Below are 55,225 nucleotides of genomic sequence, written 5' to 3' on the forward strand. Positions count from 1 at the left end.
GACAGCCGCAGGAATCTGTCAGAGGTGGGGCGGTGTCGGAGTGCGGGGTGTCAGCCGCATGGATGCGGCTGCCAAGCCTCCAGGGACGGATTTACGGCGTCCCCGCACTCCGACACCGCCCCGCCATCCCGCGGAATGCACGCTGTTGCCGTTGCTGTTGCCCCGGTTTGTAGCGGGTGCAGGGCGCAGCCCTGCAAAGAACCCTACCCGCGCGGTCGGCTGCGCGAGGGCACCAGTGCGAACGTATCCACCGCCAGCTTCTCGGCGTGGTTCAACCACGCGCGGATCTCCAGATCGTCCACTTCGTGATCCAGCCCGAACGACACGTTGATCTTGCCGTCAGCATCGGGCTGCACCCACTGCTGGGCCAGCACCACCTTGCGCTGCGACGACACCGCTTCGATCCAGAAACCACGATCCGGGCGCGTACTCGCCACCAGCTGCAGCATGTACTGGCCGGCGCGGGTACGGCGGCCCTTCTGGGTGATCATGTGTGCCTGGCGCACGCTCGGGCGTGGGCCCTGGAAGGCGTCCAGCGGCGCATCCACGGCAATGCCGCCACGCAGGTCGTTGTCGCGGTACAGCTTGATGCCGTTGTCGCGGTTGACCAGCAGGGCGCACCAGTCACCGTCGGCCGAGCCGTCCTCGAACGCGGTGCAACGGTCGACATAGGCCAGGGTGTTGTCCGGGTTGGCATCATCGAACTGGCGCGAGGTGTTTTCCAGATACACGGACTTCAAACCCCAGTCCTTGTCGTACTCGAGCAGCACCGGTGGCTGCACGTGCTGCAGGCCGACCACCACCTGGTCGTCGCCGTCGATCTTCAGCTCGCGGGTCGGTTCACCCAGCCACAGTGAACGGGCGAAGGCCAGATACTGCGGGTAGTCGCGGCCACCGTCGCGGCGTGCGGCGACGCTGGCGCTCGGCGCGCGCTGGGTATCGATCAGCGAACGGCCAAAGCCCATCGTCTTCAGGTTCGGGTCCAGCAGGCTGAGCAGGGTCGCACCCGAATCCAGGGTGGTGCCGGCGTCGGCGCTGAGCTGCTGCGGGGCAATGCCATCGCCCAGGAACAGCAGCAGGTTCTCGCGTTTCTGCTGGGTCAGAATGTGGGTCAGATCGTTGGGCATCGCCAGGTGATCGGAGGCGATCACGATCAACGTGTCCTTGCCGTACGGGCTGGCCTGGATGCGCTGCACCAGCTGCGAGATCAGCCGGTCACTGCACTTGAGCGCGTTGAGCATGTTGATGTTGCCGTACTGGCTCTGGTAGCGCTCGCCCTTGCACGACACCGGCAGATGGCCGGCTGGGTGATGGGTATCCATGGTCAGCGTGGTCAGCATGAACGGCGAGCCGGCGCGCGAGAGCTGCTCGAAGCGCTGGTAGGCGGTGTCCAGCAGCACGTCGTCGTGCACGCCCCAGGCCGAGTAGTGGATGCGGCCGATCTTCTTCTGCTGCTTGAACCAGGCCAGGTCATGCACTTCATCGAAACCGTGGCTGGCCAGGAACTGGCCCTTGCCGGCGAACTGGCCGTTGGCACCGCCCAGATAGTGGTTGGTGTAGCCCTGCTGCTTCAGGTAGTCGCCCAGGCATACCGCCTTGGGCAGGAAGCTGCCCATGCGGTCCATGCTGTTCTCATCGCCCTGCGAGGTGGTCAACGGCACGCCGCACATCGACGACACCAGGCCGGCGATGGTCCAGCCGCTGCCTTCGGCCGAGGCCAGCCCGCGCACGTCCAGCGACTGTGTGGCCAGCCGGTTGAGATTGGGCATCAGGCCCGGGAACACGTTCTCATCCAGGTAGGTGCGCTCCAGGCTTTCGCCGTAGATCCAGACGATGTTGCGCGGGCGCTGCAGCGGCTGCGTCGGCACCTGGTACTCGGGGGCGATGCGGGCGAAGTCGACCGGGCGCAGCTGCTGGTAGAGGCGCTGGCCGTCGCGGGCCAGTGGACTGATCATGATCGTGGCCACCCACACGGCCGCGAAACCGGCGAACAACGCGCCACCGTGGCCGGGCCGGCGCCAGCGCTTCACCCGCGTGGCGAACAGCGGCAGCAGCGAGACCAGCGCCAGCACGATGAAGCCGGCGATGTAGCCCTTGAAGTCGGAGACACCGGCGCCTTCCATGTCGGCGCCGAGGTGGTACAGGGTTGCAGCGTTGAGTCCATCACCGGACAGCTTGTCGATCAGCCACCATGCGCTGAGCATGAGCAGCAGCAGCGAGAATGCGCTGGCCTTCCACCACACCCACTTGTCGGACGCGAGGAACAGCCAGCACAGCAGCAACAACGACAACAACAGTATCCAGAGCATAGGCAGCTTCGGCAGTGACGGGATGTTGATGGACGTCGTACCGACGCGTGTCCATCCGACCGGCGCTGTCGCAAGCACATGCACATGACAGGCCGATGACCCGATAGTGCATGCACGAACCTGACTGAAATGTTTGTTGGAATGACGCGCGCGAAATCGCGCTCAGAAGGTAAAACGAGCGTGAAAGGCTACGTTGGATTGCATTAAAAACCGCATGAATACGGCGTTTTCGTTGATGCGCTAGCGATGCCCGCGTTCTTCGCGTGCCCGTGCGCGACGGTCGAACAGCAATGCACTGGTCACGATGCCAAGGCCGAGCACCACGCCGATGAACAACAGAATCAGCGCAATCAGCGGGTAGCCGAACAGATGCCAGCCGGTGTCGATCTTCATCATCATCGCGGCGGCCATGATCAACGCGGCGCTGATGATGCCGGCCGCGACGCGGTTGGCGATCTTCTGCAGGTTCTCCATCAACCGCGATTCTTCCAGGCCGGTCACCTTCATCTGCAGGCGGTTTTCGGCCAGCAGGGCCATGATGTCCGACAGCTTGCGCGGCCCATCGCGCAGCAGCTGCTGCAGCTCCATCGCCTCGCTGGCGAGGTTGGCGGCAGACAGCGATTTCTTCAGGCGTGCGCGCATCACGTGCTGCAGCTGGCGCTCGACGATGCGACGTGTTTCCAGCTCTGGTGCCAGCAGCCGGCACACGGTTTCCAGGTTGAGCAGTGCCTTGCCCAGCAGGCTCAGTTCCGGCGGCGTGCGCAGCCCGCAGGCGGTGGCGATGCGCACCATGTCCAGCACCACGCGGCCTTCGGAGAACGTGCCGCTGGCGGCGTAACGCGCGATCAACTGGCCGGTCTCGCGCAGATAACGTTCCTCGTCGAACGCCTCCAGCCGCGTGCTGATGCTGATCAGGTCGTCGGCCACTTCCTCGCCACGGCCGTCGACCGCGGCGAACAGGATCTTCAGCAAGCGCTCGCGCAGGCGCGGCGGCATGTGCGCGACCATGCCCAGGTCGAAGATCGCCAGCCGGCCATCGGGCATCACCCGCAGGTTGCCGGGGTGCGGGTCGGCGTGGATCTCGCCGTGCACGAAGATCTGGTCGAGGTAGCCGCGGATCAGCGCCGCCGCCAGCGGGTCCATCGATTGCTCGGTGCGGCGCACATCGGGAATCGCATCCACGCGCACGCCGGTGGCCAGTTCCATGGTCAGCACGCGCTGGCTGCTGTAGTCCCACAGCGGCTGCGGTATCCACAGGCGGCGGAACGGCTTCAGGTGCCGGCCGAAGCGGGCCAGGTTCTCGGCCTCGGCGTGGTAGTCCAGCTCCTGCATCAGGGTCTTGGCGAACTCGTTGAGCCAATCCCGCAGGCGCACGCGGCGGCCCACCTGGGTCAGGTGGTCGGCGGCCAGCGCGAAGCTGCGCAGCGCCTCCAGGTCCGAGCGCAGCTGCGCGGCGACTTCAGGCTTCTGCACCTTCACTGCTACCTGGCGGCCATCGTGCAGCACCGCGCGGTGCACCTGCGCGATCGACGCGCAGCCCAGTGGCTCGGGATCGAACGCAGCGAACAGCTTGTTCACCGGGGCGCCCAGTTCCTGCTCGACGATGGCATGGATGCGCTCGACCGGAATCTCGGCCACCTTCTCCTGCATGCGCTCCAGCGCCGTGGCGAACTCCACCGGCACCATGTCCGGGCGGGTAGAGAGCATCTGGCCCAGCTTGACGAAGGTGGGCCCCAAGGCTTCCAGGTCACTGACGAACTGTTCCGGGTTGCCATCTGCCGGTACGTCGGCCGGATTGCCCGCGGCATCCAGGTTCATGCCGGAAAATACGCCTGAATGGCGGTAGCGCATCAACAGGCGCAGGATCTGGCTGCGCCGGTTCATGCCTTTGACCAGCGGGGGATTGCCATTGGCGGTGGGCGGATTGCTCAAGCGGAACTCCCATGCGGCAAAGACGGTCGTGCCGGCCGCTGGCCAGCAATGTCCGGATTCCGCAGTGTCGCCGGGGGGCGGTAGGCACGCGGTGAATCCGACCGCTTCCGCAGCCGCCCCGGTATCGGTCAGAATCCGCTCATTCCCTCTCTGGACTTCCCATGGCCGGTGCCAGCCTGTTCGCCCTGCTCGACGATATCGCCACCCTCCTCGACGATGTCTCGGTCCTGACCAAGGTCGCGGCGAAGAAAACCGCCGGTGTGCTGGGCGACGACCTGGCGCTGAACGCGCAGCAGGTGACCGGGGTCAACGCCAACCGCGAGCTGCCGGTGGTGTGGGCGGTGGCCAAGGGCTCGCTGGTCAACAAGGTGATCCTGGTACCGGCAGCACTGGCGATCAGCGCCCTGGAGGCCTGGCTGCACAGCCGCGGCTGGAACGTGCCGCTGATCGTGCCGCTGATGATGATCGGTGGTGCCTTCCTCTGTTTCGAAGGCGTGGAAAAGCTGGCGCACCGCTTCCTGCACTCAGCCGAGGACTACGCCGAGCATCAGGCCGAACGGCGCAAGGCGCTGGCCGATACGCAGGTGGACATGGTGGCGTGGGAGAAGGACAAGGTGAAGGGCGCGATCCGCACCGACTTCATCCTCTCGGCCGAGATCATCGTGCTGACCCTGGGCGTGGTGGCCACCGCGCCGTTCACCAACCAGGTGGTCACGCTGGCCGTGGTTGCATTGGCGATGACGGTGTTCGTCTATGGGCTGGTCGCGGGCATCGTGAAGCTTGATGACGTCGGCCTGTACCTGTCGCGCAAGGGCGGAGCCATTGCCGCTTTCGGTCGCGGTCTGGTGGCGTCGGCGCCGTGGCTGATGAAGTTCCTGTCGGTGGCTGGCACCATCGCCATGTTCCTGGTCGGCGGCGGCATCCTGGTGCACAACGTGCCGGCGCTGCACCACGCGGTGCAGGCGCTGGGCGGTGAAGGGCAGTGGGGCTGGCTGATCAGTGCTGCGGCCAACATGGTGGTCGGCATCATCGCCGGCGCCATCGTGCTGGCGGCGGTGACCGGGTTCCAGAAGCTGCGCGGGAAATGATCTGTAGAGCCGAGCCCACACTCGGCTGCTCTACGGCGCTGCGCGCCGCCGCCCGAGCATGGGCTCGGGCGCTACAGCGTCTGCACGCTGGATCATCAGCCCGCCTGCACCCGGTTCTTGCCTTGTCGCTTGGCCGCATACAGCGCGTCATCGGCGCGGCGCAGCAGGGTCTCGGTATCGTCACCGGGTTGCCATTGCGCCAGCCCGGCGCTGAAATGCACCGGCACGCGCCGGTCCTGCACGGTCAGCACGCGGTGCGCCAGTGAACGTTGCAGGCGCTGCACGGTGGCCATGCTGTCGGCGCCCTGGGTTTCCGGCAGTACCAGAACGAACTCGTCGCCGCCCAACCGTGCGATGCCGTCGGTGGCGCGCAGCAGCAGCTTGCACACGGCCACCAGGTGCTGCAGCAAAGCATCGCCACCAGCGTGACCGTGCGCCTCGTTGGTCAGGTGGAAATCATCCAGATCGATCACCGCCACGCCCAGCGGCGAGTTGTTGCGCATGGCACGCGCCAGCTCACGCTGCAGCAGTTCGTCCAGGCCGCGGCGGTTCAGTGCCTGGGTCAGCGGATCGATACGCGCCAGGTCACCAGCAGCACGCAGTTCCTGCTCCAGCTCGGCAATGCGCTGCTCTGCGCGTTCCACTTCCTGCCGCGCGCTGGCCAGGTGATCGCGGGCCTGCGCAGCCTGCTGCTGCACCTTGCCGGTATCGCGCATCACCTCCTGCAGCAGCTGGTTGAGGTCGGCAATGCTGCGCGCCTCACGCAGCTGCAGCGCGTAGCTGCCGATGCGGTCATGGTACTCACCGGTGCTGGTGGCCATGCCATCCATGCGCTCGATGAACTCGCCCATCAATCCGCGCATCGCCGCCTTCGAATCATCAATGCCCTGGCGCAGCAGGCCCTGCTTGTAGATCACTTCGCGCAACTCGGCGCGGGTGCGCTCGACCGCTTCGGCTTCCAACGGACCGTCCAGCAACTGGCGCACCGCCGCGATCTGGCCCTGCAGCCAGCTGCGGTCATCCAGCAGCTCGCTCACGTTCTCCAGCAACAGGGCGAACAGCTCCAACAGCAGCGCCTGCTGCTCCTGCCAGCTCTCGGCGCGCACGCCGACCTGGTGGCCGAGTTCGCGCACGCCCTGTTCGATCGGCTCCAGTGCGGTACCCGGTTGCCACTGGCGGAGGCGCGTGGCCAGGGCCTGCGCCTGTTCGCGCAGGTCCGGGTCGTGCTGCAGCAGGGCCACCACCGCACCGCCCAGCAGCAACCGCAGCTGCTCGGACAGGCGCAGGCTTTCCGGCTGCCCGTCTGGGGAATGCTGTTCGATGGTGCGGATGTACTTGTCGATCAACTGCCGCATCGCGCGGCCGTAGCGCGGCCAATCGGCGCTGGCCTGCGCCGACTGCAGGCGGTCGCCCATGTCGCCCAGCTCGCCCGGCAGGGTGGCCATGCCGTTGGCGAACGCCGCCAGCAGCGGTTCCGGCGCGTCGGCGCCTGCGAACAGCTGCTGCAGGGCCACGCCACCGCCGCCCTGCAGCACCACGCGGTTACCCAGCCCATCGTCCACCACCGCGCGCACGCGTGCCGGCGGCCCAAGGGCGGTACCGGGGGCAGGGCGGTGGTCGGGCTGGTCCGTCATGGAGCGAATCCTGGGGGGCTGGCAGGGACTGGTTCCAGCATATCGGCGCGGCCGCCGACGGCTTGAACGGCTAGGATGGGCGACAGGATGCCGCAGTGGAGGTGCTGATGCGCGTGATGTTGCTGGGGGCGACCGGCCTGGTCGGTGGGCTGACCCTGCCCAGGCTGCTGGACGACCCGCGCTGCAGCGCCGTGGTGGCGCCCACCCGCCGCCCGTTGGGTGTAACTCACGGGAAGCTGGAGAACCCGGTGCTGGCCTTCGATGCGTTGCCCGCTTCGCCCGAATGGGAGCGCGTGGACGCGGTCATCTGCGCGCTGGGCAGCACCATTGCCCAGGCCGGCAGCCGCGAGGCCTTCCATCGCATTGACCACGACTATCCGCTGGCGTTCGCACGGCTCGCACAGGCACAGGGGGCCAGTACCTATGTGCTGAATTCCGCGGCCGGCGCCAACCCGCAGTCGTCGATCTTCTACAGCCGGGTGAAGGGCGAGCTGGAGCGTGACCTGCGCGCGCTGGGCTTCAACTCGTTGACCCTGGTCCGTCCCGGCCTGATCGGGGGCGAGCGCAACGAGGTGCGTCGCGGCGAGCGTTTCGCACTGACGGTACTCGGCGCGTTGGGGCCGGTACTGCCGCGGGCGTGGCGGATCAACCCGGCCAGCGAGATCGCCAAGGCACTGGTCGAGGCCGCGCTGGCCCCGCAACCGGGCGAGCACGTGGTGGCGTCGCGCGCGCTGGTCGGCTGATGTCGCGAGCGCTGCGCCTGACCCAGCTGCTGCAGCTGCTGCGTCGTCATCGACGGCCGGTCGCGGGGCAGGTGCTGGCCGATGCGCTGGGTATCAGCCTGCGCACGCTGTACCGCGATATCGAGACCCTGCGCGAGCAGGGCGCCGACCTGCGTGGCGAGGCCGGCGTCGGCTACCAGCTGGCGCCGAGCGATACCCTGCCGCCGATGACCCTGCCACCGGCCGAGATCGATGCGCTGGTGCTGGGCCTGCGCTGGGTCGCGGCCCGCACCGAGCCTGCGCTGGCCGAGGCCGCACGTGATGCCCTGACGCGTATCGCCCATGTGTTGCCTGCGGCGCGCCGCGAGGCCTTGCGTGATAGCGGCCTGCGCGTGGGCCCTTCGCGCGCTGGGAGCAAGGTTCCCCCCGCGCGCCTGCAGGCCGTGCGTGAAGCTGTGGGTTCGCAGCAGCGATTGAAGTTCGGCTACGAGGACGCGCAGGGCCAGCGTACCGAGCGCACCGTCTGGCCATTCGCGCTGGGCTACTTCGATGAAGTGCCGATGCTGGCGGCGTGGTGCGAGCGCCGCGAGGATTTCCGTCATTTCCGGCTGGACCGCATCCGCCAGGTGCGTGTGCTGGAGGATCACTACCTCGTGCCACGCGCCACCCTGCTGCGGCGGTGGCAGAAGGCACAGGGCATCGCACCGGACTGGCTGGACCGCTCATAACCACAGCAACAGCCGGGAGCGGGGGGTAGAGTCGACTGTTAGTCGACTATCGCGCGCAGCGGGGGGGGGGGCAAGCAGGCTGAAGGAAGAGCAGTCGACTGACAGTCGACTCTACCGACAGACGAATCTGCTGACAGAATCTGTCAGCAGGCCCGTACCACCATGATTGCTCCCAACAACGGAGCCTCCCCATGTTCACGCCCAGCACCCTGCTGCAGTACGTGCGCGACGTCGCCGCCAGCGCCACCTTCTACGGCGGCATCCTCGGCAAGCCGCCGGTCGAGCAGTCGCCCGGCTTCGCACTGTTCCTGCTCGGCGATGGCGCCGCACTGGGCCTGTGGCAGCGCGATGACGTGCAGCCGCCGGTGTCCGCGCAGGCCGGCGCCGCGGAACTGGCGATGTTGGTCGCCGACCCCGAGACGGTGCAGCAGACGCATGATGCGTGGCGCGCGCTCGGCGTGCAGATTCTGCAGGCGCCGGTGACGCTGGAGTTTGGCCACACCTTCGTCGGTGCGGACCCGGATGGTCATCGCCTGCGTGTGTACAGCCGTGCCGAGGGTATGGTCGCGCGCGATTGATCGCACGCGTTTTGTAGATCCACGCCATGCGTGGATGCGGGCGTAAAAAAGCGCCGGGCAGTGCCCGGCGTTTTTCCAGTTCATGTGCCAATCAAGGTTGGCACCCACCGATCAGCTGGATCAGCTGGCCAGCGCCAGGTCGTCCATCATCGCGCGCAGGAAGCGGGCGGCTTCACCCCCCGTGGCTGCGCGGTGGTCGAAGGTGACCGACAGCGGGATCACCTTGTGCGCTTCCACGCCGCCCATCACCGGGGTCATCTGGTGGCGGGCACGGCCGGCACCGACGATGGCCACGCACGGCGGCACCACGACCGGGGTCGCATAGCGGCCGGCGAACATGCCGAAGTTGGACAGCGAGATGGTGTAGCCGCTCAGTTCCGAGGCGGCGATCGAACGCGATTCCACCTGCTCGCGCAGGCGGTTTACACCCTCGCGGATGCCGCGTGCATCGAGCATGTCGGCATTGCGCAGGGCCGGCACGAACAGGCCGTCGTCGGTGTCCACGGCGATGCCGATGTCCACCTGGGCGTGCAGGGTGCGGGTCAGCGCTTCACCGTCGAACCAGGCGTTCATCGCCGGCACCTTCTGTGCGGCAACGACGATGGCGCGAACCAGGCGGGCGGTGACGTCGTTGCCCGGCAGCCAGGCGTGGATGTCGGCGTCGTCGTTCAGCGTGGTCGGCACGACCTTGCTGTGCGCGTCGGCCATCACGCGGGCCATGTTGCGGCGCACGCCCTTCAGCGGTTCCGGCTGGCCCTTGGCGACCACGCCCGGCGGCTGGGTGCGCATCGGCTTGCCGGCGGCGGACAGCGGAGTGCGGGCTTCGCTCTGCACCGGGGCAGGTATCTGCGCCGGGGCCGGCGCGGCATACGCGGCGGCAACCGGTGCCGGGGCGGCGCCGAGTTTGGCGGTGCCGTTGGCGGCGGCCTGCTTGACGTCGGCCATGGTCACGGCGCCATCGGTGCCGGTGGCTGGCACGCGGGTCAGGTCCACGCCCAGCTTGCGCGCCATCGCACGCACGGCCGGCACGGCCTTGACGCCACCGACGGCCAGCGCCTGTTCGGCGTGCACGGCATTGGAGCTCTGCATCGCACCGACCACGGTACCGGCGTCATCACGCTCGGCTGCGGCGGGCTTGGCTTCTTCTGCGGCCACCGGTGCGGCGGCAGCGGGAAGCGGCGGCGGCGTCGGTGCAGCGGCCGGTGCGGCGTGACCATGACTGTGGCCGGTGTCCTGGCCATCGGCACGCTGCGGCAGGTTCGGGTCCAGTTCGAAGCTGGCCAGTACCGAGCCGGTCGGGATGATGTCGCCGGCGCCGCCGGACAGTTTCAGCACCTTGCCGGAGAACGGCGAGGGCACTTCCACCACGGCCTTGGCGGTCTCCATCGACACCAGCGGCTCGTCCAGCTTGATCACATCGCCTTCCTTGACGAACCACTCGACGATGGTCGCGTCCGGCAGGCCTTCGCCCAGGTCGGGCAGGTTGAAGTTCTTGGTCTGGCTCATTTGCAGTTCTCTTCCAGCAGTTCCAGTTCGCGGGCCGGCAGCCAGCCCGTCGCGCCATTGGCGCGCTCGGACCACCACCACCCACCGTGTTCGTGATGAAGCTTCACCATCTCGCCACTTTCCACATCCAGCTCGCGGGCGTCGTAGTCGCACAGGGCTTCGGCGCGACCCTCGTCCAGCAGCTGCAACCACGCGATGGGCGCCCATCCAGCGCGCCCATCGTTGGTGCGTACCCAGGCAAACGCCGGCCATTCCTCGTCACGGACACCTACTTCGACGATCTGGCCGGTGTGGAACCGGAGCGGGTTGGGATACTGGCTGCGGTAAGCCCCCAGAAGGCGGGCCCGCACGTCAGCCGGCCGCCACCGCGCGCTTGGCTGCAGCCACGATCCGCTCAACGCTCGGCAGGTACTTCATTTCCAGGCGGAACAGCGGAATGTGGGTGTCGTAGCCAGTGACGCGTTCGACCGGCGCCAGCAGGTCGTAGATCGATTCCTCGGCCAGGCGCGCGGCGATCTCGGCGCCGAAGCCCGCGGTCTTCGGGGCCTCCTGCACGATCACGCAGCGGCCGGTCTTGGCCACCGATTCGGCGATGGTGGCGAAGTCCAGCGGGCGCAGCGTGGCCACGTCGATGACTTCGGCACTGATGCCTTCGCCGGCCAGCTTGTCAGCCGCTTCCAGTGCTTCCTTCACCTGCGCACCCCAGGTCACCAGGGTCACGTCGGTGCCATCGCGCAGCACGAAGCAGACGTCCAGCGGCAAGGCTTCGCCGTCGTTGACGACCACTTCCTTGTACTGGCGGTAGATGCGTTTGGGCTCCATGTAGATCACCGGATCCGGTTCGCGGATCGCGGCCAGCAGCAGGCCGTACGCACGCTGCGGCGACGACGGCAGCACCACGCGCAGGCCCGGCACGTTGGTGAAGATCGCCTCGTTGGCTTCGCTGTGGTGTTCCGGCGCGCGGATGCCACCGCCCCACGGCACGCGCAGCACCATCGGGCAGTGCAGGCGGCCACGGGTGCGGTAACGCAGGCGTGCGGCGTGGCAGACGATATGGTCGACCATCGGGTACATGAAGCCATCGAACTGGGCTTCTGCCACCGGCTTCATACCCTGCGCGGCCAGGCCAATGGTCAGGCCGGCGATGGTGGTTTCATCCAGCGGGGTGTCGAGGATGCGTTCGGAACCGAAGCGCTGCTGCAGGCCGGCGGTGGCGCGGAACACGCCGCCGTTGACGCCCACGTCCTCGCCCAGCACCAGCACCGACGGGTCGTGCTCCAGCTCCCAGGCCAGCGCCTGGGTGATGGCTTCGATGAGGGTGATCGGCGTGGTGGTCATGCTCTCTTCTCCGCGCGCGACAGCAGCGCTGTCGGCGGCGTTGGTGTGCGCGCCGGGCGCGCCGTTCTTGATCTCATCCATGGCGCTTCTCCAGGGCGATCGCCTGGGCACGCTGGGCCAGCAGGTCCGGCGGCGGATCGGCATACAGGAAGTCGAACATCGCCTCGACCGGCTGCACCGGCGTGTTGAGGTACAGGTTCACTTCCTCGTCCACGCGCGTGCCGCACTCGGCAACCCAGGCGGTTTCCTCTTCTTCGCTCCACACACCGGCGTTGATCAGGTACTTGCGCAGGCGCAGCATCGGCTCGCGCTGCCAGGCATCCTTCACCTCGGCGTCGTCGCGGTAGCGGCGCGCGTCATCGGCGGTGGTGTGGTCGGACAGGCGGTAGGTCATCAGTTCCAGCACGGTGCCACCGTCGCCGGCCAGCGCACGCTCGCGTGCCTGCTCCATCGCCGCCAGCACGGCGATCAGGTCGTTGCCGTCCACCTGCAGGCAGTGCAGGCCGCCGGCCAGGCCCTTCTGCGCCAGCGTTTCGGCACCGGTCTGGGCCGAACGCGGGACCGAGATGGCCCAGCCGTTGTTGACGATGCACAGGATCAGCGGCAGCTTGTAGGCGCCGGCCGAGTTCAGGGCTGCGTAGAAGTCGGTCTTGGAGCTGCCGCCGTCGCCGCACACGGCCACCGCGATCTGCGGTTCCTTGTTGAGCTTGAACTTCAGCGCGGCGCCTGCGGCATGCAGGCACTGGGTGGAGATCGGCACGCAGAACGGGAAGTCCTTGGCCGCGTTGCCGCCGTAATCGTTGCCGCGTTCGTCGCCGCCCCAGTACATCAGCACGTCGTGCGGGCGCACGCCACGCATGAACATCGCGCCATACTCGCGGTACGAAGGCGCGAATACGTCGTCCTTCTGCATCGCTGCGCCGATGCCCACGTGCGCCGCTTCGTGGCCCAGGCAGGCGGCATAGGTGCCCAGCTTGCCGGTGCGCTGCAGCGCGATGGATTTGCTGTCGAACGTACGTACGAACAGCATCTGCTTGAACAGCGGTACCAGGACCTTGGGGTCGCGCAGCGACGCGGGCAGGTCATCGCGGACGAGCTTGCCGTCCGCGTCCAGGTACTGCAGGTATTCGATCTTGAATTCAGCGGCAACCGTCATTGCGTACTGCACCTTCGACAGAGAAGTTACAAATGATATGAATCGCCATGTTAAGGAACGCGTACGGAATAGCCTTCCTGCGCCGCAACACGGCAACGCCCTGTTTTACCCCTGCCGGCGGGTGAGGGGCCAATAACAACAACGTATTCAGTCGTTGCTGCAAAGCATCAGAATACGCCTCTGGCTGACTGCTGGCGCAACGACCCGATCGGTTCCACGCGCAGGCCCCGCATCGGCCAATGCTCCACGGGGCACCGCACGCCCCGGTATGGACAGCGCGGCTGCCCGCGCGGCTGGCAACGCGCTACCCTTGCCGCCCCCGATCTGGCCGCACCCATGTCCGTCGACAACAACCAACGCGATCTCGAAGCCGGCATCCACACCGACCTGCAGGGGCGCCTGACCTACGGCGGCTACCTGCGGCTGGACCAGCTGCTCAGCGCGCAGCAGCCGCTGTCCAACCCGCCGCACCATGACGAGATGCTCTTCATCATCCAGCACCAGACCTCGGAGCTGTGGCTGAAGCTGCTGGGCCATGAGCTGCGCGCCGCAATCGGCTTCCTGCAGCGCGATGAAGTCTGGCAGTGCCGCAAGGTACTGGCGCGCAGCAAGCAGGTGCTGCGCCAGCTGACCGAGCAGTGGTCGGTGCTGGAAACGCTGACCCCGTCCGAATACATGGGCTTCCGCGACGTGCTGGGCCCGTCGTCGGGTTTCCAGTCGCTGCAGTACCGCTACATCGAGTTCCTGCTGGGCAACAAGAACGCGCAGATGCTGCAGGTGTTCGAGCACGATGCGGCCGGACAGGCGCAGCTGCGCACCGTGCTGGAGGCGCCCAGCCTGTACGAGGAGTTCCTGAAGTACCTGGCCCGCTTCGGCCACGCCGTACCGGCCGTGTATGAAAACCACGACTGGACCCAGCCGCATGTGGCCGACGACGCACTGCAGCCGGTCTTCGAGCGCATCTACCAGGACACCGACCGCTACTGGCGCGAGTACGCGCTGTGCGAGGACCTGGTGGACCTGGAGACCGCCTTCCAGCTCTGGCGCTTCCGCCACATGCGCACCGTGATGCGGGTGATCGGCTTCAAGCGCGGCACCGGCGGCTCGTCCGGGGTGGGCTTCCTGGCCAAGGCGCTGGAACTGACCTTCTTCCCCGAGCTGTTCCAGGTGCGTACCAGCCTGCAGGCCGGGCCCCCGCCAGCACAGGGCTGATCCGTATTCAGCTTGGATCCCGGCCACTGACTGGATCGTTTCAGATGCAAGTTCAGCGAGCAGGCTGGCACCTGCCTCAAACGGCGTGTATTTGACGTGAACGCCAGAAGTCGGTGATCCTCGCGCGTTGCTCCAACTGCACAGCGGACGTGCTCGTCATCCACCGAACCAGGAAACCCGCATGAGCGTAAACGCCACTGCGAACACCCCAGAGCCGGCGCTGCCGGACTTCAAGACCACGCTGGGCCACCCGCGCCCGTTGTGGATGCTGTTCATGACCGAGTTCTGGGAGCGCTTTGCGTTCTATGGCATCCGCTGGGCCTTGGTGCTGTACATCGTTGCCCAGTTCTACAACGGCAGCGCTGCCGGTGAAGGCGACGCCAGCCGCATCTACGGTGCCTACCTGGCCCTGGTGTATGCCGCAGCCATCTTCGGTGGCTACGTGGCTGACCGGGTACTGGGCTATCAGCGATCGATCCTGACCGGCGCGATCATCATGGCCGCCGGCCTGTTCATGATCTCGCTGCCGCAGGAGCACATCTTCAAGCTCGGCCTGGCCACGATCATCGTCGGCAATGGCCTGTTCAAGCCGAACATCTCGACCATGGTCGGCAAGCTGTACGGCCTGAAGGACGAGCGCCGCGATTCGGGCTTCACCATCTTCTACATGGGCATCAACATTGGCGCGATGATCGCCCCGGTGCTGACCGAGTACCTGGCCCGCAAGGTCTTCGGTACCGATGCCATGCCATCCTACAAGGTCGTGTTCATCGCTTCGGGCGTGGGCATGCTGATCTCGCTGGTGTGGTTCTACATCGGTCGCGCCGGCCTGAAGGGCATCGGTGCACCGCCGGCCGGCGCTGAAGGCTTCGGCCGCATCATCATGGTGCTGGCCGGTGCCGTGGTCGCCATCCCGGTCGCGTACTTCCTGCTGGCCACCGGCGCCACCGCGCTGGCCTGGATCCTGGGTGCGATGTTCACCGCGCTGGCCATCCTGCTGCTGGTCGAGGGCATCCGCGAGGGCAAGGTGCAGCGCGACCGCGTGATCGCCATGCTGATCATCTTCGCCTTCAACGTGATGTTCTGGATGTTCTTCGAACAGGCCGGCAGCTCGTTTACCTTCCTGGCCGAGAACATCGTCAACCGCCAGTTCGGTGAATGGACGTTCCCGACCGCGTGGTTCCAGTCGGTCAACTCGGTGGCCATCATCACCCTGGCCCCGATCATCGCCTGGATCTGGGTGGCCATGGGCCGCGCCAATCCGTCCATCCCGCGCAAGTTCGGCCTGGGCCTGCTGTTCAATGGCGCCGCCTTCGCCCTGCTGATGTACGCGCTGTCGCAGATGGTCGTGGACGGCAAGATCCCGTTCTGGACCCTGTTCATGGTCTACGTCATCCAGTCCGTGGGTGAGCTGTGCCTGTCACCAATCGGCCTGTCGATGGTGACCAAGCTGGCCCCGGTGCGCCTGGTCGGCTTCGGCATGGGTGGCTGGTTCCTGTCTACCGGCATCGGCAACAACCTGTCGGGCATCTTCGCCGGCGTGGTCAGTGGTGAAGGCGGCATGACGGTCGAGTCGGCCCTGAAGGGGTATACCTTCGGGTTCTGGGCCCTGATCGGCTCCGGCGTGGTGCTGTTCCTGATCGCCCCGCTGATCAACAAGCTGATGCACGGCGTCAAGTAATGATGAGAGGGTAGAAGGCATGCGTAGCAAGCTCGGTACTGCGGTAGTGGTGGTCTGTGCGGCGCTGATCGGCGCCTGTTCCCAACCGCAACCGCCTGCCGCCGCCGAGCCTACGCAGCCGCTGGATACCCGACCCACCGAGCCACCGGTCGCTGACCCCAGCGAACCGGTGGCCTCGGGCAACACCCCGGTGGCGGCGGATATTGCCGCCATCGCCGGGCTCGGCGCGCAGTTCGACCCGGCCCGCAACCCCGCCGACGATCTGGCCACCGCCAAGGTGGAAGCCCAGCGCGGCAAGAAGCGCATCCTGCTCGAGGTCGGCAATGCCGCCTGCGATCGCTGCCGGGCGCTGGACGAGCTGGTGGAAGGCAACGGTGATCTGCGCCGCTTCCGCGATGCCCACTACGTGTGGGTAAAGGTCAACGCCAGCGACGAACAACCCAATACCGCTTTCTTCGCCCAGTTCCCGATGATGGAGCGCGACTACCCGTACCTGCTGGTGCTCGATGCCGATGGCGGACTGCTGGTGTCGCAGGCCACCGGCGAGCTGCGCAAGGGCGAAGCCTTCCAGCCCGCGCGCGTGACCGCGTTCCTCAAGCAGTGGGCACCTGACAAACCGGAATAGGGTAGTGCCGGTTGCTGGCCGGCATGCTCGGCAGGTGCCGACCGTTGGCCGGCACTGATGTCGGGTCGCATCCACGCATGGCGTGGATCTAGTGTGGTTGCGGTCACATTCCCGAAATCGGCATCTCAATATCGCAACGCGCTCGCCGTTACCGGCAAGGACCTCAGTCGACACCCGTCGATGCAACCTACCGGAACGCCCATGCACAGCGACCACGCCGAACGACTGCCCGAACCTGCCAGTACTCTGGCCGAAGGCGAAGCAGGCGAGGGCGTGACCCTGCCGCCGCAGGAGGCGCTGCTGGATGACGCCGGTACCGGCGAGGACAGTGTTGAACTGGCCCCGCCGCGCCATCGCCTGCCGCAGATCGCGCTGCCCGACAACGTGGTGCTGAAGGGGGCGGTGCAGAAACTGGTCGAGCAGAAATCACGGCTCGATGCATTGGCCGCCGACGGCCAGCTGGCCGGGTTGCTGCCGCCGGAATGGCAGGGCCATGGCGTGCGTGCGATCGAACTGTCCACCTTCATCCAGGGCGTGCTGCCGTTCCTGCAGCCAGGCGAGCGTGGCGAAACCGCGCCCGCGCGCCTGCCAGTGCGCCATGTGCTGGGGGACGACAGCCGTTGGGGCCTGGACGATGTGTCCGAACCGAAATCGCTGGCCTGGTACCTGGCTAGCGACGAACGCGCCGCCGCCGGCAGCAAGGACGTGGCCGAGGCCTATCTGGTGGGTGCACTCGGCTTGGCGTGGATGCAGGAAGGGCGCAGCCGCCCCGGTTTCCTGCGCGCGATGGGCCAGGACAGCCTGGCGGCACGGGTGACCATGCTCGGCTATCCGCCGGCCAACGAACTGGCGCTGTACAGCGTCACCGCGCACGGCCAGCCGCAGATCTGGTGCGTGCAGGGCCGCCGCCGCATGCGTCCGCTGGTGGCGCCGTGGCTGAGCGTGCCGCTGCTGACCGCCTATGGCGTGCCGGCGCCGGTGGCGTGGCCGTCCAGCTTCCCGCCGGTGGAGGCCGTGGCCGAACTGCTGGCGACCGCTCGCCTGGGGCGCGCGCTGCCGGAAGTGGACCTGGCCAAGGCGGTGGCGAAGATCGCCGAAGATGCCGCATCCGACGCCTGGCAGCCGGTCAGCCTGCTGCAGCTCAACACCTGGTCGCCGCGCTGGCATTTCTTCCTGGGCACCTTCGTCGGCCTGCCGTCGCTGCTGCTTGTAGCTGCCGCGCTGGCGCTGCCGGGGGCGGTCGAAGCGGCTACGGTTGCCGCCTCGCTCGGCTTCGCCGGCGGTGCCATTGCCGCACTGGCGGTGCCGTGGATCCATGCGCGCCGCAAGCATCTGAGCTGAAATAAGGGGACGGAGGGGATTAAGCCGTAATCAGCACTCGTGTGCCTGAAACGACTTAATCCACTCCGTCCCCTTTTTCTTTCAGACCCCTTCGCCCATCCGCTCCAGGCCGTCACCGGCCAGGCGCAGGATCAGCTTTTCCAGCACCTGCTCTTCCTCTTCGCTCAGCACCGACATCAGCTTGCGGGTGATCTCGATCACCATCGGCGCGATGGTCTCGTAGACCTCGAAGCCGGCTGCGGACAGCGCCAGCACCGAGCGGCGGCGGTCGTCGCCGTGGGTCTCGCGCTTGATGAAGCCGCGCTCCAGCAGGCGGGCCACGGCGCGGCTGACCGCCACCTTGTCCATCGCCGTGCGGTCGGAGACCTCGCTGGCCGAGGAGCCCGGGTACAGCGCCAGGATGGTGATGACCCGCCATTCGGGAATCGCCAGACCGTAACGATCACCGTATAGCTTGGCGATGTTGCCGCTGACCCGGTTGGACAGCACGCTCAGCCGGTACGGCAGGAACTGTTCCAGGTCGAGCAGGACGTGCGAGGCACGCAGGCGGGTCGAGGCGGGATCGGCGGGGCTCATGTTGCGGTGCACCTTGCTGGTGGTTTCAAGTGTAACTATAAGGGGTAGGTCCAGACCCTGCATTCTCGCCGGGTCCCTACCTGCCCGCACCTGGTTTGTACCGATGCGGTACCGATTCGGAGCCACGCCATGAATACCGCAGTCCCGACCGCCTCGCACCCCAACCCCGGCATGCAGGTCACCACCTTCGAGAACCCGATGGGCATCGACGGCTTCGAGTTCGTCGAATTCGCCGCCCCGGCCGGCCGTGGCCAGGAGCTGCACGCGTACTTCCGGAAGATGGGCTTCAGCGCGGTGCTCAAGCACAAGCAGCGTTCGATTACCGTCTATCGTCAGGGCGACGTCAACTTCCTGGTCAATGAAGACCCCGATTCGTTCGCCGCCGACTTCGCCGAGAAGCACGGTCCGTGCGCCTGCGGCTTCGCCATCCGCTTCAAGAAACCGGGTCAGGAGGTCTACCAGACCGCACTGGGCAACGGTGCCGAAGCCATTGCCTTCAAGCCGGACAGCAAGGCGGTCAGCGCCCCGGTCATCAAGGGCATCGGCGATTGCATGCTGTACCTGGTCGACCGCTACGGCGCGGCCGGCAGCATCTACGACGGCGACTACGAGCCGATCGCCGGTGCCGACCTGCACCCGGTGGGCTTCGGCCTGACCTTCATCGACCACCTGACCCACAACCTGTACTTCGGCAACATGCAGCAGTGGTCGGACTACTACGAGCGCCTGTTCAACTTCCGCGAGATCCGCTACTTCGACATCAAGGGCCTGAAGACCGGCCTGGTGTCCAAGGCGATGACCGCGCCGGACGGCATCGTGCGCATTCCGCTGAACGAATCGTCCGACCCGAAGAGCCAGATCAACGAGTACCTGGACGCGTACAAGGGCGAAGGCATCCAGCACATCGCCTGCTTCACCGAGAACATCTACGAGACCGTCGAAGCGATGCGCGCGCAGGGCGTGGATTTCCTCGACACGCCGGAGACCTACTTCGATGTGATCGACCAGCGCGTGCCGAACCACGGTGAAGACGTGCCGCGCCTGGCGAAGAACAAGATCCTCATCGATGCCGATCCGGAAACCCACCAGCGCAAGCTGCTGCAGATCTTCACCCAGAACTGCATCGGCCCGATCTTCTTCGAGATCATCCAGCGCAAGGGCAACGAAGGCTTCGGCGAAGGCAACTTCACCGCGCTGTTCGAGAGCATCGAACGCGACCAGATCCGCCGCGGCGTGCTGTAAGGTCATCGGTAGCGCCGGGCCAGTCCCGGCGCCTGCCCATCTGTAGAGCCGGGCCATGCTCGGCTGCTTTCCGTTCCGGTCTCGCCGTACCCAGGAGCCCCCATGTCCCCCGCCATCACCGCCCGCGGCTACCAGTCCGGCTTCGGCAACGAATTCGCCACCGAGGCCGTCGCCGGCGCGCTGCCGGTCGGGCAGAACTCGCCGCAGAAGGTGGCTCACGGCCTGTACGCCGAACAGTTGACCGGCACCGCCTTCACCGCGCCGCGCGGCAGCAATCGCCGCAGCTGGCTGTACCGGATCCGCCCGGCGGTGACCCATGGCGAGTTCACTCCGTTTGCGCAGTCGCAGTTGCAGTGTGATTTCGGCGCACAGCCGGCCTCGCCGAACCAGCTGCGCTGGAGCCCGCTGCCGCTGCCGGAGCTGCCGACCGACTTTGTCGAAGGCCTGTACACGATGGGCGGCAACGGTTCGCCCGACGCGCATGCCGGCGTGGGCATCCACCTTTACGCTGCCAACCGCGACATGGTCGGCCGCTACTTCTACGACGCCGACGGTGAACTGCTGATCGTGCCGCAGCTGGGCGCGTTGCGCCTGCTGACCGAGCTGGGCGTGATCGAGATCGAGCCGCAGCAGATCGCGGTGATCCCGCGCGGCGTGCGCTTCCGCGTCGAACTGCCCGATGGCCCGAGCCGCGGCTACATCTGCGAGAACTACGGTGCGCTGCTGAAGCTGCCCGACCTGGGACCGATCGGTTCCAACGGCCTGGCCAATCCGCGCGACTTCGAGACCCCGCATGCGGCGTTCGAGGATGTGGATGGCGACTTCGAACTGATCGCCAAGTTCGAAGGCCGCCTGTGGCGTGCGCCGATCGACCATTCGCCGCTGGACGTGGTGGCCTGGCACGGCAATTACGCGCCGTACCGCTACGACCTGCGTCGCTTCAACACCATCGGTTCGATCAGCTACGACCACCCGGACCCGTCGATCTTCCTGGTGCTGCATTCGCCCAGCGACACGCCGGGAACCAGCAACATGGACTTCGCGATCTTCCCGCCGCGTTGGCTGGTGGCGCAGAACACGTTCCGCCCGCCGTGGTTCCACCGCAACATCGCCAGCGAATTCATGGGCCTGGTGCATGGCGCCTACGATGCCAAGGCCGAAGGCTTCGTGCCGGGTGGCGCGTCGCTGCACAACTGCATGAGCGGTCACGGCCCGGACGCGCCGACCTTTGACAAGGCGTCCAATGCCGATCTGTCCAAGGCCGATGTGATCAAGGACACGATGGCCTTCATGTTCGAGACCCGTGCGGTGATCCGCCCGACCGCACAGGCGCTGGCCGCCGGCCACCGCCAGGGCGATTACCAGCAGTGCTGGAACGGCCTGCGTAACAACTTCCGGTCGTCCCGCTAGCGTGGTGGGTGCCGACCTTGGTCGGCACGGATCCTGATCGCATCCACGCATGGCGTGGATCTAGCGAAAGGCGGTCGTGATGCAGTAGGTCCACGCCATGCGTGGATGCTCTCCGCCGGAACTTGCGCTTACGCCACTTCGGCGAACGCCTCGCAATGCTCCAGCGGCAACGCCTCCAGCAGGCGCTGTCGCACGCGTTGGCAATAGCCCTCCGAGGTCAGCCCGGGCAGCATCTGCATCGCTGACTGCAGCCGCTGAAGCACCTATTCTTCCGCACGCGCCTGCTGCAGGTCACGGAACAGTGCTGCCGCCTGCGGGTGGCGCTGCATCTCCAATATGCCCAGCACGTAGATGCGCGCGGCCACCAGCGAGCGGCGACGTTCGATCGCGGGTGCAGCAGGTGTGGCTGCCGGCGGCGTGGGCACCGGCGTTGCTGCGGCTGCGGTCGACGGTGCCGGGGTCGTGGCGCCCGTGCCGGTGCTCAGGTACCCCGCCTGTACCAGCTGGATGACCATCGCCGGTGCTTCCTGGCCGAGCAGACCGGTCAGGTCGGCAACGGTGCGCTGGCCGTCGCACAGGATCAGCAGCCGGCGCTGGCGCATGTCCAGCGGCGCGCGGTGGGCCTGCAGCGCGGTTCGGGCGAGATCGGTCTTGCGCGGTTGCATGGAAGGGACGGCATGTCGGTGCTCGCCGAGCCTGAACGAAGGCGATGAAACCGCGATGACAATGCAGCGCCTGCACACCGGATGGGCTAGCGTGCAGCCATCTTCGTGCCAGGGAACCGCACCGATGAAGCACCTCCCGATTGCTGGTCTGTTGCTCCTTTCGCTCGCCGCCTGCAGTGGCGGCCCCGACAAGCAGGGGGCGGCCGGCAGCGGCAGCGACACTCCGGCGGAAACCGCCTCGGCGACCGGCCCCGCCCAGTCGACGGATCCTGATCTGGCGGCTCGCCCGGCGAACGACCTCCGCAAGGACAGTCCAGCCCGCCTGGACGGCTTCGCTGGTGCGAAGCTGGGGGCCGGCATCGCCGACGTGCGCGCCGGCTTCGGCACGCCGCTGCAGGGGCTGGGCACCGATGCCGCCGGCAAGCCGCTGCCGGCTGACGATGGCAACGATGGCTGTTACTTCCTGCGCCCGCAGGATGCCGAGGACCCGCGCCTGATGATCGAAGGCCGCAAGCTGGTGCGCTACGACGTGCGCAGCGCCGCCATCACCGCACCAGGCGGCGGCAAGGTCGGCATGACCCTGGGTGAGCTGCAGGTGCTGTACCCGGAGCGGGCCGATGTCGGCCCTGACAAGTACGACGAGAAGGCCCAGCACCTGCGCGTTCGCCCGGCGCAGGAGGGCGGGGCGGTGATCGACTTCGCGCTCGGTGCCGATGGCCGGGTGGGTGCCTGGCGCGTCGGGCAGACCCCGCAGGTCGATTATGCGGAAGGGTGTGGCTGATCCTTGATCCACGGCCCAGCCGCGCGTGCGGGCCAAGCGTAGAATCGCGCCACCACTGCTGGGGGGAGTGCTCGATGATCGCCATTGCCATTGCCTGGTTCCTGTTCGGCCTGCTGCTGCTGGCGCTGGGCGGGGACTCCATCGTCAAGGCCGTGTCCGGCCTGGCCCAACGTTTCGGGGCCAGCCCGTTCACTGCCGGGCTGCTGCTGCTCGGGGTAACCACCTCGTTGCCGGAACTGGCGGTCAATGCGCGCGCGCTGGCGGTGGGCCAACCGGAGCTGGCCCTGGGCAACGCGGTGGGCAGCAGCATCGTCAACCTGGGCCTGACCCTCGCCGTGGCGGCCATGGCTGCGCCCCTGCTGCTGCGCGCGCGCCTGCAGACGGTGCTGTGGTGGTCGCTGCTGGCGGCGGGTGTGCTGTTGATCCTGTTCGGGCTTGATGGCGGTCTCGCACGTTGGGAGGGCGGCATACTGCTGGCCGGCTTCATCGTGGTGCAGGTGCTGCTGCTGCGCCGTGGCCGCAGCGAAGGCGCGGCGGTGCAGGCGGCCATTGCCGAATCCGCGCTGAGCCGCACGAGCCTGCCGTTGAACGTGCTGCGCGTGCTGATTGCCGCGTTGACGCTGTACTGGGGCGCGCGCCTGGTGGTGGGCGCCGCCGCGGATTTCGGCGTAGCCCTGGGCTGGACGCCCCTGCTGGTCGGCCTGCTGCCGGTGGCGATCGGCACCGCACTGCCGGAGGTGGCCACCGCCATCGCCGCCGCGCGTCGCGGGCATGGCGACATGGTGCTGGGCCACGTGCTGGGTTCCAGCGTGGTCAACCTGCTGCTGGTGATTGGTGCGATGGCAGTGCTGCAGCCGCTGGCGTTGCCGGCCTCGTTCGTGCGCCTGGAGCTGCCGGCGCTGCTGGCGTTCGCGCTGGTGCTGTACCCGATGCTGCGTGGCGATCTGAAGATCAGCCGTGGCGAAGGCGTGATCCTGCTGGTCGCGTTCGTCGGCTGGCTCGTGCTGGAGCTGCTGCTGGTGGGCGCACCAGCGTTGTAGATCCACGCCATGCGTGGATGCGGTTGATTTCGTGCCGACCAACGGTCGGCACCCACCACCGATCACCCGGTGGGTGCCAACCTTGGTTGGCACTCGCGCAAACAATGCGCCGACCAAGGTCGGCCGCTACCGGATTTACCGGCCCTGCGTGGTCTCTTCTTCCCGCACCGGCTCCGGCGGCGGCAGCTGCTCTTCGGCGGCCGGCTCGTTGCCCGGCAGGCTGGGGCGGGTTTCCATCAGCAGCGACAGCGCGGCCTTGGCCATCATGTGTGCGCTGATCGGCGCGGTGATGAACAGGAACACGGTGATCAGCAGCTCGCGCGGCTGCGGGTCCTGGCCCAGGAAGATGTGGTAGCAGACCGAGCACACCAGCACGCAGCCCACGCCCAGCGTGCTGGCCTTGGTCGGTGCGTGCAGGCGCTTGAAGAAGGTGGACAGCTTCACCAGGCCCAGTGCGCCGACCAGGATGAAGAAGCAGCCGAACAGCAGCAGGATCGACAGGCCGATCTGGATCGCGGTGATCATTCGACGATGTCCCGGCGCAGCACGAACTTGCTCAGCACCACGGTGCTGCCGAAGCCGAGCATGGCGATGATCAGCGCGGCCTCGAAGTAGATCGGCGAGTTGAGGTACATGCCGAACAGCATCAGCTCGGCGATCGCGGTCACCGACAGGGTGTCCAGCGCGAGGATGCGGTCGGGCACGGTCGGCCCGCGCAGCAGGCGCCAGGTGGCCAGCAGCATCGCCAGGCCGACCACGTGCATGCACACCACCAGGGTGGTCTGGATGACTTCAAAACCGGTCATGGGAAGATCTCCATCAACGGCGCCTCGTAACGGCGCTTGATCGTATCGATCAGGTCCTGTGGGTCCTCCAGGTGCAGCACATGCACCAGCAGGAACTTGCGGTCGTCGCTGAGCGCGGCCGAGACCGTGCCCGGGGTCAGAGTGATCATGCTGGTCAGCGCGGCGATGCCGTGGATGTTGGCGATGTCCAGCGGCAACCAGATGAAACCCGGGTGGATGTTCTTCTCCGGGCCCAGCACCTGCAGGGCAACGCGGATGTTGGACATCAGGATGTCCCACAGGGTCACGCACAGCAGTTTCGGCAAAGGGCGCAGAGTGCCGATGCGGGCGAACTCGCGATCCAGGCGCGCGGCGAACAGCGGCACCACCACGCCCAGCACCAGCCCCAGCACGATCTGGCCGAGGGTGAAGCTGTCGGACATCAGCAGCCAGAATGCCACCACCATGATGCTGAGCATCGGCGAGGGAATGACGCGGCGGAACAGGGAGCGCTGGGCGGTCATGGCTGGCGGATCTCCGGCGTGGTCGCGCGCAGCTGCTGCACGTACTCGCTGGGGTGCAGCAGCTGTGCGGCGGTGGCGTCGGTGTAGCGCATCAGTGGGGCGGCGGCCAGGGTCATGCCGATGCCGTAACCCAGCAGCAGGCAGGCGGCGTAGAGCTCGACCCGGCGCAGGCGTGCCTTGCGCGGCTTCGGTGCCTCGGGATCGACCGGTGGCACGCGCCAGAACAGGCGGATGCCGCCGCGGGTCAGGCCCATGATCACCAGCAGGCTGCTGACCAGCACCGCCGTCCAGACGGGGGCGGTGTACTGTGCCGGCATGCCAGCCAGCAGCGCGGCCTTGGCCAGGAAGCCGGACAGCGGAGGCAGGCCGGCCACCGACACTGCGCCGATCAGGAACAGCACCGCTGGGGTTTCCTTGCCCGGCATCGGTGCCACCACTTCCTTGCGGTCGCTGGCGCCACCACGTCGGCGGCGGATCAGGTCGGCAATCAGGAACAGCGCGGCGGCGACGAAGCTGCTGTGTGGCAAGTAGTACAGGCCGGCTGACAGCACCTGCGGCGTGCCTACCGAGAAGGCGATGAACAGCGTGGCTGCCGACACGATCACCAGGTAGGAGATCAGCACGCGCAGGCGGGTTGCGGCCAGCGCACCCAGGCCACCGAGCACCAGCGTTGCCACGCCGGCCCACAGCAGCCAGTCGCGGCCATAGCCGGTCATCGCGCCGGCATCGTCGCCGAACCACAGCATCTGGATGCGCAGCACCGAGTACAGGCCGACCTTGGTCATGATCGCGAACAGCGCAGCCACAGCGGCCGGCGCGCGCGAATAGGCTTCCGGCAGCCACAGGTACAGCGGCATCAGTGCGGCCTTGGCGCAGAACACCAGCAGCAACAGGCCCATCGTCGCCTTCACCAGGGTCAGCTGCGCCGCTGGCACCTCGGCGATGCGCTGCGACAGCTCGGCCATGTTCAGCGAGCCCAGCGAGGCGTACAGCAGGCCCAGCGCGATAAGGAACAGGGTCGAGGCGGTGACGTTGAACACCACGTAGTGCAGGCCGATGCGCATACGCAGGCCGCGGCCACCGCTGAGCAGCAGGCCGTAGGAGGCGATCAGCATCACCTCGAAGAACACGAACAGGTTGAAGATGTCGCCGGTCAGGAACGCACCGTTGAGGCCCACCAGCTGGAACTGGAACAGTGCATGGAAGTGCGGTGCGCGGCGGTCCCAGCCCGAGCAGGCATGCAGCAGGCAGGGAATGGCCAGCAGCAGGGTGGTCAGCAGCATCCACGCCGACAGCCGGTCGGCCACCAGCGCGATGCCCAGCCGCGACGGCCAGTCTCCCAGCAGGTAGACGTTGATGTCACCGCTGGCCGTGCTGGCAAACAGCAGGCCCACCGCCAGGGCCAGCGCCGACAGCGCGGTCCAGGCCACCGCGCGCTGCACTCTGGGGCCATAGCGGCGGTGTTCGACGAACAGCGACAGTGCAGCACCCAGCAGCGGAATCAGGATCGGCAGGATCACCAGATGATTCATGCGCGGTCCTCGTCCTGGCGCGGCGGCACGCGCTCATCCTGCAGGTCGTCATCCGGTTCGTGGGCGTCCACGTGGTCGCTGTGGTTGTCGCTGCGGCTGCGCATGGCCAGCACGATGCTCACGGCAGTCATCGCGAAGGCGATCACGATCGCGGTCAGCACCAGTGCCTGCGGCAACGGGTCGGTGTAGTTGCCGAGATGGCTGTCCACACCCTCCTGCAGCACCGGCGCCTTGCCCAGCACCACGCGGCCACCGGCAAAGATCAGCAGGTTGGTGGCGTAGGACAGGAAGGTCATGCCGAGGATCACATCGAAGCTGCGCGCACGCAGCAGCAGGTAGATGCCGATGGCGGTCAGCACGCCGATCGCGGTAGCCAGGGCCAGTTCCATCAGTGCATCTCCCCGGTGCGGGCCGAACGGCGTTGCAGGTCGATCTCACCCTTGCGGGCAGTGCGGGTACGCGACGGCTTGATCGTGCCCATCATCGACAGCATCAGCATGGCGCCGCCGAACACCACCAGGTAGACGCCGATGTCGAAGCCGATGGCACTGGCCAGCGGCACGTCGCCGATCAGCGGCAGGTGCAGGTCCAGGTGCCCGCTTGTCAGGAACGGTACGCCGAACAGCATCGAGGCACTGCCGCTGAGCAGGGCGATCAGCAGGCCCATGCCGATGCAGCGGATGTAGTCGAAGCCGAAGCGCGATTCCACCGACGCGGTGCCCTGGATCACGTACTGGATCAGCAGCGGTACCGCCAGCACCAGGCCGGCGATGAAGCCACCGCCCGGCGCGTTGTGGCCCCGCAGGAACAGGAAGATCGATACGGTCAGGGTCAGCGGGAACATGATCTGCGCCAGGTCAGCCGGCACCGGCAGCTTGATCGGCGGGCCAGGCATGATCTGTTCCGGCGCCATCCGCGTGCGCCGCAGCAGGGCATGTACCACCAGTGCGGCGATGCCGAACACGGTGATCTCGCCGAAGGTATCGAAGCCGCGGAAGTCGACCAGGATCACGTTGACCACGTTCTGGCCGTACGCCTCGGGCAGGGCGCGGGCGAGCAGCTCGCCGGCCATGGTGTTGGGCGGCAGGGTCATCGCCGAATAGGCCAGCGCGCCAAGCCCGGCACCGGCGATGATGGCGATCACCGCATCGCGCCGCTTGCGCCAGCGCGGCCGCTCCGGTCCGGACTGCGCGGGCAGGTAGTTCATGCCCAGCAGCATCAGCACCAGGGTCACCATCTCGACCAGCAGCTGGGTCAGGGCCAGATCGGGTGCGGACAGGAACACGAAGGTCAGCGCCACCATCAGGCCGACACCGCCCACCAGCAGCACCGCCAGCAGGCGCTGCTTGTAGACACGCAGGGTGGCCACCGCACAGGCCATCATCACCAGCCACAGCGCCCAGCCCAGCAGCGGGATCGGCTGCGGTTTGGTCCAGTTCGGCGAGGCCGGGTTGGCGATGTAGGGCGCGGCGGCCACGGTGATGGCCACCAGCACCAGGCCCAGCAGCATGCGCTGCAGGCTGCCATTGGCGATGCCGTTGGTCAGGCGCATGGCCAGCGCGGAGATCGCATCCAGCTGTGCATGGAACACGTTGCGCCCGGTGGTGCGGGTTTCCACGCCGTGCAGGTTGATCAGCCTGCGCAGGCCGAAGTACAGCGCCACGCCACCGACTACGCCGATCGCGCTCATCGCCAGCGGCAGGTTGAAACCGTGCCACACCGCCAGGCTGTACTCGGGCATGGCGTTGCCGAGGATCGAGGCCGCAGCAGCATGCAGCACCGGCGCCACGGTCAGTGCCGGAGCGATGCCTACCGCCACGCAGATCACCACCAGCAGTTCCACCGGCACCTTCATCCAGCGCGGCGGTTCATGCGGCACGCGGTCCAGGTCGTGCGGGCCGGGGCCGAAGAAAGTGTCGTGCACGAAGCGCAGGCTGTAGGCCACGCCCAGCACGCCGGCCAGCAGCGCGGCGATCGACACCGCCGTGCGCATCGCGCCCGGGCCGCCACCGGCGGTCAGTGCCTCGGCGAACAGCATTTCCTTGGACAGGAAGCCGTTGAGCAGCGGGATGCCGGCCATCGCCAGCGAGGCGATGATCGCCAGCGCGCTGGTGAACGGCATCAGCTTACGCAGGCCTCCGAGCTTGCGCATGTCACGGGTGCCGGTTTCGTGGTCGATGATGCCGGCGGCCATGAACAGCGAGGCCTTGAAGGTGGCGTGGTTGAGGATGTGGAACACGCCGGCCACCACCGCCATTGGCGTGGACAGGCCGAACAGCAGGGTGATCAGGCCCAGATGCGAGATCGTGGAGTACGCAAGCAGGCCCTTCAGGTCGTGCTGGAAGATCGCGTTCCAGGCCCCGATCAACAGGGTGATCGCGCCGATGCCGCTGACCGTGTAGAAGAACAGGTCGCTGCCGGCCAGCGCCGGATGCAGCCGCGCCAGCAGGAACACGCCGGCCTTCACCATGGTGGCCGAGTGCAGGTAGGCCGAGACCGGGGTCGGCGCCGCCATCGCGTGCGGCAGCCAGAAGTGGAACGGGAACTGCGCGCTCTTGGTGAAGATGCCGGCCAGCATCAGGAACAGGGCATACGGATACAGCGCGCTGGCGCGGATCTGCTCGCCGGCGGCCAGTACCACGTCCAGGTCGAAGCTGCCGACGATGCGGCCGATCAGCAGCACGCCGCCGAGCAGGGCCAGGCCGCCGCCGCCGGTGATCACCAGCGCCATGCGCGCGCCTTCGCGGGCGTCCTGGCGGTGCGACCAGAAGCCGATCAGCAGGAACGAGCTGATGCTGGTCATTTCCCAGAAGATCATCAGCAACAGCAGGTTGCCCGACAGCACCATGCCCAGCATGGCGCCCATGAACAGCAGCAGGTAGCAGTAGAAGCGGTGCGCGTTGTCCTGCTGGCTCAGGTAGTAGCGCGCATACAGCACCACCAGCGCGCCGATGCCCAGCACCAGCCCGGCGAACATCCAGGCCAGCCCGTCCAGGCGCAGGGTGAAGTCCAGGCCGATCTGAGGCAGCCAAGGGACCATCGTCCGCACCACCTGGCCGCCGAGTACGGACGGGGTCAGCCAGCCGAGGATGGCCAGCCCGCCCAACGGCGCCAGCGCCGCCAGCCAGGCAGCAGTCGAGCGCGAACTACGGGGGAAGGCCGCAACAGCCGCTGCCATCAGGAACGGCAGGGCCAGCAGCAGGGGCAGGCTGGGGAGCATGCAGGGAATCCATGATTCACGAGCAGGTCAGGGAGGATAACAGGCCGCGAAATGTCGCCGAAACCCATCGAACAGCGATCAATTGCATGTAACGTTCGCTGATTCATTTTTTCTGCGGTGCAGCATCACGTTCCTGCAGTCCTTCCCCGGTTGCCCTCGGGGACACCCTACGCCCACGCAGGGAGACCGCAGGCCCTGTCGCACAGGGGCTGCCGTCGACGGGCGGGAAGTGGGGAGCGAGTCACCGGGGCAGGCTGGCAGGGCCGTCGTGGAGTGCGGGTGACGGAATCTGCCCGTTCAGGAAACGACGGTCGCCGTCGGCCGGCCGCAGTTCAATAGCGCCAGTCGAGCTTGCGGTAGAACTTGGCCATCACCCAGGCCGGGCCGATCAGCAGGTAGGTCAGGTCGGTCAGGAAGCTGGGCTTGCGGCCCTCGAACTTGTGGCCGATGAACTGCGCGATCCAGGCCACCACGAACACGCCCACCGCCAGCCAGCGCAGGGCCTGCAGGCCGATTTCGGCCTCCAGCAGGCGGCACAGGCAGCCGAACACGAAGAACTGGATGAGCATGCCGATGCCCAGCGGGCGCGACAGCTTGTTGTAGAAACACCACGCGCTGAACATCGCGAACGCCGACCAGATGCCGTACTGGAACCAGGTGATCAGCGGCGGCAGGCACCACAGCAGGGCCACCACCGACCACAGGATCGCCGGTACCGCCACCACGTGGATGCGCTGGTTGATCACATTGCGGTGGTCGTCGGAGTAGCTGGCGAAATAGCGGTCGATCGGCCGCGCAAGCTCGGTGGATGTCTGCATGCGGCCAGCATACTCCCGCCAGAGCCGACAGTAGAGCCAGGCCATGCCTGGCTGCGGATTCGCCGAGGTTGCCGGCCAGCGGCCGGCACTACCCCTTCAGAGTGCCCCCGCCTTTCCGGCCGGGGGCGCAGGCGGATCAGTCGACGCTGATCCCGGCCAGGCGCTGCAGCGCCTCGGCGTACTTGGCGCGGGTGCGCTCGATGATCTCGGCCGGGATGGTCGGGCCCGGGGCGGTCTTGCCCCAGTCCAGCGTCTCCAGGTAATCGCGCACGAATTGCTTGTCGTAGCTCGGCGGGCTGGTACCCACTTCGTACTCGTCGGCCGGCCAGTAACGCGAGGAATCCGGCGTCAGCATCTCGTCCATGATGTACAGGCGGCCATCGGCGTCGGTACCGAACTCGAATTTGGTATCGGCCAGGATGATGCCGCGCTCGCGGGCGTAGTCGGCGGCGAACTTGTAGATGCGCAGGGTGGCGTCGCGCACGCGCTCGGCCAGGTCCGCACCGACCTGCTTCACCATCGCATCGAAATCGATGTTCTCGTCATGGTCGCCGACGGCGGCCTTGGTCGAGGGGGTGAAGATCGGCTCCGGCAGCTGCTCGGCCTGGCGCAGGCCATCGGGCAGGTCGATGCCGCTGACCTTCCCGGTGCGCTGGTAGTCCTTCCAGCCGCTGCCGATCAGGTAGCCGCGGGCGATCGCTTCCACCGGCACCGGCTTCAGCTTGCGGGTGACCACCGCACGCTTGGCGTACAGGGCCGGATCCACGCCCTCGGGCAGCACGCTGGCCACGTCGATGCCGGTCAGGTGGTTGGGCATCAGGTGCGCGGTCTTGGCGAACCAGAAGTTGGACACCTGGCAGAGCATCTCGCCCTTGCCCGGGATCGGGTCGGGCAGGACCACGTCGAACGCCGACAGGCGATCGGTGGCCACCATCAGCAGGTAGTCGCCCGGCGGGGTCCCGGCAGGCAGCCGCTCGCGCGGGATATCGAACACATCACGCACCTTGCCGCGATGGCGCAAGGGCAGGCCGGGGAGATCGGATTGCAACAGCGTGGTTGGCACGGGCACTCCTGGGGCGTTGTCGATACGGCTGCCCAACGGACCCGGCGGGCCCGCTGACCAGCGGGCGGCCTAGTGTAAAGCCGTCCGGGCCCGCTGTGACGTAAAATGAGCGTCCATTTCGTCGGTCGACCCCGGAGCGCCATGCGCTGGTACGGAAAACTGCTCGGATTCATCGCCGGCGCCCTGCTGTTCCGGCCCAATCCGCTGTTTGGCGCGGTGGTCGGCCTGTTGATCGGCCATGCCTTCGACTCGGACTGGTTCCGCCTGAACAAGGAGAACCCGTACCGGGAGCTGGGGCTGACCTCCGAGGCCACCGATGCCGAGGTAGAGCGCGCCTATCGCAAGCTGATCTCGCAGTACCACCCCGACAAGCTGGGCGGTGCCGCCCCCGAGCTGCAGCAGCAGGCCGAGCAGAAGTCGCGGCGGATCAACGCCGCCTACGACCGCATCAAGACCCTGCGCAAGCGCTGACCCGACAGTCCCGCCTGCGGGCGGGAGAATCCTTTCCCCGTTCCGAAGGCCCCGGCCATGTCCAACTGCCTCATCGCCCCGTCCATTCTCTCCGCCAACTTCGCCCGCCTCGGCGAGGAAGTCGACAACGTCCTCGCCGCCGGTGCGGACTGGGTCCACTTCGACGTGATGGACAACCACTACGTGCCGAACCTGACCATCGGCCCGATGGTCTGCCAGGCCTTGCGCAAGCACGGCGTCACCGCGCCGATCGACGTGCACCTGATGGTTGAGCCGGTGGACCGCATCATCCCGGACTTCGCCGAAGCCGGTGCCACCTACATCAGCTTCCACCCGGAGGCCAGTCGCCACGTGCACCGCACCATCCAGCTGATCCGCTCGCTGGGCTGCAAGCCGGGCATTGTGCTCAATCCGGCCACCCCGGTGGACATCCTCGACTGGGTGCTGGATGACCTGGACCTGGTGCTGCTGATGTCGGTCAACCCGGGTTTCGGTGGCCAGGCCTTCATCCCCTCGGCGCTGGACAAGCTGCGCGTGGTGCGCAAGATGATCGACGCCAGCGGCAAGGACATCCGCCTGGAGATCGACGGTGGCGTGAAGGCCGACAACATCGGTGAGATCGCCGCCGCTGGCGCTGACACCTTCGTCGCCGGCTCGGCCATCTTCAACGCCAAGACCAGCTACCAGGACGTGATCGCGCAGATGCGCGCGAACGTTGCTGCGGCAAGGGGCTGAGCCATGGGTACGGTGGCCGTGTTGAACATCCGTCCGGCCACCGTGGCCGATGCCGGCCTGATCCTGCACTTCATCCGTGAGCTGGCCATCTACGAGAAGGCCGAGCATTCGGTGCAGACCGATGAGATCGGCATCGCCGAGAGCCTGTTCGGTGCCGACGCGACCGCACGCGCGTTGATCTGCGAAGCCGACGGTGAGGCCATCGGCTATGCGGTGTATTTCTACAACTACTCCACCTGGCTGGGCCGCAAGGGCATCTACCTGGAAGACCTGTACGTCAGCCAGGAAAAGCGCGGCGTCGGCGCAGGCAAGGCGCTGCTGAAATACATCGCCCGGCAGGCCGTGGCCGAAGGCTGCGGCCGCTTCGAATGGTCGGTGCTGGACTGGAATACCCCGGCCATCGAGTTCTACACCGCCGCCGGCGCCAAGCCGCAGGACGAGTGGACCGTGTACCGGCTGGAAGGCGCTGCCCTGAAGGCATTTGCCGGGTAGCCGCCAAGTGGATGCGCTGACCCTGCCGCAACGCATCACCCTGCTTCGCCAGCAGCTGCCCGCGTCCATCCGTATCTGCAGGCAGGCACTGATGGAATCGGGCGGGGATCTTGCCGTGGCGCATGCCTGGATCGTGCGCCGGCTGGTTGCCGAGTACAGGCAGCGCACGGGCGCCCCGGTGGATGAGGCCGCCGCCGACCTGCAGCGGTGCGGCCATGATGTCGAGCGCGCGCTGCTGCTGTGGCAGCGCCGCTATCCAGCACCGCCGCTGCCTCCCCTGGAGCGGATCGCGCAGGGGCATCCGCTGGCAGCAGAGCTCCCAGCACAGGACGACCTGCGCCGGTTCGTGCATGTCCTGCCGGATGCCTACGGTGCCTTCGAGGCGCGTCTTGTCACCCACGCCGCACGCTTCACCGAAACCGCCTATGGCTTCGACTACGACCTGGCCATGCAGGATCCGCTGACGCGGGTCGAGCGCCGGTTTGCCGATGGCATGGCGGCACTCGCCATCCTCCTGCAGCAGCACGGCATCGAGCCCGCAGAGCTGCGCGACGTGGATGATTTTGACAGCTGCCTGCTGCACAGCCCGATCGACGCCTATCTCTGAGCCGTCGCGGCAAGGCAAAAAAAAAAGACCACGCCAAACCCCGGCGTGGCCTCGCTGCATGCGTGGGAGGCTGATCCTGCCTCCATCCATCGTCCCTGCTATGGCCTTCCATTCTCCGGTTGCTGAATGACATCTGCGTGACATTCACCGCGGACAAACAGCGCATTGCTAGCCTGTGCGCCCCCGTCCTGGAAGCACCACATGGCCGCACCGCGCTGGCGCCTGATCCTCAATGGCAAATCCGCTGGCAACGATGAGTTGCGCGACGCCGTCGGCCACTGGCGCGGGCAGGGTGTGCAGCTGGAAGTGCGGGTGACCTGGGAGGACGGTGATGCCGAGCGCTACGTGGCCGAGGCGATTGATCACGGCGTGGATGTGATCGTGGCCGCCGGTGGCGATGGCACGCTCAGTGCGGTGGCCGAGACCCTGGCCCACCGTGAGGAACCGGCGGATGCGCTGCCATCACTGGCGCTGATTCCGATGGGGACCGCCAACGACTTCGCGACTGCTGCCGGCATTCCCACCGAGCCGAAGGAGGCCTTCGGCTTGATCGGGCAGGCGACGCCGCATGCGATCGATCTCCTGCGCGTGGACGCCGATGGCACCCACTGGTGGTGCGCCAACCTTGCCAGCGGTGGTTTTGGCACGCAGGTAACGGTGGAGACCGATGCCGGCTTGAAGAAGATGCTGGGCGGGCTGGCCTACGTGATCACCGGCATCGCCAAGCTGGGTCGCATCGAGCCGATCACCGCGCGGCTGTCCGGCCCGGACTTCGCGTGGGAAGGCGACTTCATCGCGCTCGGCATCGGCAATGGCCGCCAGGCAGGCGGTGGCCAGCAATTGTGCCCGCAGGCACTGATCGATGATGGGCAGCTGGACGTGACGGTGCTTCCGGAGCTGGAGGGGGAAGTCACCGCCACGCTCGGCCAGATGCTGAAGTCCGGCACCCAGGCCGCGCTGGAACAGCTGGCAACACGCGCGCGGCTGCCATGGTTGCAGGTGGAGTCCGAGCGCCCGCTGACGCTCAACCTGGACGGTGAACCGGTACAGGCGCGCCAGTTCCGCATCGCGTGCGTGCCGGGCAGGGTGCGGATGCACCTACCCGTGGGCTGTGCACTGTTGTCCGAGCCGCGCTGAGCCGCACCGGAAGTACTACAACGGCGGTATGTCCTGCTCCTTCGCCGGGAACCCGAATGCTTCACGCTTCTCGCGGATGTACTGCGGCAGCGGCGGCCGGGCAATGCCGTGATCGATCAGCCACTGCTGGCACTTCTTCTGCCACGGCAGCAGGTCCGGTGTGGTGATTTCCCAGTAGATCGCTTCGACCATGGCCATCCGATCGGGCGCGCCCGGTTGCGCCGATGACGGCGATGCAATCGTGGGGTCCGCACCATGTTCAAGCAGCCAGTAGGCCTGCTCGAAGCCGCCACGGCCGGTGTACCAGCTCAGGACCGTATCGGCCTGGCCGATGTTGGATTCGTTGACGTGTGCGCCTCGCTCCACCAGCAGCTGGATGTTCTTCCACAGGTTGCCGGAAATGAAGGCCTGGAACAGCAGCGTTTCGGTATTGGAGGTGCGCGTGTCCGGGTCGCCGCCATGATCCAGCAGGAGGGCCAGGTAGCGCGGATCGTCCATCTTCGCGGCATAGACCATGGCGTTGTTGTGGCGGAACGTCTCGCCGTCCAGCGTTTCAATACGCCGTGCATTCGGGTTGGCGCCGTTGTCGAGCATCGCGCGCAGGCCTTCCAGGTTCCGCGCGCGCAACGGCCACGCGATGAGCGGAATGCCATCCTGCTTCGAGAACTCCTTGTCGGGGTTCACGCCTTCGGTCTTGATCAGGCGCGTGATCGTCGCCGCATCCCCCTGTTCGGCGGCAATGGCCAGCTCCAGGGCCTTGCCTTCGAAATAGCGCTCCGCGCCATGTGAAGACGTGCGCGCGCAGGCGCTCAGCAGTATCAGCAGCATCAGCGCCAGCCAGGAGAATGGCGTAAAGGAACTGTGAGGGTGACGGTGCATGTGATTCCTTGACATGGACGCGTTCGGGGGATGATAGCGTTGGCCGTGGTCATTCCAGCAGGTCCTGGATGACCACGTCTTCACTGATGAGCAATGGAGTCTGCCATGAGCGGTCACGATCCCGAGCAGCAGGAGCGCCTGCTGCAGGCCCGCGCCAGGAGCGTCCAGGCGCAGCAGCACCTGGTCGAGCAACTGCAGGGCGGTGGACACGCCACCGAAGCGGCGCGCCTGCGCGAGACCTATCACGCCCGCGAGCTGGGTTCGCTTGCTGATGATGTGTATGCCTCGGCAAAGGGCAAAGGAGAGCCGCCGGTCGGGTGGACGCGAGCCAGTGCCGTGACCGACCCGGACACGCTCAAAGCAGCGGGCATCAGCCTGGGGGCAGCCGACCTGAAGAAGCTGATGCGGCCGAACGACTCGGGTTTCCGCGCAGAGATCTACATTCCGGACAAAAGGGTGTTCGGTGATGACGCCAAGCCGGTGCTGGTATTCAAGGGATCCACGGGCGAAATCATCGATCCCCGGGCGAAAGGCGGGCGGCGTGAGTCCGGAGGCGAGGATTTCCTCAACAACGGACGCCAGGGCGTGGGCATGCAGAGTGACTACTACGATCGGGCCATGGCACTGGCGAGTCGCTTGAAGACCTCCGGTACCCACTTTGAACTCGCCGGTCATTCGCTTGGCGGCGGCATGGCCTCTGCCGCTTCGGCGGTGACCGGTGTACGTGCGACCACCTTCAATTCGGCGGGCCTGCATCCGGCCACCGCCGATCGCTACGCGAAATCCCACGGATTGCCGGTGTTCAACACGCGCGACACGGTGCACACCTACCAGACCTCGGGTGAAGTGCTCAACGATGTGCAGAACGGATTGAAGCGGCTCAACGAGCATCACCGGCAGGGCTTTGGCCTGCTGGCCAGCGAGACCAGCCAGCTGCTGCGCCAGCCCGGCGTGCAGCAGATGGTTACCCGCAAGCTGCAGGAGATGATGCCGGCCGGTGCGCAGACGGCCACCGCCCAGCTGGTTGACCAGCTGGCGTCGAAATCCGGGGCGGAGGCATTGCGCAATGTTCCGGTGGCCGCGGGCAGGATGGAACTGTTGCTGGACGCCAAGACCGAAGTGAACGGAAAGGTGGTGGACCGCCGCCATCGAGAAGCGCCAAGCCAGCTTGCCGAATACGGTGGCCCGTTGGCCGAGGTGCTGATCGCAGGTGCGCGTGGCATGCGTGCCGGACGGATTGCCGGTGAACATGTCGAGCAGGTCGGCGCGCTGGCGGGCCGGGGCATGAGCCTGTCCGGCGTGGCCGTCGAACGTGCGTCGACCCTGCAGGGAAATGCGATCGGCACCGTGGTCGACTACGGTGGAAAGAGCATGCGGGTCGGCATCGAAGGCGGCGCGACGGTCATTGCCAAGGGACGCGAGCTGCAGGGTCTGGTCGAATCGGTCAGCCACCGCGTGCAGGCCAAGGGCAGTTACGGCTGGAACATCGGGGCCAGCGTGCTGGGTGCGCTCGGTGCCGACGACATGGCCAGGCAGATGCGCGAGCACGGTGACGCGGCCCGCAATCAACTCGAAACCAAGGCCCGTGAAGCCACCCGTGAAGCAGCGGCGGATGCCGGCCGCATCCGCGCCGGCGGCCATCATCTGGGCGGCCAGCTGCAGCAGGGCGTGCATGGCGTGGCCAATGGGCTGCGCAATGGCTATGCCGTGTACGGCGCGACTTTCCACATGGGCATGAACTGGAGCAGCCATCAGATCACCGGGCTGACCTCGCAGGCGCCGGCCGTGCTGGCCGGCACCGTCGGGCTGGGTGCGATGGCCAACAAGGGCATTGCCACGCACCTGCCCACGCCGGCACTGCCGCAGAACCTGGTCAACCTTGCCAAGACGTCGTGGGTGATCGGGCGCGGCAGTGCGACCATGGGGGAGTCGGTGGACCGGCATGGCATGAGCGAGACGATGAACCCCAGTCTCGACGCGGCAATCGCGAGCCAGGAGGCGGCCGCGCGCAAGCTGCTTGGACGGCCGCATGCGCAGCTGCAGGAGGGGGCCGCGAAGATGCCAGCGCTGAACGATCCGGGGCACATCGACTTCCATCTGTTCAAGGGCGCGCAGACCGGCGTGCACGGCCTCGATGTGGCACATGGCCGCATCCCGAACCTGCAGAGCGACCAGCTGGCCGGGGCGTTGGCTGCGCAGGCCAAGCGCGATGGGCTGCAGGCCATTTCCCATGTGCTGCTCAGTGACGACCGCACGCGGGCATTCGCGGTCGACACCCCGGATCTGCAGGCGGCCCACCGCCGACATGCGCACGTGGACGTGGCGGCCGGCATGGCCCAGCCGCTGGCCGTGAGCACGGCGCAGGTTGACGCCCTGAACACCGGTCGCGAACAGGCGACGGCGGCTGGATTGGCCCAGCAACAGGGGCTGGAGGCCCAGGAGAATGCCCGGCGGATGGGCTAATGGCCGAATGAACCGCGCCGCGGCGGCGGGGTTCCCCTCCCGCCCCGGCTGCGATACAGTCAAGGGGTGTCCAGCCTGACGACCCCGCATACCCTTTCTTCCGCACGCCGTTGGTGGCGATGGTGGCCCGTTGCCGTCGTCCGCCCCCATAACGCTGTGTCCCGGAAGGAAAGTCGTCTTGAACTCGCACGCTCAGTTTCAGCAGCAGGCCGCTGAAGGCCACACCCATATTCCCGTCGTCCGTGAAGTGCTGTCCGACCTGGACACGCCGCTTTCGGTCTATCTGAAGCTCGCCGACGGCCCCAATACCTACCTGTTTGAATCCGTCGAAGGCGGCGAGCGCTTTGGTCGTTACTCGATCATCGGCCTGCCGGCGCGCCGCGTGTACGCCTTCCACGGCCATACGCTGACCGTGCGCGAAGACGGCCAGATGGTGGAAACCCGCGAGGTGGCCGACCCGTTCGCCGAGGTCGAGGCGCTGCGCAGCGCTCACTCGGTGCCCAAGCTGGACGGCCTGCCGGGCTTCACCGGTGGCCTGGTCGGCTGGTTCGGTTTCGAATGCATCGGCTACATCGAACCGCGCCTGGCGCCGCCGGCCGGCCGTGATGAACTGGGCACCCCGGACATCCTGCTGCTGGATTCCAATGAGCTGGCGGTGTTCGACAATCTCAAGGGCCGGCTGTACCTGATCGTGCATGCCGACCCCCGGGTCGAGGGCGCCTTCGAGCAGGCCCAGGCCCGCCTGGATGCACTGACCGCCAAGCTGCGCGCACCGGGCGCCGGTTATCCCGCGCCGCTCAACAGTGATGTGCTGGACGAGTCCGATTTCGTCTCCGGTTTTACCCGCGAAGGCTTCGTCGATGCGGTCCAGCGCAGCAAGGAATACATCCGCGCCGGTGACATCTTCCAGGTGGTGCTCAGCCAGCGCCTGAGCGTGCCGTTCAAGGCGCGCCCGGTGGATGTGTACCGCGCGCTGCGTGCACTGAACCCGTCGCCGTACATGTACTTCCTGGATGTCGGCGACCTGCAGGTGGTCGGCTCGTCGCCGGAAATCCTGGTGCGTCTGCAGGATGGCGAAGTCACCGTGCGCCCGATCGCCGGTACCCGTCCGCGCGGTGCCACCGTCGAGCAGGATCTGGCGCTGGAAGCCGAACTGCTGGCCGATCCGAAGGAACGCGCCGAGCACCTGATGCTGATCGACCTCGGCCGCAACGATGCCGGTCGCGTGTCCAAGGCCGGCACCGTGGAAGTGGGCGAGCAGTTCGTGATCGAACGCTACAGCCACGTCATGCACATCGTCAGCGAAGTGACCGGGCAGCTGCAGCCGGGGCTGAGCTATGCCGATGTGCTGCGCGCCACCTTCCCGGCCGGCACGGTCAGCGGCGCGCCGAAGATCCGCGCGCTGGAGGTGATCCGCGAGCTGGAACCGATCAAGCGCAATGTCTATGCCGGCAGCATCGGCTACATCGGCTGGCACGGCGATGCCGATACCGCGATCGCGATCCGCACCGCGGTGATCAAGGATGGCCGCCTGTACGTGCAGGCCGGCGCCGGCATCGTCTACGACTCGGACCCGGACAAGGAATGGGACGAGACGATGAACAAGGGCCGCGCGCTGTTCCGCGCCGTCGCCCAGGCTGCCAAGGGCCTGTGAGCCTTTCCGTGCCGTGGCCTGCGCCGCGGCACCTCCTGCTGTTCCCGTTCAAGACAAGGAGTACCGCATGAAGCTGCTGAGCGCATTGCTGTGGTCGTCACTGCTGGCCACGATGGCCCCGTCTGCGTGGGCGCAGGCCAATACCATTCCCTCGCAGCCGCACCTGCTGGTGAAGGGCGAGGCGCGCCGCGTGGTGATGCCGGACCGGTTCGGCCTGCAGTTGAACATCGAAGAGACCGACATGGATGCTGACGCCGCGCGCCGCCGCGTGCAGGACAACGTCGCGCGCGTGCTGGCGCTGTTCAAGCAGCACAAGGCGGTGGAAGGCAGCGTGCGCGCGGACAACCTGCGTATCGGTCCGGCGACGCGCTATGAGCAGAACCGGCAGGTCTTCATCGGCACCCGCGTGTCGCGCCAGCTGCGTGCCAGCTTCGCCAGCGTGAAGGCGATGCAGGACGTGCTGGGTGCGCTGAAGGCCAACGAGAACGTGCAGGTCAGCAGCGTGGCCCCGACCTACTCGGGCGAAGTGGCGCTGCGACGCGAACTCAAGGGCGAAGCAGCGGCCAAGACCCGCGAGTCCGCGCAGGGCCTGGCCAAGGCCTATGGAACGAAAGTGCGTGGCCTGTACAGCATCTCCGACGTGGCGCCGGACTTCGCCTACGGCATCCAGGCCGGGCAATGGCCGCAGCCGGGCGAGGATGGTGAGTATCTGGACAGGATCTCGGTGACCGGCAGCTATGCACCGACCTCGGCACCTGCGCCCGGTGCACCGGAGTCCATTGAAGCCGGCCCCATCACCTACACCGAAAACGTATACGCCATTTTCCTGATAAGCGACGGAACCTGACCATGTTGTGGATGATCGACAACTACGACAGCTTCACCTACAACCTCGTGCAGTACCTGCAGACGCTGGGCGCCGAAGTGAAGGTGGTGCGCAACGATGCGATGAGCGTGGACGAGATCGCCGCGCAGAAACCCGAGCGCATCGTCATCTCGCCCGGCCCGTGCACGCCCAACGAGGCGGGCGTGTCGCTGGAACTGATCGAGCGCCTCGGCCCGACCACGCCCATCCTCGGCGTCTGCCTGGGCCACCAGGGCATCGGCCAGGTCTACGGTGGCACGGTCATCCGCGCGGGCAACATCATGCACGGCAAGACCTCGCCCATCCGCCATGAAGGCAAGGGCGTGTTCGCCGGTCTGCCGGATCGTTACCAGGCCACCCGCTACCACTCGCTGGTGGTGGACAAGCACAGCCTGCCCGATGTGCTGGAAGTGACCGCCTGGACCGAGAACGAGGACGGCTCGATCGAAGAGATCATGGGCCTGCGTCACCGCCAGTTCCCGGTGGAGGGCGTGCAGTTCCACCCCGAATCCATCCTCACCGAACACGGCCACGCCCTGCTGCGCAATTTCCTGCAGCGTCCGGCGGCCTGATCCAAGGAGCATTCCCATGAGCTTCTCCCCCCAGGAAGCCCTGCAACGCACCATCGAGCACCGCGAAATCTTCTTCGACGAAATGGTCGACCTGATGCGGCAGATCATGCGCGGCGATGTCTCGCCGATGATGACCGCCGCCATCCTCACCGGCCTGCGGGTGAAGAAGGAAACCATCGACGAGATCGCGGCCGCGGCCACGGTCATGCGCGAATTCGCGCTGGCGGTGCCGGTGGCCGATACCACCCACCTGGTCGACATCGTCGGTACCGGTGGCGATGGCTCGCATACCTTCAACATCTCCACCTGCGCGATGTTCGTGGCGGCCGCAGCCGGTGCGCGTGTTGCCAAGCATGGCAACCGCAGCGTGTCGTCCAAGTCCGGCAGCGCCGATGCGGTGGAAGCGCTGGGTGCGGCCATCGAACTGCAGCCGGCCCAGGTGGCCGCGGCCATCGAGCAGACCGGCATCGGCTTCATGTTCGCGCCGATCCACCATCCGTCGATGAAGGTGGTCGCGCCGGTCCGCCGCGAGATGGGCGTGCGCACCATCTTCAACATCCTCGGCCCGCTGACCAACCCGGCCAGCGCGCCGTCGGTGCTGATGGGCGTGTTCCACCCCGATCTGGTGGGCATCCAGGCGCGCGTGCTGCGCGAGCTGGGCACCGAGCGCGCCATGGTGGTCTGGGGCCGCGACAACATGGACGAGATCTCGCTGGGCGCCGGCACCCTGGTGGGCGAGCTGCGCGACGGCAAGGTGCGCGAGTACGAGATCCACCCGGAAGACTTCGGCATCGCCATGTCGGCCAGCCGCAACCTGCGCGTGGACGGCCCGGAGCAGTCCATCGCCATGCTGCGCGCCGTGCTGGACAACCAGCAGGGACCGGCACTGGACATCGTGGCGCTGAATGCCGGCGCCGCGCTGTACGTGGCCGGCGTGGCCAGCGACATCGGCGATGGCCTGGCCCGTGCCCGTGCAGCCATCGCCAACGGCAGCGCCCGCCAGCGCCTGCAGCAGTATGTGGAGACCACCCGCGCGCTGGTTGCCTGAGCGCGCGGTTCAGCCTGACCCTTTTGATGGCCGATAATGGCCGTCCTCACCGCCCCCGCACCGAACCGACGACGATGAGCGACATCCTGCAGACGATCCTGGCCCGCAAGGCCGAAGAAGTGGCCCAGCGCCGCGCCCAGCGCCCGCTCGAGGCGCTTCAGGCCGCCGTGGCCAGCGCCCCGCCGGTACGTGGCTTCGTGCGCGCCCTGCAGGCGGCCGTGGCCAATGGCGACCCCGCAGTCATCGCCGAGGTGAAGAAGGCCAGCCCGTCCAAGGGCGTGATCCGCCCGGATTTCCGCCCGGCCGATATCGCCGTCAGCTACGAGTTCGGTGGCGCCAGTTGCCTGTCGGTGCTGACCGACGCGGATTTCTTCCAGGGTGCCGACGCCTACCTGCAGCAGGCCCGCGAGGCCTGCACGCTGCCGGTGCTGCGCAAGGACTTCGTGATTGACGCCTACCAGGTGTACGAGGCGCGCGTGCTGGGCGCCGACTGCATCCTGCTGATCGTCGCTGCGCTGGACGACACCCAGCTGGCCACCCTGTCCGAACTGGCACTGTCGCTGGGCATGGACGTGCTGGTGGAAGTGCATGACATCGACGAACTGGAGCGTGCGCTGCAGGTGCCGGCACCGATGATCGGCATCAACAACCGCAACCTGCGCACCTTCGAAGTGTCGCTGCAGACCACGCTGGACATGCAGAAGGCGGTGCCGCGTGACCGCCTGCTGGTGACCGAGAGCGGCATCCTGGGCCCACAGGACGTGGCGCTGATGCGCGATGCCGGCATCCATGCGTTCCTGGTCGGCGAGGCCTTCATGCGCGTGGAAGAGCCGGGCGAGGGCCTGCGTCAGCTATTCTTCGCGGCATGAAAACGCACTATCCGACGCCGCGCGACGATGCGCCGCTGGTGGTCTTCGATTTCGACCACACCCTCTACGACGGCGATTCGGGCACCCACCTGTTCGCCTCGCTGATCAAGCGCAACCCGTTGCGGATGCTGGCGGCGCTGCTGGTCACGCCGATCGCCGGGCCGATGGTGGCGCTGCTGCCGACCCGTCGTGCCGGTATTTCGGTCTATGTGTGGATCGGCAGCTTCGGCCTGCACCGTGCGCGCGACTTCAACAAGGTCATCGACGCCTATGTGCTGCGCAATGAGGCGCAGATGCGCGCCAAGCTGCTGCCGCAGGCGCTGGAGGTGTTCGCCGCGCACCGCGCCAAGGGCGACCGCGTGGTGGTTGCCACCGGCGCGCCGCCAGAGCTGGCACGGGCGATCCTGGCCTTCGTCGCCCACCAGGACGTACCGGTGATCGGCACCGAGGTTGGCCCACGGCTGGGCGGCGTCGGCCCGACCCGCCACTGCCACAACGAAGAGAAGATGCGCATGCTGCGCGAGCGCGGCTACGGCGATATCGATATCGCCTACTCCGACAGCACCGCCGACCTGCCATTGCTGCTGGCGGCCAAGGCGCCGGTGGTGGTGAACCCGAAGCCGGGCAGGGTGGACTTCTTCCGCCGCGTGCTGCCGGCCGGCACCCGCATCCTCAACTGGGGCTGCGTGGACCGTGGTGGCGACAAGGCCTGATCCGAGCCTGTTGTAGAGCCGAGCCATGCTCGGCTGCTCTTCGTTGCGGTATCCGTGCGCGATCAGCCGAGCATGGCCCGGCTCTACAGGGAATGCCTCAGCGATACAGGTGCCCGTACACCGCGTGGCCGATCTGGAACAGGCTGATGCCCAGCACCAGCACGCCAACGGCCACCAGCACCCAGCGCTCCTTCACCCGCTTGACCAGGATCGCCGCCACCGGCGCGGCCATCATGCCGCCGATCAGCAGGCCGGCGACGATCTGCAGGTGCTGCACCCCCATCGACAGCAGGAAGGTCGCCGACACCGTCAGCGTGACCACGAACTCCGCCGCATTGACCGTACCGATGGTGGTGCGCGCCTGGCCACCACGAGCGAGCAGGGTGGACGTGGCGATCGGCCCCCAGCCGCCACCGCCGCTGGCGTCGAGCAGGCCCGCGAAGAAGCCCAGCACCGGTACCCGGCGGATTTCGCCCTTGGGCATCCAGCGTCCGGCCGCGCGGGCCAGGATGATGATCGCCAGCACCAGCAGGTACAGGTAGATCAGTGGCCGGATGATCTCGCCCGGGATCTGGGTGAGCACGTAGGCGCCCACCGCGCCGCCCACCGCGCCGGGCAGGGCCAGGCGCAGGAACAGGCGTTTATCGACATTCCCGGCGGCGAGGTGCGACACACCCGAGGCGCCGGTGGTGAACACTTCCGCGGTGTGGATGCTGGCGCTGACCTGCGCCGGCGGCAGGCCCATGCTCAGCATCACCGACGATGAGACCAGGCCGAAAGCCATGCCCAGCGCGCCGTCGACCAGCTGCGCGCCGAGGCCGATAAGGATGAACCACCAGAATTCGCTGCTCAGTTCCATGCCCCGAGCCTAGCGCGCGAGGGAGTGCGGACCAAGGTCCGCACCCACCGGGGGCTCAACGGTCAACGGGTGCCGTACAGCACCACGGTCTTGCCGCGGGCATGCAGCAGGCCGTCGGTCTGCAACTTCTTCAGCACGCGGCCGGCCATTTCGCGCGAACAGCCGACCAGGCGCGCCAGTTCCTGGCGCGAGACGCGCAGCTGGCTGCCCTGCGGGTGGCTCATTGCTTCCGGTTCCTGCGCCAGGTCGTGCAGGGTGCGCACGATCCGGTCGGTGACGTCCAGGAATGCCAGTCGGCTGGCCTTGCGGCTGGTGTCGAGCAGGCGCTTGGAGATCTGCTGGCCCAGCGCGTACAGCAGGCGCGGGGCATCGGCCGACAGCGGGCCGAGGAACAGCTGATGCAGGCGCTCGTAGCTGATTTCGGCCAGCTCACAGGCGGTGCGGGTCCGCAGGATCACCTCGCGGCGGTCCGATTCAACGAACAGGCCCATCTCGCCGACGAACTCGCCAGCACCGAAGTAGCCCAGCACGAGCTCGCGATCGTCATCTTCCTCGGCCATGATCGAAACCGAGCCGCTGATGACGTAATACAGGGTTCCCGCCGGGTCACCGGGTCGGAAGACGTCGGTACGGGTGGGGTATCGCCGCCTGTGGCTGTGCGCCAGGAAACGATCGATTGTGGCGATATCCAGGGCCAGTGGACTGCTAGCTAGGCGCACGGTTGACACGATAGGAGCGCTCCCTCTGCGCATGAACGGATTCACGGGGTCGATAGCGGAGCTTAACCAGCGCAATTGTTAAGGGCAAACAGTGTGCCAGATGTGAGCGATCTTCACGTTCCCCCCGGGGACGGTTTGCCCCATAATTCCCCCTTTCCCTTCTTACACAGGAATCGACCGCCGTGGTCAAGCCGTTGCCTCGCCTGAGGCTGCAGGGTTTCAACAACCTCACCAAGGCGCTGAGCTTCAACATCTATGACGTGTGTTACGCGCGCACCGAAGAGGAGCGTCAGCGTTACATTGAATACATCGATGAAGAGTACAACGCCGACAGGCTGACTCAAATCTTGACCGATGTCGCCGAGATCATCGGCGCCAACATCCTGAACGTGGCCCGCCAGGACTACGACCCGCAGGGTGCCTCGGTGACCATCCTGATCTCCGAAGAACCGGTGATCGACAAGAAGCAGGCCGGCAAGGAGCTGATCTCCGACGCCGTGGTCGCGCACATGGACAAGTCGCACATCACCGTGCACACCTATCCGGAAACGCACCCGCAGGAAGGTATCGCCACCTTCCGCGCCGACATCGACGTGGCCACCTGCGGCGTCATTTCGCCGTTGAAGGCGTTGAACTACCTGATCGAAAGCCTCGAGTCGGACATCGTGATCATGGACTACCGCGTCCGTGGCTTCACCCGCGATGTGAAGGGCAAGAAGCACTACATCGATCACAAGATCAACTCGATCCAGAACTTCCTGGCCAAGAACATCAAGTCGCGTTACGAGATGTTCGACGTCAACGTCTACCAGGAAAACATCTTCCACACGAAGATGCACCTGAAGGACTTCGACCTGGACCAGTACCTGTTCGAGGAAAAGGCCAAGAACCTGTCGTTCAAGGAACGCATGAAGATCGAAGCGCTGCTCAAGCGCGAGATCGAAGAGCTGTTCCACGGCCGGAACCTGTCCGAGTAAGCCCCATGCGCGATGCCGGCAGGCATCGCCGCCCAGGCGGGACGACCCGCCCCGTGGAACTGGTGTCGCGCAAGCGACGTGGTTCCACGGTGATGTACCGACCCACGGCCCGGTGTGAAAACACCGGGCCGTTTCGTTTTTCTCAAAAAGGTAAGGAGCCCCCACCCATGCCCTGGATCTACCTGCTGCTGGCCGGCCTGTTCGAGATCGGTTTCGCCCTCGGAATGAAGTACTCCGAAGGCTTCAGCAAACCCCTTCCCACTGCTGCCACGGTCGTGTCCGCGCTGATCAGCCTGTACCTGATGAGCCAGGCGATGAAGAGCATCCCGGTCGGCACGGCCTACGCGATCTGGACCGGTATCGGCGCCATGGGCGTGGCGGTGCTGGGCATCTACCTGTTCAACGACAGCGCATCGCCGGCCCGCCTGGCCTGCGTGGGCCTGATCGTAGCCGGTGTGATCGGCCTGAAGCTGGTGTCGCCGAACTGATTGATGGCCCGACCAACGGTCGGGCCCACCGTCAGGCCCCGCCGCACCTCTTGGTAGGCCCACGCCGTTGGTGCGGGCAAACCCTTCAGATGCGGTAGGCGATGGTCTTCATCACCCTGGAGGCCAGCGCCATCGCGCCCGGGATCGGGAACGGCAGGCGGCGTGCGCCGGCCTGCTCGGCGTGCTCCGCATGGCGGGCCTCGTCTTCCTTCATCACCTGGATGACCGCGCGGCTGCGCAGGTCGCTGGCCGGCAGGTCGACCAGGTGCTCGTCCAGATGGGCTTCCACCTGACGCTCGGTTTCGACCACGAAGCCCAGGTTCCAGCCGTCGCCACGCAGCCCGGCCAGGGTGCCGATGGTGTAGCTGCCGGCATACCAGAGCGGGTTGAACAGGCTCGGACGGCTGTCCAGTTCGCCCAGGCGGGTGGCGCACCAGGCCAGGTGGTCGGTCTCTTCCTGGGCCGCTTCCAGCAGGTGTTCACGCGTGGCCGGGTCGCGGGCCACGGCGGCCTGGCCGAAGTACAGGCCCTGCGCGCAGACCTCGCCGACATGGTTGATCCGCATCAGCCCGGCCGCATGGCGGCGTTCAGTGCTGTCCATGCCCGGCTCGTCGGTGTCCGCAGCCGGGTAGGGGCGGGCCGCCGGCGGGTTGCCGAACACCGTGTCCAGGGCGCGCTGCGCCTCGGTCAGCAGGTGGTCCAGCGGGGTGATGTGGCGGAGCACGGTCATGGCGGTACACGGTGGGGCGGAAGACCCCGCGATTCTCGCCCGGCCCCGTCCCCCTGCCAACCCGGTCAGGGGTCGGCTTGCAACGGGGGTCTGACCTGCGTACAATCCCGCCTCTTACGCTTCACCTTTTCACAACGCGTGGCAGAGTTCCGGTGAGCCTTTCGCCGCAATGAGCCCGACCTAACCTAGAGTTCTTCATGAGCACTTTCACTGCCAAGAACGAGACCGTCCAGCGCGACTGGTACCTCGTCGACGCCGAGGGCAAGACCCTGGGCCGTCTCGCCACCGAGCTGGCCCGCCGTCTGCGCGGCAAGCACAAGCCGGTCTACACCCCCCACGTTGATACCGGCGACTACCTGGTCGTCATCAATGCAGAAAAGATTGCCGTCACCGGCAAGAAGCTGCAGGACAAGATGTATCACCGTTTCACCGGTTACATCGGCAACCTGAAGACCGAATCCCTGGCACAGGCGCTGGAGCGCCACCCGGAGCGCGTGATCGAGATCGCCGTGAAGGGCATGCTGCCGAAGGGCCCGCTGGGTCGCCAGATGTACCGCAAGCTCAAGGTCTACGCCGGCACTGAGCATCCGCACGCCGCACAGCAGCCGCAGGTTCTGGATATCTAATCATGGCTATCACTCAAAACTACGGCACTGGCCGCCGCAAGTCCTCCACCGCTCGCGTGTTCCTGCGCAAGGGTTCGGGCAACATCACCGTCAACGGCCGTCCGCTGGACGAGTTCTTCGGTCGTGAGACTGCGCGCATGATCGTGCGCCAGCCGCTCGAGCTGACCAAGAACACCGAAAGCTTCGACATCCTGGTCACCGCCGCTGGCGGCGGCACCACCGGCCAGGCCGGTGCGATCCGTCTGGGCATCGCCCGTGCTCTGGTCGAGTACGACGAAACCCTGAAGTCCGAGCTGCGCAAGGCCGGCTTCATGACCCGTGACGCCCGTGAAGTCGAGCGTAAGAAGGTCGGTCTGCACAAGGCCCGCCGCGCCACCCAGTTCTCCAAGCGCTGATCTACCGCGCCTGGTTGGGCTCCTTCGGGAGCCCGCTGGATGGAAAAGCAAAAGCCCGGCTTCGGCCGGGCTTTTGTCGTTTCGGTGTCATGCATTCCCGGGTTGCCGGCCAGCGGTCGGTACTACCCGTGGCTTCACATGTCAGAAGGGGGTGGGGTCGGAGCCCTTTTCTCTGAAAAGGATCCGACCCCGGACCCCTCTCTGGAGGAGAGCCCCCTTGATGTTCAAGGGGGCGCGCCGACAGGCGCGGGGATCAGGTGGAATGCGCGACCAAATTAAAAGCAAAAGGCCAGATCTTTCGATCTGGCCTTTTGCTTTTAATTTGGCTGCCCCGGATGGATTCGAACCACCGAATGCCTGAGTCAGAGTCAGGTGCCTTACCGCTTGGCGACGGGGCAAAACGTGCAACTATTTTCTCACTTTTCACACTGAAAAACAACTTGATTTTCAGTGTGGTGGCTATGGGTGGACTCGAACCACCGACCCCAGCATTATGAGTGCTGTGCTCTAACCGGCTGAGCTACATAGCCTTGGTGAGCCCGCTATTCTGCGGATGTGTATCGACCCTGTCAACACTTTTGTGCCGTGCTTGTGGGTCGACAGAGGGCATGGGATAGTCCCGACCAGTAGATTTTCTTAGGAGTCCGCATCGTGATCGATCCGGACGGCTATCGACCGAACGTCGGCATTGTGCTGATGCGGCAGGACGGCCAGGTGTTCTGGGCACGACGTGTGCGCCGGGACGGCTGGCAGTTCCCGCAGGGTGGCATGAACACCGACGAGACGCCTGTCGAGGCCATGTATCGTGAACTGCAGGAAGAGACCGGCCTGCTGCCTGAGCACGTGGAAGTGCTCGGGGCGACGCCCGGCTGGCTGCGCTACAAGCTGCCGGCGCGGGCCATCCGCCGCAATGAGCGGCAGGTCTGCATCGGCCAGAAGCAGGTCTGGTTCCTGCTGCGCCTGACCGGCGACGAATCGCATGTGCAGCTGGACCATACCGATTCGCCCGAGTTCGACCACTGGCGCTGGGTGGACTTCTGGTACCCGGTGGAGCACGTGGTGATGTTCAAGCGTGGCGTCTATGCGCGCGCTCTGCGACATCTGGCGCCGTTGGCGCGCGGGGTGGCCGGGCAGGGCGTCACCGCCATGCCCAAGAGCGCTGCGGAGGCCTGGATGCCGGGTCACGCTGCCGGCCACGACAGGCCCCGCAAGCGCACTCCCAAGCGCGGTGGCTACTGGCCGCGCAAGGCCAAGGGTGAGCCGGGGGCGGTTTGATGGGGAGGCCGCGCAGGCCGCGGGTCGATCCGTCACAACGCGTCCCCGCCGGGTATCTCCAGCAGGGCCTGGTTGTCCGGCTGGCCAGCCTGCCCTGGATGGCGTTGGGCGTGGTGGTGCTTGGCGGCAGCGCAACGATCCCGCTTGGGCTGGGCATGGTCCTCATCCTGGTGAACTGTGCCGGTGCCCTGTATCTGGCGGACTACCTGCTGCGCCTGAGGGCGGCAGGCGGTGGCCTGCACTGGCTGATCATGTTCTTCAGTACGCCGGTGCTGGCCCTGTTGTATTCGATCGCACTCTGAACCGTATCGAGAATGGTTCAGGTCTCTGATTGACAACCATTCTCGTTTCCATTGGAATAGCCAACAGGCCACTCTTGGCCTGTCATCCCGGTTCACGCCTGTGTACGTCTGCATCTGCAACGGAGTCACCGACCACCAGATCCGCGAAGCCGCCAGCCATGGCGTCAGCACGGTGGCCGAGCTGACCATGCGTACCGGTTGTGGCGCGACCTGCGGTTCCTGCCTGGACATGGCCGGCGACCTGCTGGCCAAGGCACGTGCCACCCACGATCTGCCGCTGCCGGTCCTCGGTCTGGCCCAGGTCGCCTGACGTCTCTTTCGCGGCGCGTTGACGCCGCGCTTCCGGATCCTTCACGCGTGGCCGCCATAGGCCAATGCGCACGATTCGCGTTCCTTCACGACCGCACGCAAGGCGTTAGAGTGCGTGCGTTTTCAGCGTGCAGGAGCATCCCCATGAAGGGCGACACCAAGGTCATCGAATTCCTCAACAAGGTCCTCTACAACGAGCTGACCGCGATCAACCAGTACTTCCTGCACGCCAAGATGCTGAAGAACTGGGGCATCAAGGAACTGGCCGAACATGAGTACAAGGAATCGATCGACGAGATGAAGCATGCCGACATGCTCGCCGACCGCATCCTGTTCCTTGAAGGCCTGCCGAACTTCCAGGCGCTGGGCAAGCTGCGCATCGGCGAGAACCCGACCGAGATCCTGCAGTGCGACCTGTCGCTGGAACGCGATGGCGTGGTCACCCTGCGCGAGGCCGTGGCCTATTCCGATTCGGTGGGTGACTACGTCAGCCGCCAGCTGTTCGTGAAGATCCTCGACTCGGAAGAGGAGCACATCGACTGGCTGGAAACCCAGCTCGACCTGATCGAGCGCATCGGCGAGCCGAAGTACCTGCTGAGCAAGCTGGAAGAGTGACTCAGCCGGCCTGGCCGGCGCGATGCTGTGCCAGGTAGCCCGTCAGTGCCACGCGCGCACGGGCGAATTCGGCAACCAGCAGCGCTACCGCTACGGCGGGGCGCTGCAGGCTGCCGCTGCGGGCCTCATGTTCGATCCGCTGCGCCACCGCCGACAGCGACAAGGCCCCCACGTTCGCGCTTGATGATTTCAGGCTGTGCGCGACCGCCTGCAGGCGGGGCTCGTCGCCGTTCTGCGCGGCCTGCTGCAGCTGCTGCACCATCGCCGGCGCATCCTCCAGGAACACCGAGACGATCTGGAGGGCGGTATCGCCGATTACCGCGTGCAGTTCGTCCAGCACGTCGCGGTCCAGTACCGGTTGCGGTGCTGGCGCCACCTGCTTTTCCGGATTCTGTAGCGCCGAGCCATGCTCGGCTGATGGCGTGCGACTGCAATTGGCCGTCAGCCGAGCATGGCTCGGCTCTACCGAAGGCTGTCCAGGTGATGCAGCTTTCCCGCCACCCCAGCGCTGCAACAGCGCATGCAGCGTGGCACGTGCGATCGGCTTGGACAGGTAGTCGTCCATGCCGGCCTGCAGGCAGCGCTCGCGATCACCGGCCATGGCGTTGGCCGTCATCGCGATGATCGGCAACCGCGTGCGCCCGGTTTCCGCTTCTTCCGCACGCCAGTGGCGCGTGGCGGTGTAGCCGTCCAGCACCGGCATCTGGCAATCCATCAGCACCACGTCCACGCCGCCTTCGCGAAGGGCGGCCAGCGCCTGCTCGCCATCGGCGGCATTGCGCACCTCGCACTGGAATACGCGCAACAGATGCTCGGCCACCATCCGGTTGACCGTGTTGTCTTCCACCAGCAGCACGCGCAGGTGCAACGGCGGCAGCGTGGGCGTGGGCTGACCCTGTTCGGCGTTGGCCAGCAGCGCGGCAGGGCGCGCATGCGCGACCGGTGCAGCCAGCAGTGCATGCAGCGCAGCGTCGTCGAAATGCGAGGGTAACTGCCGCTGGCGCGGGCGTGCCGGAAGGGTGTCGTCCTGCAGCCACAGCACCTGCAGGGCATCGTCCTCGCCACGTTCGGCCAACGCCTGTTGCAGCGTCGCTTCACCGATGCGGCGCGCACGTGCATCGACCAGCAGCCAGGCCGGCGCCGGTTGCCCGGGCCTCGGCACCGCGCGCAGGCGCTCGACCACGGCATCGAGCTGCGCCATGGCGTGCACCAGCAGGCCATGATGGGCCGCGATGCGCTCGATGCGTGCCTGCAGCGTTGCATCGGCACTGAAGAGCAGCAGCGGTGCTGGCGCGCGCGCCATCGCCGGCAGGTCGCCAGGAACCTTCAGCAGCGGGATCTCGAACCAGAACGTAGCGCCCTGGCCAGGCGTGGACTGCACGCCGATCTGCCCGTGCATCAGGTCGATGATGCGCTTGCAGATGGCCAGGCCCAGGCCGGTGCCGCCGTAGATGCGGGTGGTGGATGCGTCGGCTTGGCTGAAGGACTGGAACAGGCGTGCCTGCAGTGTGTCGTCGATGCCGATGCCGGTATCGATGATCTCGAAGCGCAGCTGGTGCTGCGCGGCACCTTCGCCCAGCCGCAGCACGCGCAGCTGCACCTGGCCGCGGGCGGTGAACTTGATTGCGTTGGCCAGCAGGTTGCTCAGCACCTGGCGCAGGCGCACCGGGTCGCCGCGCACCGGCAGGCGCACCGAAGGATCCAGTTGCAGGCCCAGGGCCAGGCCCTTGGCGTCGGCGGCGCGCTGCATCAGCTGCACCACGCCATCGAGCAGGTCGCGCAGGTTGAAGCTGGTGATCTCCAGTTCCAGCGCCTGTGCTTCCAGCCGGGAGTAGTCGAGGATGTCGTCGACGATGCGCAGCAGCTGCTGTGAACTGGCCGAAGCGGTGGCCAGCATCTGCCGCTGGTCCTCGCCCAGCGGCCCGCGCGCGATCAGCTCCAGCATCGGCAGGATGCCGTTGAGCGGGGTGCGGATCTCGTGGCTCATCGTGGCCAGGAACTCGCCCTTGGCCAGCACGGCCGCTTCGGCGGCCTGCTTGGCCTGCAGCAGCTGCTGTTCCAGCTGGCCCTGGCGTTCGGTGGTATGGCGCAGCTGGTCGCGGTCGGCGGCCAGCGCGCTGTGCTCGCGCTGCAGCCGGGCCAGTGCCCGGCTGCGCGTGCGCAGGCGCAGACCCAACAGCAGCGCCATGGCGGCCGCGGCAAGGGCAACCAGCAGCACGCCCCACAGCGGCACGTCAGAGCACCGCGTTGTGGAAGTCGAAGTTCAGGTCGCTGCCGGCCGACTGCACCATGTTGCCCTGGATGTAATCGACGCCGCCGACCCACATCGCGGCCGCGGCCTGCGGGTCTTCGATCTGCTGGCCGATGATCTGCAGCCCGGCCGCATGCGCCTGTTCGATCGCCTTGCGCAGTTCCTCGCGCGTGGCTGGGTTGGAATGGCTGCTGGAGAAGCGCGCGGCCATGCGCACGAACGACAGCGGCAGCTGGGTCAGCAGTGCATCGGCTTCGCCGCTGGGCTCGAACTGGCTCAGGCAGAAGCGCACGCCGGCGCCGGCCATGCGCTGGCAGAACTGCTGCAGCGGCACGGTGTGGATCAGCGCGTCGGGCAGGCGCACGTCGATCACCAGCGCACTGCCGGGCAGGTCACGCTGCTGCAGTGATTCCAGCAGCCAGTCGCCAAAGGCATCGCGCTGCAGCGTGCGCAGCGACTGCGAGACGAACAGGTTCAGCGGCTGCGTTGCGTGCCGGTACAGGTCCAGCAGGCCCAGCGCATGGTCCATCACCTGCTGGTCGAGGTCGGCGATGCGGCCTGCCGCCTCGGCGGCGGGAATCACCTGGCCGGCCGCCAGCACCGTGCCATCGGCCTGGCGCAGGCGCAACAGCAGCTGGTACTGCGCGGTGTTGCCACCGGCGACGGCGACGATCGGCTGATAGGCCAGCTCCAGCTGGCCTTCCAGCAGTGCCAGGTGTTCCTGTTCGGTGACGGCCTGGCGGTGCACGTGGCCCGCCACGCCGGCGCTGAGCAGGCGTGCCTGCAGGGTGGTGCGCTCGACCGCCTCCAGTGCAGCGTTGGCATCGTCGAAGCCCGGCGACAGCGGCGCGTAACCCACCACGCCGCGCAGGTGCACCGATTCATCGTCGCGGATCACGAAGGCGCGCGCCGAGAGCTGCTCACGCAGGGTCGCGGCGATGCTTTCCAGGCTGTCTTCATCAGTATTGCGGGCCAGCAGCAGGAAGCTGTTGTCGTTCAGGCGTGCCAGCAGGTGCGGATGGCCGGCCTCGGCCAGGCGCTGCCCGGCCTGCACCATCAGGCGCTCGAAGGCGGCGTAGCCATAGCGTTCGCGCAGGCCCAGCGCGCTGGCCACTTCAACGAAGAACACGCCACCCCGGTCGCGATGGGCGAGGGCGGCATTGAGCTGCTGCAGCACGTGGTGACGCGTCGGCAGGCCGGTTTCCGGATTGCTGGTGGCCGGTGCGCCGGTTGCACCGGGCAGGGTTGCTGCCTGCGCACGTGCGCGACGGATGCGGTTGGCCACGGCGGCGATCAGGTGGCGCGGCCGGATCGGCTTGCTCAGGTAATCGTCGGCGCCGCTGTCGAGCACTTCGAACTGGCGCTCCGGGTCCGGATCGCCGCTCAGGAACACGATCGGCAGCAACTGCAGGCCAGGCTGCTGGCGGATCAGCGCGGTCAGGCGCATGCCGTCCAGGCCGGGCAGGTGCAGGTCCATCAGGATCAGGTCGGGGCGATGCTCCTTGATCGCCTGCAGCGCACCGTCGGCATCGCTGTGCACGATGGCCTGCATGCCGGCGCCATGCAGCACGCTCTGTGCGAACAGGGCCTGCGCGCGGTCGTCCTCGACGATCAGCACGCGGTAGGGCGAATCGGAGGTCGGCGGTGCCTGGTCGTTGTTGCCAGCCT

54 protein-coding genes, 2 tRNA genes and 1 pseudogene (1 of these 57 cut by a window edge) are annotated in these 55,225 nt (G+C 66.8%); 32 read left to right on the plus strand and 25 right to left on the minus strand.

Annotated features, from left to right (window positions below; all coding sequences use genetic code 11):
• Positions 1–203 precede the first annotated feature (203 nt).
• A complete protein-coding gene (locus N5D45_RS14850) occupies positions 204–2,309 on the minus strand; it encodes a phosphoglycerol transferase I (protein ID WP_164193391.1) in 2,106 nt (701 codons plus the stop codon).
• 240 nt (positions 2,310–2,549) lie between these two features.
• Entirely contained in the window at positions 2,550–4,241 is a 1,692-nt protein-coding gene (locus N5D45_RS14855) for an AarF/UbiB family protein (protein ID WP_043399423.1), read from the minus strand.
• 161 nt (positions 4,242–4,402) lie between these two features.
• On the opposite strand from N5D45_RS14855, the gene N5D45_RS14860 reads away from it, so the two are divergent.
• On the plus strand, positions 4,403–5,329 hold the full coding sequence (locus N5D45_RS14860) for a DUF808 domain-containing protein (protein WP_279939234.1): 927 nt from the start codon (positions 4,403–4,405) through the stop codon (positions 5,327–5,329).
• 95 nt (positions 5,330–5,424) lie between these two features.
• Here the strand turns inward: N5D45_RS14860 and N5D45_RS14865 are convergent, their stop codons facing one another.
• Positions 5,425–6,963 carry a GGDEF domain-containing protein gene (locus N5D45_RS14865; protein ID WP_057503640.1) on the minus strand — a complete coding sequence of 513 codons (1,539 nt, stop codon included), beginning with the start codon at positions 6,961–6,963 and terminating at the stop codon, positions 5,425–5,427.
• 107 nt (positions 6,964–7,070) lie between these two features.
• Here N5D45_RS14865 and N5D45_RS14870 point away from each other — a divergent pair, with 107 nt between their 5' ends.
• From N5D45_RS14870 to N5D45_RS14880, 3 genes are all read left to right on the plus strand, one after another.
• Positions 7,071–7,706: an NAD-dependent dehydratase gene (locus tag N5D45_RS14870; protein ID WP_204309701.1), complete on the plus strand. Its 636-nt coding sequence runs from the start codon at positions 7,071–7,073 to the stop codon at positions 7,704–7,706.
• Positions 7,706–8,413, plus strand: a complete 708-nt coding sequence (locus N5D45_RS14875; protein WP_164193386.1) for a YafY family protein — start codon at positions 7,706–7,708, stop codon at positions 8,411–8,413. The genes N5D45_RS14870 and N5D45_RS14875 overlap by 1 nt, the downstream gene beginning before the upstream one ends.
• A 191-nt stretch (positions 8,414–8,604) precedes the next feature.
• A complete protein-coding gene (locus tag N5D45_RS14880; RefSeq protein WP_164193383.1) occupies positions 8,605–8,991 on the plus strand; it encodes a VOC family protein in 387 nt (128 codons plus the stop codon).
• 120 nt (positions 8,992–9,111) lie between these two features.
• Here N5D45_RS14880 and N5D45_RS14885 read toward each other — a convergent pair whose 3' ends face one another.
• Genes N5D45_RS14885 through pdhA form a run of 4 tightly spaced genes read right to left on the minus strand, consistent with a single transcriptional unit; the run spans position 9,112 to position 12,991 of the window.
• Positions 9,112–10,497 (minus strand): dihydrolipoamide acetyltransferase family protein, encoded by a 1,386-nt coding sequence (locus N5D45_RS14885; RefSeq protein WP_228354876.1) that lies wholly within the window; start codon positions 10,495–10,497, stop codon positions 9,112–9,114.
• Positions 10,494–10,847 carry an SH3 domain-containing protein gene (locus N5D45_RS14890; protein WP_005411349.1) on the minus strand — a complete coding sequence of 118 codons (354 nt, stop codon included), beginning with the start codon at positions 10,845–10,847 and terminating at the stop codon, positions 10,494–10,496. The genes N5D45_RS14885 and N5D45_RS14890 overlap by 4 nt, the downstream gene beginning before the upstream one ends.
• Before the next feature lies 1 nt (position 10,848).
• On the minus strand, positions 10,849–11,916 hold the full coding sequence (locus N5D45_RS14895) for an alpha-ketoacid dehydrogenase subunit beta (protein ID WP_019338598.1): 1,068 nt from the start codon (positions 11,914–11,916) through the stop codon (positions 10,849–10,851).
• A complete protein-coding gene (gene pdhA, locus N5D45_RS14900) occupies positions 11,909–12,991 on the minus strand; it encodes a pyruvate dehydrogenase (acetyl-transferring) E1 component subunit alpha (RefSeq protein WP_019338597.1) in 1,083 nt (360 codons plus the stop codon). Before pdhA ends, N5D45_RS14895 begins: the two co-directional genes overlap by 8 nt.
• Positions 12,992–13,327: 336 nt before the next feature.
• On the opposite strand from pdhA, the gene N5D45_RS14905 reads away from it, so the two are divergent.
• The 4 genes from N5D45_RS14905 to N5D45_RS14920 all read left to right on the plus strand — a co-directional run bounded on the left by N5D45_RS14905 (position 13,328) and on the right by N5D45_RS14920 (position 17,850).
• Positions 13,328–14,203 carry a tryptophan 2,3-dioxygenase family protein gene (locus tag N5D45_RS14905; protein WP_228354875.1) on the plus strand — a complete coding sequence of 292 codons (876 nt, stop codon included), beginning with the start codon at positions 13,328–13,330 and terminating at the stop codon, positions 14,201–14,203.
• A gap of 181 nt (positions 14,204–14,384) precedes the next feature.
• The gene (locus N5D45_RS14910; protein ID WP_043399407.1) at positions 14,385–15,884 is read left to right on the plus strand and encodes an oligopeptide:H+ symporter; all 1,500 of its coding nucleotides are present in this window, start codon (positions 14,385–14,387) and stop codon (positions 15,882–15,884) included.
• Positions 15,885–15,903: 19 nt separating this feature from the next.
• The gene (locus N5D45_RS14915; protein ID WP_019338594.1) at positions 15,904–16,509 is read left to right on the plus strand and encodes a thioredoxin family protein; all 606 of its coding nucleotides are present in this window, start codon (positions 15,904–15,906) and stop codon (positions 16,507–16,509) included.
• 201 nt (positions 16,510–16,710) lie between these two features.
• Entirely contained in the window at positions 16,711–17,850 is a 1,140-nt protein-coding gene (locus N5D45_RS14920; RefSeq protein WP_279939236.1) for a hypothetical protein, read from the plus strand.
• 81 nt (positions 17,851–17,931) lie between these two features.
• Here N5D45_RS14920 and N5D45_RS14925 read toward each other — a convergent pair whose 3' ends face one another.
• Positions 17,932–18,426 (minus strand): MarR family winged helix-turn-helix transcriptional regulator, encoded by a 495-nt coding sequence (locus N5D45_RS14925; protein ID WP_050815698.1) that lies wholly within the window; start codon positions 18,424–18,426, stop codon positions 17,932–17,934.
• 129 nt (positions 18,427–18,555) lie between these two features.
• On the opposite strand from N5D45_RS14925, the gene hppD reads away from it, so the two are divergent.
• Together hppD and hmgA are read left to right on the plus strand one after the other, a co-directional pair.
• Complete coding sequence (gene hppD / locus N5D45_RS14930; RefSeq protein WP_029379836.1) at positions 18,556–19,668, plus strand: 4-hydroxyphenylpyruvate dioxygenase; 1,113 nt, start codon at positions 18,556–18,558, stop codon at positions 19,666–19,668.
• Positions 19,669–19,770: 102 nt separating this feature from the next.
• Positions 19,771–21,078: a homogentisate 1,2-dioxygenase gene (hmgA, locus tag N5D45_RS14935; protein ID WP_010482677.1), complete on the plus strand. Its 1,308-nt coding sequence runs from the start codon at positions 19,771–19,773 to the stop codon at positions 21,076–21,078.
• A 128-nt stretch (positions 21,079–21,206) separates the two neighbouring features.
• On the opposite strand, the pseudogene N5D45_RS14940 reads toward hmgA, so the two are convergent.
• Positions 21,207–21,743 (minus strand): annotated as a pseudogene (locus tag N5D45_RS14940) (hypothetical protein).
• Between the two features lie 124 nt (positions 21,744–21,867).
• Between N5D45_RS14940 and N5D45_RS14945 the strand changes: the two are divergent.
• Both N5D45_RS14945 and N5D45_RS14950 read left to right on the plus strand, forming a co-directional pair.
• Entirely contained in the window at positions 21,868–22,524 is a 657-nt protein-coding gene (locus tag N5D45_RS14945; protein ID WP_019338588.1) for a hypothetical protein, read from the plus strand.
• Between the two features lie 74 nt (positions 22,525–22,598).
• Positions 22,599–23,564, plus strand: coding sequence for a sodium:calcium antiporter (locus N5D45_RS14950; protein ID WP_164193369.1), 966 nt, complete (start codon positions 22,599–22,601; stop codon positions 23,562–23,564).
• A gap of 135 nt (positions 23,565–23,699) precedes the next feature.
• On the opposite strand, the gene N5D45_RS14955 is transcribed toward N5D45_RS14950, so the two are convergent.
• The 8 genes from N5D45_RS14955 to N5D45_RS14990 all read right to left on the minus strand — a co-directional run bounded on the left by N5D45_RS14955 (position 23,700) and on the right by N5D45_RS14990 (position 31,506).
• Positions 23,700–24,089, minus strand: a complete 390-nt coding sequence (locus tag N5D45_RS14955) for a Na+/H+ antiporter subunit G (protein ID WP_010482673.1) — start codon at positions 24,087–24,089, stop codon at positions 23,700–23,702.
• Positions 24,086–24,370 carry a K+/H+ antiporter subunit F gene (locus N5D45_RS14960; protein WP_005411334.1) on the minus strand — a complete coding sequence of 95 codons (285 nt, stop codon included), beginning with the start codon at positions 24,368–24,370 and terminating at the stop codon, positions 24,086–24,088. Before N5D45_RS14960 ends, N5D45_RS14955 begins: the two co-directional genes overlap by 4 nt.
• On the minus strand, positions 24,367–24,873 hold the full coding sequence (locus N5D45_RS14965) for a Na+/H+ antiporter subunit E (protein WP_010482671.1): 507 nt from the start codon (positions 24,871–24,873) through the stop codon (positions 24,367–24,369). Before N5D45_RS14965 ends, N5D45_RS14960 begins: the two co-directional genes overlap by 4 nt.
• Complete coding sequence (locus tag N5D45_RS14970) at positions 24,870–26,405, minus strand: monovalent cation/H+ antiporter subunit D (protein WP_010482670.1); 1,536 nt, start codon at positions 26,403–26,405, stop codon at positions 24,870–24,872. Before N5D45_RS14970 ends, N5D45_RS14965 begins: the two co-directional genes overlap by 4 nt.
• Entirely contained in the window at positions 26,402–26,794 is a 393-nt protein-coding gene (locus N5D45_RS14975) for a Na+/H+ antiporter subunit C (RefSeq protein ID WP_010482669.1), read from the minus strand. Before N5D45_RS14975 ends, N5D45_RS14970 begins: the two co-directional genes overlap by 4 nt.
• Positions 26,794–29,625 (minus strand): monovalent cation/H+ antiporter subunit A, encoded by a 2,832-nt coding sequence (locus N5D45_RS14980; protein ID WP_057503646.1) that lies wholly within the window; start codon positions 29,623–29,625, stop codon positions 26,794–26,796. Before N5D45_RS14980 ends, N5D45_RS14975 begins: the two co-directional genes overlap by 1 nt.
• Before the next feature lie 332 nt (positions 29,626–29,957).
• Positions 29,958–30,443: an Mpo1-like protein gene (locus N5D45_RS14985; RefSeq protein ID WP_021202665.1), complete on the minus strand. Its 486-nt coding sequence runs from the start codon at positions 30,441–30,443 to the stop codon at positions 29,958–29,960.
• A gap of 136 nt (positions 30,444–30,579) precedes the next feature.
• Positions 30,580–31,506, minus strand: a complete 927-nt coding sequence (locus tag N5D45_RS14990; RefSeq protein WP_029379835.1) for a phosphoribosylaminoimidazolesuccinocarboxamide synthase — start codon at positions 31,504–31,506, stop codon at positions 30,580–30,582.
• Between the two features lie 141 nt (positions 31,507–31,647).
• On the opposite strand from N5D45_RS14990, the gene N5D45_RS14995 reads away from it, so the two are divergent.
• The 5 genes from N5D45_RS14995 to yegS all read left to right on the plus strand — a co-directional run bounded on the left by N5D45_RS14995 (position 31,648) and on the right by yegS (position 34,948).
• A complete protein-coding gene (locus N5D45_RS14995) occupies positions 31,648–31,977 on the plus strand; it encodes a DnaJ domain-containing protein (RefSeq protein ID WP_005411327.1) in 330 nt (109 codons plus the stop codon).
• Positions 31,978–32,034: 57 nt separating this feature from the next.
• A complete protein-coding gene (gene rpe / locus N5D45_RS15000) occupies positions 32,035–32,712 on the plus strand; it encodes a ribulose-phosphate 3-epimerase (protein WP_010482664.1) in 678 nt (225 codons plus the stop codon).
• Between the two features lie 12 nt (positions 32,713–32,724).
• Positions 32,725–33,204: a GNAT family N-acetyltransferase gene (locus N5D45_RS15005; RefSeq protein WP_049411837.1), complete on the plus strand. Its 480-nt coding sequence runs from the start codon at positions 32,725–32,727 to the stop codon at positions 33,202–33,204.
• 7 nt (positions 33,205–33,211) lie between these two features.
• Positions 33,212–33,811 (plus strand): hypothetical protein, encoded by a 600-nt coding sequence (locus N5D45_RS15010; RefSeq protein WP_057503647.1) that lies wholly within the window; start codon positions 33,212–33,214, stop codon positions 33,809–33,811.
• Between the two features lie 201 nt (positions 33,812–34,012).
• On the plus strand, positions 34,013–34,948 hold the full coding sequence (yegS, locus tag N5D45_RS15015) for a lipid kinase YegS (RefSeq protein ID WP_010482660.1): 936 nt from the start codon (positions 34,013–34,015) through the stop codon (positions 34,946–34,948).
• Between the two features lie 15 nt (positions 34,949–34,963).
• Here the strand turns inward: yegS and N5D45_RS15020 are convergent, their stop codons facing one another.
• Positions 34,964–35,827, minus strand: coding sequence for an ankyrin repeat domain-containing protein (locus N5D45_RS15020; RefSeq protein WP_238379173.1), 864 nt, complete (start codon positions 35,825–35,827; stop codon positions 34,964–34,966).
• Between the two features lie 105 nt (positions 35,828–35,932).
• Here N5D45_RS15020 and N5D45_RS15025 point away from each other — a divergent pair, with 105 nt between their 5' ends.
• The 7 genes from N5D45_RS15025 to N5D45_RS15055 all read left to right on the plus strand — a co-directional run bounded on the left by N5D45_RS15025 (position 35,933) and on the right by N5D45_RS15055 (position 44,011).
• Positions 35,933–38,290 (plus strand): XVIPCD domain-containing protein, encoded by a 2,358-nt coding sequence (locus N5D45_RS15025; protein ID WP_279939238.1) that lies wholly within the window; start codon positions 35,933–35,935, stop codon positions 38,288–38,290.
• 178 nt (positions 38,291–38,468) lie between these two features.
• Positions 38,469–39,944, plus strand: a complete 1,476-nt coding sequence (trpE, locus tag N5D45_RS15030) for an anthranilate synthase component I (RefSeq protein ID WP_049411792.1) — start codon at positions 38,469–38,471, stop codon at positions 39,942–39,944.
• A 67-nt stretch (positions 39,945–40,011) separates the two neighbouring features.
• The gene (locus N5D45_RS15035; RefSeq protein ID WP_057503649.1) at positions 40,012–40,791 is read left to right on the plus strand and encodes an SIMPL domain-containing protein; all 780 of its coding nucleotides are present in this window, start codon (positions 40,012–40,014) and stop codon (positions 40,789–40,791) included.
• Between the two features lie 2 nt (positions 40,792–40,793).
• On the plus strand, positions 40,794–41,381 hold the full coding sequence (locus N5D45_RS15040) for an aminodeoxychorismate/anthranilate synthase component II (RefSeq protein WP_010482655.1): 588 nt from the start codon (positions 40,794–40,796) through the stop codon (positions 41,379–41,381).
• Positions 41,382–41,397: 16 nt separating this feature from the next.
• The gene (gene trpD, locus N5D45_RS15045; protein ID WP_043399367.1) at positions 41,398–42,429 is read left to right on the plus strand and encodes an anthranilate phosphoribosyltransferase; all 1,032 of its coding nucleotides are present in this window, start codon (positions 41,398–41,400) and stop codon (positions 42,427–42,429) included.
• A 74-nt stretch (positions 42,430–42,503) separates the two neighbouring features.
• Positions 42,504–43,298, plus strand: coding sequence for an indole-3-glycerol phosphate synthase TrpC (gene trpC / locus N5D45_RS15050; protein ID WP_049480644.1), 795 nt, complete (start codon positions 42,504–42,506; stop codon positions 43,296–43,298).
• Positions 43,295–44,011: a haloacid dehalogenase-like hydrolase gene (locus N5D45_RS15055; RefSeq protein ID WP_010482651.1), complete on the plus strand. Its 717-nt coding sequence runs from the start codon at positions 43,295–43,297 to the stop codon at positions 44,009–44,011. The genes trpC and N5D45_RS15055 overlap by 4 nt, the downstream gene beginning before the upstream one ends.
• Positions 44,012–44,108: 97 nt before the next feature.
• Here N5D45_RS15055 and N5D45_RS15060 read toward each other — a convergent pair whose 3' ends face one another.
• The gene (locus N5D45_RS15060) at positions 44,109–44,870 is read right to left on the minus strand and encodes a sulfite exporter TauE/SafE family protein (RefSeq protein WP_010482650.1); all 762 of its coding nucleotides are present in this window, start codon (positions 44,868–44,870) and stop codon (positions 44,109–44,111) included.
• A gap of 62 nt (positions 44,871–44,932) precedes the next feature.
• Entirely contained in the window at positions 44,933–45,622 is a 690-nt protein-coding gene (gene crp / locus N5D45_RS15065) for a cAMP-activated global transcriptional regulator CRP (RefSeq protein WP_010482649.1), read from the minus strand.
• A 149-nt stretch (positions 45,623–45,771) separates the two neighbouring features.
• Between crp and speD the strand changes: the two genes are divergently transcribed.
• Both speD and sugE read left to right on the plus strand, forming a co-directional pair.
• Positions 45,772–46,566, plus strand: a complete 795-nt coding sequence (speD, locus tag N5D45_RS15070) for an adenosylmethionine decarboxylase (protein ID WP_006473908.1) — start codon at positions 45,772–45,774, stop codon at positions 46,564–46,566.
• A 167-nt stretch (positions 46,567–46,733) separates the two neighbouring features.
• On the plus strand, positions 46,734–47,054 hold the full coding sequence (sugE, locus tag N5D45_RS15075) for a quaternary ammonium compound efflux SMR transporter SugE (protein ID WP_005411314.1): 321 nt from the start codon (positions 46,734–46,736) through the stop codon (positions 47,052–47,054).
• An 85-nt stretch (positions 47,055–47,139) separates the two neighbouring features.
• Here the strand turns inward: sugE and coq7 are convergent, their stop codons facing one another.
• Complete coding sequence (coq7, locus tag N5D45_RS15080) at positions 47,140–47,784, minus strand: 2-polyprenyl-3-methyl-6-methoxy-1,4-benzoquinone monooxygenase (protein ID WP_279939239.1); 645 nt, start codon at positions 47,782–47,784, stop codon at positions 47,140–47,142.
• Positions 47,785–47,981: 197 nt separating this feature from the next.
• Between coq7 and rplM the strand changes: the two genes are divergently transcribed.
• Positions 47,982–48,410, plus strand: coding sequence for a 50S ribosomal protein L13 (gene rplM, locus N5D45_RS15085; protein WP_005414692.1), 429 nt, complete (start codon positions 47,982–47,984; stop codon positions 48,408–48,410).
• Between the two features lie 2 nt (positions 48,411–48,412).
• A complete protein-coding gene (gene rpsI, locus N5D45_RS15090; protein ID WP_005411311.1) occupies positions 48,413–48,805 on the plus strand; it encodes a 30S ribosomal protein S9 in 393 nt (130 codons plus the stop codon).
• Between the two features lie 323 nt (positions 48,806–49,128).
• Here the strand turns inward: rpsI and N5D45_RS15095 are convergent.
• Positions 49,129–49,203: transfer RNA gene (locus tag N5D45_RS15095), tRNA-Gln, on the minus strand.
• Between the two features lie 55 nt (positions 49,204–49,258).
• A tRNA-Met gene (locus N5D45_RS15100) sits at positions 49,259–49,335 on the minus strand.
• Between the two features lie 121 nt (positions 49,336–49,456).
• Between N5D45_RS15100 and N5D45_RS15105 the strand changes: the two genes are divergently transcribed.
• The 4 genes from N5D45_RS15105 to bfr all read left to right on the plus strand — a co-directional run bounded on the left by N5D45_RS15105 (position 49,457) and on the right by bfr (position 51,306).
• Positions 49,457–50,080, plus strand: coding sequence for an RNA pyrophosphohydrolase (locus N5D45_RS15105; protein ID WP_010482644.1), 624 nt, complete (start codon positions 49,457–49,459; stop codon positions 50,078–50,080).
• A complete protein-coding gene (locus N5D45_RS15110; RefSeq protein ID WP_279939240.1) occupies positions 50,080–50,382 on the plus strand; it encodes a hypothetical protein in 303 nt (100 codons plus the stop codon). The genes N5D45_RS15105 and N5D45_RS15110 overlap by 1 nt, the downstream gene beginning before the upstream one ends.
• A gap of 100 nt (positions 50,383–50,482) precedes the next feature.
• Positions 50,483–50,692, plus strand: a complete 210-nt coding sequence (locus tag N5D45_RS15115) for a bacterioferritin-associated ferredoxin (protein WP_005411309.1) — start codon at positions 50,483–50,485, stop codon at positions 50,690–50,692.
• A gap of 143 nt (positions 50,693–50,835) precedes the next feature.
• Positions 50,836–51,306: a bacterioferritin gene (bfr, locus tag N5D45_RS15120; protein WP_005419804.1), complete on the plus strand. Its 471-nt coding sequence runs from the start codon at positions 50,836–50,838 to the stop codon at positions 51,304–51,306.
• Between the two features lies 1 nt (position 51,307).
• On the opposite strand, the gene N5D45_RS15125 is transcribed toward bfr, so the two are convergent.
• Entirely contained in the window at positions 51,308–53,539 is a 2,232-nt protein-coding gene (locus tag N5D45_RS15125; protein WP_279939241.1) for an ATP-binding protein, read from the minus strand.
• A gap of 1 nt (position 53,540) precedes the next feature.
• Positions 53,541–55,225 carry the 3' portion of an EAL domain-containing protein gene (locus tag N5D45_RS15130; RefSeq protein ID WP_010482638.1) on the minus strand. It continues 202 nt past the right edge of the window, so the window shows 1,685 of its 1,887 coding nt (coding positions 203–1,887); the start codon falls outside the window, past its right edge — the gene reads right to left on this strand; the stop codon is at positions 53,541–53,543.

Source organism: Stenotrophomonas sp. GD03819 (genome assembly GCF_029841665.1).
Lineage (GTDB): Bacteria > Pseudomonadota > Gammaproteobacteria > Xanthomonadales > Xanthomonadaceae > Stenotrophomonas > Stenotrophomonas geniculata.

Bases quoted from the DNA above. Each gene is read 5' to 3' on its own strand.
- N5D45_RS14920 (WP_279939236.1), top strand. From the start codon at position 16,711: ATGCACAGCGACCACGCCGAACGACTGCCCGAACCTGCCAGTACTCTG.
- N5D45_RS14905 (WP_228354875.1), top strand. From the start codon at position 13,328: ATGTCCGTCGACAACAACCAACGCGATCTCGAAGCCGGCATCCACACC.
- N5D45_RS15040 (WP_010482655.1), top strand. From the start codon at position 40,794: ATGTTGTGGATGATCGACAACTACGACAGCTTCACCTACAACCTCGTG.
- coq7 (WP_279939239.1), bottom strand. From the start codon at position 47,784: ATGACCGTGCTCCGCCACATCACCCCGCTGGACCACCTGCTGACCGAG.
- N5D45_RS15055 (WP_010482651.1), top strand. From the start codon at position 43,295: ATGAAAACGCACTATCCGACGCCGCGCGACGATGCGCCGCTGGTGGTC.
- crp (WP_010482649.1), bottom strand. From the start codon at position 45,622: ATGCGCAGAGGGAGCGCTCCTATCGTGTCAACCGTGCGCCTAGCTAGC.
- N5D45_RS15025 (WP_279939238.1), top strand. From the start codon at position 35,933: ATGAGCGGTCACGATCCCGAGCAGCAGGAGCGCCTGCTGCAGGCCCGC.
- N5D45_RS14995 (WP_005411327.1), top strand. From the start codon at position 31,648: ATGCGCTGGTACGGAAAACTGCTCGGATTCATCGCCGGCGCCCTGCTG.
- N5D45_RS14850 (WP_164193391.1), bottom strand. From the start codon at position 2,309: ATGCTCTGGATACTGTTGTTGTCGTTGTTGCTGCTGTGCTGGCTGTTC.
- N5D45_RS14880 (WP_164193383.1), top strand. From the start codon at position 8,605: ATGTTCACGCCCAGCACCCTGCTGCAGTACGTGCGCGACGTCGCCGCC.
- N5D45_RS14865 (WP_057503640.1), bottom strand. From the start codon at position 6,963: ATGACGGACCAGCCCGACCACCGCCCTGCCCCCGGTACCGCCCTTGGG.
- yegS (WP_010482660.1), top strand. From the start codon at position 34,013: ATGGCCGCACCGCGCTGGCGCCTGATCCTCAATGGCAAATCCGCTGGC.
- trpD (WP_043399367.1), top strand. From the start codon at position 41,398: ATGAGCTTCTCCCCCCAGGAAGCCCTGCAACGCACCATCGAGCACCGC.
- N5D45_RS14925 (WP_050815698.1), bottom strand. From the start codon at position 18,426: ATGAGCCCCGCCGATCCCGCCTCGACCCGCCTGCGTGCCTCGCACGTC.
- N5D45_RS14960 (WP_005411334.1), bottom strand. From the start codon at position 24,370: ATGACCGGTTTTGAAGTCATCCAGACCACCCTGGTGGTGTGCATGCAC.
- hppD (WP_029379836.1), top strand. From the start codon at position 18,556: ATGAATACCGCAGTCCCGACCGCCTCGCACCCCAACCCCGGCATGCAG.
- bfr (WP_005419804.1), top strand. From the start codon at position 50,836: ATGAAGGGCGACACCAAGGTCATCGAATTCCTCAACAAGGTCCTCTAC.
- N5D45_RS14955 (WP_010482673.1), bottom strand. From the start codon at position 24,089: ATGATCACCGCGATCCAGATCGGCCTGTCGATCCTGCTGCTGTTCGGC.
- N5D45_RS14895 (WP_019338598.1), bottom strand. From the start codon at position 11,916: ATGGATGAGATCAAGAACGGCGCGCCCGGCGCGCACACCAACGCCGCC.
- N5D45_RS14950 (WP_164193369.1), top strand. From the start codon at position 22,599: ATGATCGCCATTGCCATTGCCTGGTTCCTGTTCGGCCTGCTGCTGCTG.
- N5D45_RS14910 (WP_043399407.1), top strand. From the start codon at position 14,385: ATGAGCGTAAACGCCACTGCGAACACCCCAGAGCCGGCGCTGCCGGAC.
- trpC (WP_049480644.1), top strand. From the start codon at position 42,504: ATGAGCGACATCCTGCAGACGATCCTGGCCCGCAAGGCCGAAGAAGTG.
- N5D45_RS15110 (WP_279939240.1), top strand. From the start codon at position 50,080: ATGGGGAGGCCGCGCAGGCCGCGGGTCGATCCGTCACAACGCGTCCCC.
- N5D45_RS14945 (WP_019338588.1), top strand. From the start codon at position 21,868: ATGAAGCACCTCCCGATTGCTGGTCTGTTGCTCCTTTCGCTCGCCGCC.
- rplM (WP_005414692.1), top strand. From the start codon at position 47,982: ATGAGCACTTTCACTGCCAAGAACGAGACCGTCCAGCGCGACTGGTAC.
- N5D45_RS14985 (WP_021202665.1), bottom strand. From the start codon at position 30,443: ATGCAGACATCCACCGAGCTTGCGCGGCCGATCGACCGCTATTTCGCC.
- N5D45_RS15020 (WP_238379173.1), bottom strand. From the start codon at position 35,827: ATGCACCGTCACCCTCACAGTTCCTTTACGCCATTCTCCTGGCTGGCG.
- N5D45_RS15060 (WP_010482650.1), bottom strand. From the start codon at position 44,870: ATGGAACTGAGCAGCGAATTCTGGTGGTTCATCCTTATCGGCCTCGGC.
- N5D45_RS14965 (WP_010482671.1), bottom strand. From the start codon at position 24,873: ATGACCGCCCAGCGCTCCCTGTTCCGCCGCGTCATTCCCTCGCCGATG.
- rpe (WP_010482664.1), top strand. From the start codon at position 32,035: ATGTCCAACTGCCTCATCGCCCCGTCCATTCTCTCCGCCAACTTCGCC.
- N5D45_RS14915 (WP_019338594.1), top strand. From the start codon at position 15,904: ATGCGTAGCAAGCTCGGTACTGCGGTAGTGGTGGTCTGTGCGGCGCTG.
- N5D45_RS14875 (WP_164193386.1), top strand. From the start codon at position 7,706: ATGTCGCGAGCGCTGCGCCTGACCCAGCTGCTGCAGCTGCTGCGTCGT.
- N5D45_RS14860 (WP_279939234.1), top strand. From the start codon at position 4,403: ATGGCCGGTGCCAGCCTGTTCGCCCTGCTCGACGATATCGCCACCCTC.
- N5D45_RS14980 (WP_057503646.1), bottom strand. From the start codon at position 29,625: ATGCTCCCCAGCCTGCCCCTGCTGCTGGCCCTGCCGTTCCTGATGGCA.
- pdhA (WP_019338597.1), bottom strand. From the start codon at position 12,991: ATGACGGTTGCCGCTGAATTCAAGATCGAATACCTGCAGTACCTGGAC.
- rpsI (WP_005411311.1), top strand. From the start codon at position 48,413: ATGGCTATCACTCAAAACTACGGCACTGGCCGCCGCAAGTCCTCCACC.
- N5D45_RS14975 (WP_010482669.1), bottom strand. From the start codon at position 26,794: ATGGAACTGGCCCTGGCTACCGCGATCGGCGTGCTGACCGCCATCGGC.
- N5D45_RS14870 (WP_204309701.1), top strand. From the start codon at position 7,071: ATGCGCGTGATGTTGCTGGGGGCGACCGGCCTGGTCGGTGGGCTGACC.
- hmgA (WP_010482677.1), top strand. From the start codon at position 19,771: ATGTCCCCCGCCATCACCGCCCGCGGCTACCAGTCCGGCTTCGGCAAC.
- sugE (WP_005411314.1), top strand. From the start codon at position 46,734: ATGCCCTGGATCTACCTGCTGCTGGCCGGCCTGTTCGAGATCGGTTTC.
- N5D45_RS14970 (WP_010482670.1), bottom strand. From the start codon at position 26,405: ATGAATCATCTGGTGATCCTGCCGATCCTGATTCCGCTGCTGGGTGCT.
- N5D45_RS15035 (WP_057503649.1), top strand. From the start codon at position 40,012: ATGAAGCTGCTGAGCGCATTGCTGTGGTCGTCACTGCTGGCCACGATG.
- N5D45_RS14885 (WP_228354876.1), bottom strand. From the start codon at position 10,497: ATGAGCCAGACCAAGAACTTCAACCTGCCCGACCTGGGCGAAGGCCTG.